General features: G+C 63.0%; 60 protein-coding genes (2 of these 60 only partly in view). 39 read left to right on the plus strand and 21 right to left on the minus strand.

Annotated features, from left to right (window positions below):
- The 4 genes in view from R4P64_RS20710 to R4P64_RS20725 are tightly spaced (at most 14 nt apart) and all read left to right on the plus strand, a layout consistent with a single transcriptional unit that may run on beyond the window.
- A protein-coding gene (locus R4P64_RS20710) for an ABC transporter family substrate-binding protein (RefSeq protein WP_317822474.1) crosses the window boundary here: on the plus strand, positions 1-420 show its end. 1,368 nt of this gene lie to the left of the window's left edge; the window shows 420 of its 1,788 coding nt (coding positions 1,369-1,788); the start codon falls outside the window, past its left edge; it ends in the stop codon at positions 418-420.
- Positions 417-1,298 (plus strand): N-acetyl-1-D-myo-inositol-2-amino-2-deoxy-alpha-D-glucopyranoside deacetylase, encoded by an 882-nt coding sequence (gene mshB, locus R4P64_RS20715; protein ID WP_317822476.1) that lies wholly within the window; start codon positions 417-419, stop codon positions 1,296-1,298. The genes R4P64_RS20710 and mshB overlap by 4 nt, the downstream gene beginning before the upstream one ends.
- On the plus strand, positions 1,295-1,720 hold the full coding sequence (locus tag R4P64_RS20720) for a hypothetical protein (protein ID WP_033234463.1): 426 nt from the start codon (positions 1,295-1,297) through the stop codon (positions 1,718-1,720). The genes mshB and R4P64_RS20720 overlap by 4 nt, the downstream gene beginning before the upstream one ends.
- 14 nt (positions 1,721-1,734) lie before the next feature.
- Entirely contained in the window at positions 1,735-2,580 is an 846-nt protein-coding gene (locus tag R4P64_RS20725) for a uroporphyrinogen-III synthase (protein WP_317822477.1), read from the plus strand.
- Here the strand turns inward: R4P64_RS20725 and R4P64_RS20730 are convergent.
- Together R4P64_RS20730 and R4P64_RS20735 are read right to left on the minus strand one after the other, a co-directional pair.
- Positions 2,540-4,087, minus strand: a complete 1,548-nt coding sequence (locus R4P64_RS20730; protein ID WP_317822478.1) for a PH domain-containing protein — start codon at positions 4,085-4,087, stop codon at positions 2,540-2,542. The genes R4P64_RS20725 and R4P64_RS20730 overlap by 41 nt on opposite strands.
- The gene (locus tag R4P64_RS20735; RefSeq protein WP_033234460.1) at positions 4,084-4,587 is read right to left on the minus strand and encodes a PH domain-containing protein; all 504 of its coding nucleotides are present in this window, start codon (positions 4,585-4,587) and stop codon (positions 4,084-4,086) included. The genes R4P64_RS20730 and R4P64_RS20735 overlap by 4 nt, the downstream gene beginning before the upstream one ends.
- A gap of 81 nt (positions 4,588-4,668) precedes the next feature.
- Between R4P64_RS20735 and R4P64_RS20740 the strand changes: the two genes are divergently transcribed.
- The 5 genes from R4P64_RS20740 to dapC all read left to right on the plus strand — a co-directional run bounded on the left by R4P64_RS20740 (position 4,669) and on the right by dapC (position 9,761).
- Entirely contained in the window at positions 4,669-4,857 is a 189-nt protein-coding gene (locus R4P64_RS20740; protein ID WP_172937429.1) for a hypothetical protein, read from the plus strand.
- Between the two features lie 95 nt (positions 4,858-4,952).
- On the plus strand, positions 4,953-7,505 hold the full coding sequence (locus tag R4P64_RS20745; RefSeq protein ID WP_317822557.1) for a bifunctional FO biosynthesis protein CofGH: 2,553 nt from the start codon (positions 4,953-4,955) through the stop codon (positions 7,503-7,505).
- Entirely contained in the window at positions 7,505-8,263 is a 759-nt protein-coding gene (locus R4P64_RS20750) for a hypothetical protein (protein WP_317822480.1), read from the plus strand. The genes R4P64_RS20745 and R4P64_RS20750 overlap by 1 nt, the downstream gene beginning before the upstream one ends.
- A gap of 59 nt (positions 8,264-8,322) precedes the next feature.
- Positions 8,323-8,646, plus strand: a complete 324-nt coding sequence (fdxA, locus tag R4P64_RS20755) for a ferredoxin (protein WP_033234456.1) — start codon at positions 8,323-8,325, stop codon at positions 8,644-8,646.
- Positions 8,647-8,651: 5 nt separating this feature from the next.
- Positions 8,652-9,761, plus strand: coding sequence for a succinyldiaminopimelate transaminase (gene dapC / locus R4P64_RS20760; protein ID WP_033234455.1), 1,110 nt, complete (start codon positions 8,652-8,654; stop codon positions 9,759-9,761).
- Here the strand turns inward: dapC and R4P64_RS20765 are convergent.
- On the minus strand, positions 9,758-11,410 hold the full coding sequence (locus R4P64_RS20765; RefSeq protein WP_317822482.1) for a thiamine pyrophosphate-binding protein: 1,653 nt from the start codon (positions 11,408-11,410) through the stop codon (positions 9,758-9,760). The genes dapC and R4P64_RS20765 overlap by 4 nt on opposite strands.
- Entirely contained in the window at positions 11,407-12,183 is a 777-nt protein-coding gene (locus R4P64_RS20770) for a cyclase family protein (protein ID WP_317822484.1), read from the minus strand. The genes R4P64_RS20765 and R4P64_RS20770 overlap by 4 nt, the downstream gene beginning before the upstream one ends.
- A 102-nt stretch (positions 12,184-12,285) precedes the next feature.
- On the opposite strand from R4P64_RS20770, the gene pruA reads away from it, so the two are divergent.
- The 4 genes from pruA to R4P64_RS20790 all read left to right on the plus strand — a co-directional run bounded on the left by pruA (position 12,286) and on the right by R4P64_RS20790 (position 18,014).
- Positions 12,286-13,920, plus strand: a complete 1,635-nt coding sequence (gene pruA / locus R4P64_RS20775) for an L-glutamate gamma-semialdehyde dehydrogenase (RefSeq protein ID WP_317822485.1) — start codon at positions 12,286-12,288, stop codon at positions 13,918-13,920.
- Positions 13,917-14,858 carry a proline dehydrogenase family protein gene (locus R4P64_RS20780; RefSeq protein WP_317822486.1) on the plus strand — a complete coding sequence of 314 codons (942 nt, stop codon included), beginning with the start codon at positions 13,917-13,919 and terminating at the stop codon, positions 14,856-14,858. Before pruA ends, R4P64_RS20780 begins: the two co-directional genes overlap by 4 nt.
- 44 nt (positions 14,859-14,902) lie before the next feature.
- A complete protein-coding gene (locus R4P64_RS20785; protein ID WP_317822488.1) occupies positions 14,903-16,321 on the plus strand; it encodes an acyl-CoA synthetase in 1,419 nt (472 codons plus the stop codon).
- A 97-nt stretch (positions 16,322-16,418) separates the two neighbouring features.
- Positions 16,419-18,014, plus strand: coding sequence for a substrate-binding domain-containing protein (locus R4P64_RS20790; protein WP_045069479.1), 1,596 nt, complete (start codon positions 16,419-16,421; stop codon positions 18,012-18,014).
- Here the strand turns inward: R4P64_RS20790 and map are convergent.
- Positions 18,011-18,772 (minus strand): type I methionyl aminopeptidase, encoded by a 762-nt coding sequence (map, locus tag R4P64_RS20795; RefSeq protein ID WP_033234450.1) that lies wholly within the window; start codon positions 18,770-18,772, stop codon positions 18,011-18,013. The two genes, R4P64_RS20790 and map, sit on opposite strands and share 4 nt — an antisense overlap.
- A gap of 54 nt (positions 18,773-18,826) precedes the next feature.
- On the opposite strand from map, the gene R4P64_RS20800 reads away from it, so the two are divergent.
- The gene (locus tag R4P64_RS20800) at positions 18,827-19,081 is read left to right on the plus strand and encodes a helix-turn-helix domain-containing protein (protein WP_045069480.1); all 255 of its coding nucleotides are present in this window, start codon (positions 18,827-18,829) and stop codon (positions 19,079-19,081) included.
- Here the strand turns inward: R4P64_RS20800 and R4P64_RS20805 are convergent.
- Entirely contained in the window at positions 19,078-20,346 is a 1,269-nt protein-coding gene (locus R4P64_RS20805; RefSeq protein ID WP_317822490.1) for an HNH endonuclease, read from the minus strand. The genes R4P64_RS20800 and R4P64_RS20805 overlap by 4 nt on opposite strands.
- A gap of 139 nt (positions 20,347-20,485) precedes the next feature.
- Between R4P64_RS20805 and R4P64_RS20810 the strand changes: the two genes are divergently transcribed.
- Together R4P64_RS20810 and R4P64_RS20815 are read left to right on the plus strand one after the other, a co-directional pair.
- Entirely contained in the window at positions 20,486-21,184 is a 699-nt protein-coding gene (locus tag R4P64_RS20810) for a hypothetical protein (RefSeq protein ID WP_317822491.1), read from the plus strand.
- 60 nt (positions 21,185-21,244) lie between these two features.
- On the plus strand, positions 21,245-21,670 hold the full coding sequence (locus tag R4P64_RS20815) for a protein-tyrosine phosphatase family protein (protein ID WP_116102064.1): 426 nt from the start codon (positions 21,245-21,247) through the stop codon (positions 21,668-21,670).
- 12 nt (positions 21,671-21,682) lie between these two features.
- Here the strand turns inward: R4P64_RS20815 and R4P64_RS20820 are convergent, their stop codons facing one another.
- Both R4P64_RS20820 and dapD read right to left on the minus strand, forming a co-directional pair.
- Complete coding sequence (locus tag R4P64_RS20820) at positions 21,683-23,074, minus strand: amino acid permease (RefSeq protein ID WP_317822493.1); 1,392 nt, start codon at positions 23,072-23,074, stop codon at positions 21,683-21,685.
- Complete coding sequence (gene dapD, locus R4P64_RS20825; RefSeq protein WP_033234446.1) at positions 23,074-24,027, minus strand: 2,3,4,5-tetrahydropyridine-2,6-dicarboxylate N-succinyltransferase; 954 nt, start codon at positions 24,025-24,027, stop codon at positions 23,074-23,076. The genes R4P64_RS20820 and dapD overlap by 1 nt, the downstream gene beginning before the upstream one ends.
- Positions 24,028-24,076: 49 nt before the next feature.
- On the opposite strand from dapD, the gene dapE reads away from it, so the two are divergent.
- The 10 genes from dapE (at position 24,077) to R4P64_RS20875 (ending at position 32,531) form a co-directional block, all read left to right on the plus strand.
- Positions 24,077-25,147, plus strand: coding sequence for a succinyl-diaminopimelate desuccinylase (gene dapE / locus R4P64_RS20830; protein WP_230590146.1), 1,071 nt, complete (start codon positions 24,077-24,079; stop codon positions 25,145-25,147).
- A gap of 17 nt (positions 25,148-25,164) precedes the next feature.
- Positions 25,165-25,968: a TIGR00730 family Rossman fold protein gene (locus tag R4P64_RS20835; protein WP_033234444.1), complete on the plus strand. Its 804-nt coding sequence runs from the start codon at positions 25,165-25,167 to the stop codon at positions 25,966-25,968.
- A complete protein-coding gene (locus R4P64_RS20840; protein WP_092807229.1) occupies positions 25,962-26,519 on the plus strand; it encodes a TIGR00730 family Rossman fold protein in 558 nt (185 codons plus the stop codon). Before R4P64_RS20835 ends, R4P64_RS20840 begins: the two co-directional genes overlap by 7 nt.
- 85 nt (positions 26,520-26,604) lie before the next feature.
- On the plus strand, positions 26,605-28,377 hold the full coding sequence (locus R4P64_RS20845; RefSeq protein WP_317822495.1) for a long-chain-acyl-CoA synthetase: 1,773 nt from the start codon (positions 26,605-26,607) through the stop codon (positions 28,375-28,377).
- A gap of 30 nt (positions 28,378-28,407) precedes the next feature.
- A complete protein-coding gene (gene folP, locus R4P64_RS20850) occupies positions 28,408-29,307 on the plus strand; it encodes a dihydropteroate synthase (RefSeq protein WP_092807391.1) in 900 nt (299 codons plus the stop codon).
- Positions 29,304-30,245 (plus strand): glucosyl-3-phosphoglycerate synthase, encoded by a 942-nt coding sequence (locus R4P64_RS20855; RefSeq protein WP_033234441.1) that lies wholly within the window; start codon positions 29,304-29,306, stop codon positions 30,243-30,245. Before folP ends, R4P64_RS20855 begins: the two co-directional genes overlap by 4 nt.
- Before the next feature lie 32 nt (positions 30,246-30,277).
- Positions 30,278-30,670 carry a DivIVA domain-containing protein gene (locus R4P64_RS20860; protein ID WP_317822498.1) on the plus strand — a complete coding sequence of 131 codons (393 nt, stop codon included), beginning with the start codon at positions 30,278-30,280 and terminating at the stop codon, positions 30,668-30,670.
- Entirely contained in the window at positions 30,663-31,235 is a 573-nt protein-coding gene (locus R4P64_RS20865) for a DNA-3-methyladenine glycosylase I (RefSeq protein WP_317822500.1), read from the plus strand. The genes R4P64_RS20860 and R4P64_RS20865 overlap by 8 nt, the downstream gene beginning before the upstream one ends.
- A gap of 148 nt (positions 31,236-31,383) precedes the next feature.
- Entirely contained in the window at positions 31,384-31,551 is a 168-nt protein-coding gene (locus tag R4P64_RS20870) for a DUF3117 domain-containing protein (protein ID WP_003945169.1), read from the plus strand.
- A 110-nt stretch (positions 31,552-31,661) separates the two neighbouring features.
- Complete coding sequence (locus R4P64_RS20875; RefSeq protein WP_317540930.1) at positions 31,662-32,531, plus strand: putative RNA methyltransferase; 870 nt, start codon at positions 31,662-31,664, stop codon at positions 32,529-32,531.
- On the opposite strand, the gene glgA is transcribed toward R4P64_RS20875, so the two are convergent.
- A complete protein-coding gene (gene glgA, locus R4P64_RS20880; RefSeq protein ID WP_033234437.1) occupies positions 32,515-33,690 on the minus strand; it encodes a glycogen synthase in 1,176 nt (391 codons plus the stop codon). The genes R4P64_RS20875 and glgA overlap by 17 nt on opposite strands.
- A 109-nt stretch (positions 33,691-33,799) precedes the next feature.
- On the opposite strand from glgA, the gene glgC reads away from it, so the two are divergent.
- Positions 33,800-35,014: a glucose-1-phosphate adenylyltransferase gene (glgC, locus tag R4P64_RS20885; protein WP_033234436.1), complete on the plus strand. Its 1,215-nt coding sequence runs from the start codon at positions 33,800-33,802 to the stop codon at positions 35,012-35,014.
- Here the strand turns inward: glgC and R4P64_RS20890 are convergent, their stop codons facing one another.
- A complete protein-coding gene (locus R4P64_RS20890; protein ID WP_033234435.1) occupies positions 35,015-35,650 on the minus strand; it encodes an O-methyltransferase in 636 nt (211 codons plus the stop codon).
- Between the two features lie 300 nt (positions 35,651-35,950).
- Here R4P64_RS20890 and sigE point away from each other — a divergent pair, with 300 nt between their 5' ends.
- The 4 genes from sigE (at position 35,951) to tatB (ending at position 39,018) form a co-directional block, all read left to right on the plus strand.
- Positions 35,951-36,550, plus strand: a complete 600-nt coding sequence (gene sigE / locus R4P64_RS20895) for an RNA polymerase sigma factor SigE (protein ID WP_033234434.1) — start codon at positions 35,951-35,953, stop codon at positions 36,548-36,550.
- A 34-nt stretch (positions 36,551-36,584) separates the two neighbouring features.
- The gene (locus R4P64_RS20900; RefSeq protein WP_317822503.1) at positions 36,585-36,920 is read left to right on the plus strand and encodes an RNA polymerase subunit sigma-70; all 336 of its coding nucleotides are present in this window, start codon (positions 36,585-36,587) and stop codon (positions 36,918-36,920) included.
- A 60-nt stretch (positions 36,921-36,980) separates the two neighbouring features.
- Positions 36,981-38,510 (plus strand): trypsin-like peptidase domain-containing protein, encoded by a 1,530-nt coding sequence (locus tag R4P64_RS20905; RefSeq protein ID WP_411742690.1) that lies wholly within the window; start codon positions 36,981-36,983, stop codon positions 38,508-38,510.
- 73 nt (positions 38,511-38,583) lie between these two features.
- Positions 38,584-39,018 carry a Sec-independent protein translocase protein TatB gene (gene tatB, locus R4P64_RS20910; RefSeq protein ID WP_233364198.1) on the plus strand — a complete coding sequence of 145 codons (435 nt, stop codon included), beginning with the start codon at positions 38,584-38,586 and terminating at the stop codon, positions 39,016-39,018.
- Positions 39,019-39,028: 10 nt separating this feature from the next.
- Here the strand turns inward: tatB and R4P64_RS20915 are convergent, their stop codons facing one another.
- The 5 genes from R4P64_RS20915 to R4P64_RS20935 all read right to left on the minus strand — a co-directional run bounded on the left by R4P64_RS20915 (position 39,029) and on the right by R4P64_RS20935 (position 44,622).
- Positions 39,029-40,165: an Mrp/NBP35 family ATP-binding protein gene (locus R4P64_RS20915; protein WP_033234431.1), complete on the minus strand. Its 1,137-nt coding sequence runs from the start codon at positions 40,163-40,165 to the stop codon at positions 39,029-39,031.
- 24 nt (positions 40,166-40,189) lie between these two features.
- On the minus strand, positions 40,190-41,050 hold the full coding sequence (locus R4P64_RS20920) for a lytic transglycosylase domain-containing protein (RefSeq protein ID WP_092807244.1): 861 nt from the start codon (positions 41,048-41,050) through the stop codon (positions 40,190-40,192).
- Between the two features lie 171 nt (positions 41,051-41,221).
- Positions 41,222-42,676, minus strand: coding sequence for a lytic transglycosylase domain-containing protein (locus R4P64_RS20925; RefSeq protein WP_317822507.1), 1,455 nt, complete (start codon positions 42,674-42,676; stop codon positions 41,222-41,224).
- A 114-nt stretch (positions 42,677-42,790) separates the two neighbouring features.
- Positions 42,791-43,339, minus strand: coding sequence for a DUF1003 domain-containing protein (locus R4P64_RS20930; RefSeq protein WP_045069506.1), 549 nt, complete (start codon positions 43,337-43,339; stop codon positions 42,791-42,793).
- Positions 43,336-44,622, minus strand: a complete 1,287-nt coding sequence (locus R4P64_RS20935) for a magnesium transporter MgtE N-terminal domain-containing protein (RefSeq protein WP_033234428.1) — start codon at positions 44,620-44,622, stop codon at positions 43,336-43,338. The genes R4P64_RS20930 and R4P64_RS20935 overlap by 4 nt, the downstream gene beginning before the upstream one ends.
- Before the next feature lie 90 nt (positions 44,623-44,712).
- Between R4P64_RS20935 and R4P64_RS20940 the strand changes: the two genes are divergently transcribed.
- The 4 genes from R4P64_RS20940 (at position 44,713) to R4P64_RS20955 (ending at position 48,071) form a co-directional block, all read left to right on the plus strand.
- Positions 44,713-45,675 carry an HpcH/HpaI aldolase/citrate lyase family protein gene (locus tag R4P64_RS20940; RefSeq protein WP_033234427.1) on the plus strand — a complete coding sequence of 321 codons (963 nt, stop codon included), beginning with the start codon at positions 44,713-44,715 and terminating at the stop codon, positions 45,673-45,675.
- Positions 45,676-45,781: 106 nt separating this feature from the next.
- Entirely contained in the window at positions 45,782-46,276 is a 495-nt protein-coding gene (locus R4P64_RS20945) for a general stress protein (RefSeq protein ID WP_033234426.1), read from the plus strand.
- A 32-nt stretch (positions 46,277-46,308) separates the two neighbouring features.
- Entirely contained in the window at positions 46,309-47,415 is a 1,107-nt protein-coding gene (locus R4P64_RS20950; RefSeq protein ID WP_317822510.1) for a winged helix DNA-binding domain-containing protein, read from the plus strand.
- A 71-nt stretch (positions 47,416-47,486) separates the two neighbouring features.
- Positions 47,487-48,071, plus strand: a complete 585-nt coding sequence (locus tag R4P64_RS20955; protein WP_033234425.1) for a suppressor of fused domain protein — start codon at positions 47,487-47,489, stop codon at positions 48,069-48,071.
- Between the two features lie 36 nt (positions 48,072-48,107).
- Here the strand turns inward: R4P64_RS20955 and R4P64_RS20960 are convergent, their stop codons facing one another.
- Complete coding sequence (locus tag R4P64_RS20960) at positions 48,108-48,560, minus strand: SRPBCC family protein (protein ID WP_033234597.1); 453 nt, start codon at positions 48,558-48,560, stop codon at positions 48,108-48,110.
- A gap of 136 nt (positions 48,561-48,696) precedes the next feature.
- Entirely contained in the window at positions 48,697-49,767 is a 1,071-nt protein-coding gene (locus tag R4P64_RS20965; protein ID WP_045069510.1) for a magnesium and cobalt transport protein CorA, read from the minus strand.
- A gap of 120 nt (positions 49,768-49,887) precedes the next feature.
- Here R4P64_RS20965 and R4P64_RS20970 point away from each other — a divergent pair, with 120 nt between their 5' ends.
- The 4 genes from R4P64_RS20970 to R4P64_RS20985 all read left to right on the plus strand — a co-directional run bounded on the left by R4P64_RS20970 (position 49,888) and on the right by R4P64_RS20985 (position 53,252).
- Complete coding sequence (locus R4P64_RS20970; protein ID WP_317822514.1) at positions 49,888-50,742, plus strand: PHP domain-containing protein; 855 nt, start codon at positions 49,888-49,890, stop codon at positions 50,740-50,742.
- Positions 50,742-51,353, plus strand: a complete 612-nt coding sequence (locus R4P64_RS20975) for a MarC family protein (RefSeq protein WP_033234422.1) — start codon at positions 50,742-50,744, stop codon at positions 51,351-51,353. The genes R4P64_RS20970 and R4P64_RS20975 overlap by 1 nt, the downstream gene beginning before the upstream one ends.
- 3 nt (positions 51,354-51,356) lie before the next feature.
- The gene (locus tag R4P64_RS20980) at positions 51,357-51,761 is read left to right on the plus strand and encodes a hypothetical protein (RefSeq protein ID WP_033234421.1); all 405 of its coding nucleotides are present in this window, start codon (positions 51,357-51,359) and stop codon (positions 51,759-51,761) included.
- A gap of 297 nt (positions 51,762-52,058) precedes the next feature.
- Positions 52,059-53,252, plus strand: a complete 1,194-nt coding sequence (locus tag R4P64_RS20985) for an NADP-dependent malic enzyme (RefSeq protein WP_045069512.1) — start codon at positions 52,059-52,061, stop codon at positions 53,250-53,252.
- Positions 53,253-53,321: 69 nt separating this feature from the next.
- Here R4P64_RS20985 and R4P64_RS20990 read toward each other — a convergent pair whose 3' ends face one another.
- The 4 genes in view from R4P64_RS20990 to R4P64_RS21005 are tightly spaced (at most 5 nt apart) and all read right to left on the minus strand, a layout consistent with a single transcriptional unit that may run on beyond the window.
- Positions 53,322-54,011 carry an ABC transporter permease gene (locus tag R4P64_RS20990; RefSeq protein WP_033236695.1) on the minus strand — a complete coding sequence of 230 codons (690 nt, stop codon included), beginning with the start codon at positions 54,009-54,011 and terminating at the stop codon, positions 53,322-53,324.
- A complete protein-coding gene (locus R4P64_RS20995) occupies positions 54,008-54,691 on the minus strand; it encodes an ABC transporter permease (protein WP_033236696.1) in 684 nt (227 codons plus the stop codon). Before R4P64_RS20995 ends, R4P64_RS20990 begins: the two co-directional genes overlap by 4 nt.
- 4 nt (positions 54,692-54,695) lie before the next feature.
- Entirely contained in the window at positions 54,696-55,841 is a 1,146-nt protein-coding gene (locus tag R4P64_RS21000) for an ABC transporter ATP-binding protein (RefSeq protein ID WP_116104578.1), read from the minus strand.
- Between the two features lie 5 nt (positions 55,842-55,846).
- On the minus strand, positions 55,847-56,484 hold the 3' portion of the coding sequence (locus R4P64_RS21005) for an ABC transporter substrate-binding protein (RefSeq protein ID WP_317822518.1). It continues 304 nt past the right edge of the window; only the last 638 of its 942 coding nucleotides appear in the window; its start codon lies off the right edge, out of view; it ends in the stop codon at positions 55,847-55,849.

The following is a 56,484-nucleotide window of genomic DNA, read 5'->3' on the forward strand; positions in this document are numbered from 1 at the left end:
ATGGTGGTCGGCTGGATCCGCGCCGGCGTCGACCCTGCCACGTCGTTGGCGTCTCGGTTCAGTTGCCCCCTGACTCCCACCGTGCCGGTAACCACTACCGAGACTCCGGAGTCGACGTCTACCGCGCCGACGCCGACTACGGCTCGCGAGTCCGATTCGGAAGCGCCGAGCAATATTTCAGGACTGTGCGACCCTTCGCTGCAGCCGCGGATCGACGAAGCTCTTAGCGGGATCGGTGATTTCGGGGCGCTGATCGCCGACGCCGAGCCCAAGTTGTGGGATCTCGCGGCGGTTCTGCCCATCGTGCAGGACCGCACATTGGCCGCACTCGGAACCGGAGTCGAAGGTGTCACCCTGACCAGTCCGGTTCAGGTTGGAATATTCGGTGACGCAACCAACTGGGTGAGGGTGAAGGAATGACCGTCGTAAAGAAGAGACTGCTGCTGGTTCACGCGCATCCCGACGACGAAACGATCACCACCGGCGGCACCATCGCCAGGTACGTCGACGAAGGTGCCGAGGTGACCGTCCTGACCTGCACGTTGGGTGAGGAGGGGGAGGTAATCGGTGATCGGTGGGCCGGACTGGTTGCCGACGCCGCTGATCAACTCGGCGGCTACCGGATTGCGGAGCTGACCACGGCGTTGTCTCGTCTCGGTGTGAGTGAACCCCGATTCCTGCTGGGAGCCGGTCACTTTCGTGATTCCGGAATGGCCGGGACGCCGTCAGCTGCCAATCCGCGGGCATTCGTCAACGCCGATCTCGACGTTGCGGTTCGCGCCGTGGTCGAGGTGATCCGGGAACTGCGTCCGCATGTGGTGATCACGTACGACACCAATGGCGGGTACGGCCATCCCGATCACATTCAAGCCAATGCCATCACAACCGCTGCCGTTGCCGCGGCCGGAACATCGGTCTATCCCGAAGCCGGCGAGCCGTGGAGCCCACAGAAGTTCTACTGGACCGTCACCGAACGAAGTTCTCTGGAACGGGGAATTGCATCGATCGCGCAGGTGCCGGCGCAGTGGCGGCTACCCGAGCCCGGTGAGCTTCCCTGTGTGGTCGACGCGGACGTCACGACGGCGATCGATGTGAGCGCCGTTCTCGAGTCCAAGGCCGGCGCTCTGTCCGCGCACGCCACGCAGGTGACTGTCGCGCCGAGCCGCACCGAGTTCGCGTTGTCCAACAACGTCGTACAGCCCATCGTGCCGGTCGAGCATTTTGTGCTTGTCCGCGGCGAGTTGGGTCCGGTGGACGCAGACGGCCGTGAGGGCGACCTCTTCGGTGGGATCTCATGACCAGTGCTTCACCGGACGCAGTCGAAACACCCGACGGTAGATTTGCGTTTCTCGATCCGGTCATCCTCGGCGTCTTGATCTTCGACGGATTTCTGTGCGCCGTACTGTCGGTCATCTTCCTCCCGAGCTACCTCGGCACCACACCGTTTCCGGTCAGCATCCTGGTGGCAGCCGTGTTCAACCTCGGGTTGGTCATCGCGGCGCGGACAGTGACGACAACCGGTAAGGCAGCGCTTCCGCTGGCCGGTTGGATCGCCGGATTCCTTTTCTGCATGGTTGGCGGGCCAGGCGGCGACGTTCTGGTGTTGTCGTCGCCGCTCACGTTCTTGCTGCTTGTCGGCGCGCTGGCACCGGCGATCGTCTTTTTGTTTCGAGTGGCAAGCAAGGCTCTCGCGTCTATCGATACTTCGAAGCGTTCATAAGGGACACTTGCAGTGTGGCTGAACTAGATCTTGCGGGCGTCACGATCGCCCTGACCGCGGAGCGTCGTTCGGAAGAATTTGCGACGCTCCTCGAACGGCGAGGTGCGGAGACGGTCCGGACCCCGGTGATTCATGTGCTTCCTCTGGTCGACGACGCTGATCTGCGAGTTCAGACCGAGGCATTGATTGCGGATCCGCCGGAACTCGTGGTGATCAGCACGGGAATCGGGTTCCGCGGTTGGCTGGAGGCGGTGGAGTCGTGGGATCTGACGGAGCAGTTTCTCGGCGCGCTGAACCGGACTCGCATCGTGGCTCGCGGTCCGAAGGCGATGGGGGCGATCCGCGGCGCGGGCCTGCGTGAGGAATGGTCGCCGTCGGGGGAGTCGTCCGAGGAAGTGCTGACCCATCTGGCGAGCGAGGGCGTCGACGGCGTTCGCGTTGCTGTTCAACTGCACGGAATCATCACCGAATGGGAACCGCTGACCGATCTGAGTGCGTCGTTGACCGACATCGGCGCGGTGGTCACGGCAGTCTCGGTCTACCGGTGGATTCGGCCGCCGGATCAGTCGCAGGTGCGTGCACTGGTCTCCGCTGTGCGTTCGGGCAGTATCGACGCGCTCACTTTCACCAGCGCCCCGGCAGTGTCGTCCATGCTCAGCACGGCCAAGGAGATGGGGGAGTTGGAACGCTTCGTCGCGGCGATGCGAGACAACGTGCCCACCTATTGCGTCGGCCCGGTGACGGCCGCACCGTTGGAACTTCTGGGCGTGCCCACCATCCAACCGGAACGCTCGCGCCTCGGTGCGTTGGCGCGGTTGATCATCGAGGATTTGCCCAGACGTCGCGCGCTCCGGGCGTGACGGCTTCGATCAGACCCCACGCATTCTCGGCGGGCAGGTCGATCACGTCGTAGCCGCCGGTGCCTGCCGGGGTTGCGGCGATGACGGTGGCAACTCCGGCGCGTCGCTGGAAGAACGTTTCACGGACCGTCCAGCCGATCACGCCGTCGGCTTCGAGGCTGTGCCGTTTGCGGTCGAGGGAGCCGCTGCGGGTGATGAGCCAGCCGGGTAGTACCGCGTGGCCGAGTCCGTTGTACCGGTCGAAGGCAAGCCCCGCTCCGCCCACAGCGAGCACGACGACGGCGACCCAGACATAGGTGGGCACGTGAACTCCGAAGATCAGGCAGACCACTGCCGCGACCGCAACGGCCACAGCAGGGAACAGGGCTCGGGTGTATCGGCGGCGGCGGGCCGCCCCACCGTGGGGAATGAGCGGAACGGACGCCTGCCGGCTGTCGCCGATGACCGTTGCCATGACGCGTTCCGCTTCGGCCCGTGGGCCTTGCGGCAGCAGGAGCGAGGATTCTTTTTTCTCCGCACTCACTCCCGTCATGATCGCGTCCAGGCGCGCACCGCCTGCAAGTCGAAGCAGGAGAGGTTCTTTGAGCGTCGTACCGCGCAGCCGGGCCCGGTCCAACGTTGTCGCCCTGGTCTTGAGCAGCCCGTGGCTGACGTGCAGGATGCGACCGTTGTCGGTGAGCGTCATGTCGCCGAACGCGATCAGATACTGAATGCACGCAAAGGCGCTGGAGAGGATGAGCAGTGCCACCAGCAGAACAATGACCAGCACGGTGATGCCGAGGCCTTCGAGCGATTCGACGCCTCCGGTGACCGCGGACGACTTCGCGATCGCAGAGCCGATTCCGTATTGGAACGCGATGCCGACGATTGCCGCGATGATCGCGATGCCGGTGAACGAGAAGGGCGCAAACCGAACCCAGCTCACGTGCCAGTGCCCGATTTCGACGTCCGCGGACACCGGCGCGGTCGGTGTATCGGGTGTGGGCGTGCCCCGAGACTCGCTCAGCAAGGCTCCGCGTAGATCCGGAACCAGCGCACTCGAGAGTGCGTTGAGCTCGAATTTGTTGGAATCGTGGCCGTTTCCGGCACGCTGCCCCGTGCCGATTCGCACGATCGACAGCCCCAGCACGCGGTGCAGGACTCCGGCTTCGACGTCGACTGACCGGATGCGACTGCGCGGCACCGAGAGCAGCTTCTTCTGGAAGACGCCGGTGCGTAGCTGAACGTGGACGGGGCCGATGCGATAGGTGGTGGTGAAATACCGCAGGAGGCCGTAGATCACGAGCAGCGTGACAACACCGAATCCCCAGTAGTGGTTGCCGCTCTGGCTGCCGAGAACAAAGGAAATCAGCAGGACCGGAAGCAGTTTGACCACTTCGTTGATCGGATGGACCAGCAGCATCCGTCGGTCGAGGCGAAGCCACGGCTGTTCCTGCTCCGCGGCCTCGGCGGCTGCGGATTCTGCTTCGTCGGGAATGTCGATCATGAGTTTGTCGATGTCGTTCATGTCGCGTCGCTCGAATTGGTCCCGGCGATTGCAGTCAGTTGTGCAACTGTACGGTCGGCCACGTCCTGATCGAGGGCGGAGATCTTCACGGCACCTGCCGACGACGCAGTCGTCACGGTGACGGTAGCGAGCCCCAGCATCCGGTCGATGGGGCCACGTTCGGTGTCGACGGTCTGGACTCGCGAGATCGGGGCGATGCGTCGTTCCTGCGTGAACCAGCCGGTGCGGGTGTACACGGCGGTGTCGCTGATTTCCCAGCGATGCACCCGGTAACGCCACATCGGCACCATCAGAATGTGTACCGCTGCGCAGAACACGGTGACCGCACCTACTGCCCCCACCACCCAGGTCGGCAGGCCGGAGATCAGGATCGCGCAGACAATTTCGGCGACGATGACCGGCGCCCAGAAAAGCGCTGCGGTGATGGCCCACAATCTGGGTGCTTTGGTGCTCGGACGCCACAGCGGATCGGCCATGGTGATGGTGTTAGACGCGGTCATGGTGCTTACTTTGGTCGAGTTGAGGCGTTCTGTCGACAACCGCCCTATGGTGGAGTGTGGCGACCATGAAGGGAGCACGTGATGACTGAACAAGATTCGGCATTCAGCGCGGAGGCACCGGAGTCCGATGCTCTGGAACAGGCAACACCGGTAGATCCGAACACTCCCGACGAACCTGACCTGACCGATATTCCGCTCGACGCACCGGCGGCCGATGTTGTCGATCAGCGGCGTGAAGTTGCGATCGACGAGGAGTATCCACCTAGTTGAGTCCTGGTACTTCCGGCACCGAGTGGCAGTAGTCGTCGGGTATGGCGCATGATCGCTAGGTGAACCGAACTGGTGATGACTCCGTCAAACCCACCATGCTTCCGATGCCTGGACTGTCCGCGTCGGCAACTGGGACCGCGTCGCCTAGCCCATCAGCGATGCGCCGCGTGCTGCGCCGCGCTCGCGACGGCGCGACGCTGAACGTGGACGAGGCAACGACGCTGCTGCAGGCCCGGGGAACCGACCTCGCGGACCTGTGCGCGTCGGCGGCCAAGGTTCGGGACGCGGGTTTGTTAGCCGCCGGCCGCCCGAATACGGTGACGTACTCGCGCAAGGTGTTCATTCCGCTGACCCACCTGTGCCAGGACAAGTGCCGCTACTGCACGTTTGTCAAGGTCCCTGGCAAGTTGCGGGCCGAGGGACGCGGCATGTACCTCGAACCGGATGAGATCCTCGAGATTGCCCGTCAGGGCGCTGAATTAGGTTGCAAGGAAGCGCTGTTCACCTTGGGGGATCGTCCGGAAGCGCGCTGGCCGGAAGCAAAGCAGTGGCTCGACGAGCGTGGATACGACTCGACTCTGGACTACCTGCGGGCGATGTCGATTCGGGTGCTCGAGGAAACCGGACTTCTTCCGCACCTCAACCCCGGTGTGATGAGCTGGCAGGAACTTTCGCGCCTCAAGCCGGTGGCGCCGTCGATGGGCATGATGCTCGAGACCACCGCTACCAGGCTGTTCACGGACAAGGGTGAATGCCACTACGGCAGCCCGGACAAGGACCCGGCCGTCCGGTTGCGGACCCTGACCGATGCCGGTCGCCTCAACGTGCCGTTCACCACCGGCATTCTGGTCGGCATCGGCGAGAACTTTGCCGAGCGGGCCGAGTCGATCATGGCGATCCGTAAGTCGCAGAAGGCTTTCGGTCATATTCAGGAAGTCATCATCCAGAACTTCCTGGCCAAGCCGGATACTGCAATGCGTGATTCGCCGGACGCGTCACTCGACGAGTTCCTGGCTGCGATCGCCGTTGCTCGTCTGCTGCTCGGTCCGTCGATGCGGATTCAGAGTCCGCCGAATCTGGTCTCGAACAGCGAGTGCCTTGCGCTTCTCGGCGCGGGCGTCGACGACTGGGGCGGGGTATCGCCCCTGACTCCGGATCACGTCAACCCCGAGCGTCCGTGGCCCAACCTCGAGACTCTGGCAGCGATCAGTGCGGAAGGCGGCTTCACGCTCACCGAACGCACCGCCGCTCAGCCCGCCTACGTCCTGGCCGGTGCTCCCTGGATCGACCCGCGGATCGCCGGTCACGTTCAGGCACTTGCCGATCCGAAGACCGGACTGGCCAAACTCGACACCAAGCCGGTGGGCCGGCCGTGGCAGGAACCGGACGAATCCTGGGAGTCGAGCGGACGCGTCGACCTCAATACCGAGATCGACACCGACGGCCGCAACACCGAGACTCGCAGCGACCTGGGCAGTGCCTTCGGTGACTGGGAAACCGTGCGTGAGCAGGTTCTGGAATTGAGTGCTCCGGTTCGCGTCGACACGGATCTTCTTGCGGCACTGCGCAGTGCCGAGCGTGATCCTGCCGGGTGCTCCGACGACGAATACCTGGCGCTGGCCACCGCCGAGGGCCCAGGGCTGGAAGCTGTTGTGGCACTGGCAGATGCGCTCCGCAAGGATGCCATCGGCGAGGACGTCACCTACGTCGTGAACCGGAACATCAACTTCACCAACATCTGCTACACCGGCTGCCGATTCTGCGCATTTGCGCAGCGCAAGGGCGACGCCGACGCTTTCACGCTCTCGGCCGAGGAAGTAGCGGACCGGGCGTGGGAGGCGCACGTCGCCGGTGCCACCGAAGTCTGCATGCAGGGCGGAATCGACCCGGAACTGCCGGTCACCGGTTACGCGGATCTGGTGCGTGCGGTCAAGAAGCGCGTGCCGTCGATGCACGTCCACGCGTTCTCGCCGATGGAAATCGTCAACGGTGCTTCACGTAGTGGTGAGAGCATCCGCGACTGGCTCACGGCGCTGCGCGAAGCCGGTCTCGACACGATTCCCGGCACCGCGGCGGAGATCCTCGACGACGAGGTGCGCTGGATCCTGACCAAGGGCAAATTGCCTACGGCCGAGTGGATCGAAGTGGTCACCACGGCGCACGAAGTGGGCCTGCGATCGAGTTCGACCATGATGTACGGGCACGTCGATCAGCCGCACCACTGGGTCGGCCATCTCAACGTTCTGCGTGGAATCCAGGACCGCACAGGCGGATTCACGGAGTTCGTGTTGCTGCCTTTCGTGCATCAGAGCGCCCCGCTGTATCTGGCGGGGGCGTCCCGTCCCGGCCCGACCATTCGCGACAACCGCGCGGCGCACGCGCTTGCCCGCATCATGTTGCACGGGCGGATCTCCAACATCCAGACCAGCTGGGTCAAACTGGGTATCACCGGAACGCAGATGATGCTCAACGGCGGCGCCAACGACCTCGGCGGAACCCTGATGGAAGAGACCATCTCCCGGATGGCCGGGTCCGAGCACGGCAGCGAGAAGACCGTCGCAGAACTGCGGGCGATCGCCGAAGGCATCGGTCGACCGGCTCGTGAGCGCACCACCACGCACGCGCGTCGTGACGGGGTGGCCGTCTGATGGCCGACATCCTGGGTGATCGCCGAGTAGTCGAGGTACTCGATCGAGCGGTCTGGGGCATCAACCCCGTGCTCGACCTCGCGTACAGCGATCCGTTCGGCATCAAGCGTCGTAGTTTCGAACCCACGGATCCCGAGCGCAGCGCGGCAGAGACAGTTCTCGACGCCGTTGCCTGGGTTCTGGACGTGATCAAGTTCCCCGGTACCGCGGCGTGGTCCGTCATGACTGATGGGCAGCGATCGAAGTGGTGGACCACCCGACTGGGCGCCCTCAACACGGTCGCTGTGGCATTTCCCGGAATTTTCGGGGTTTTGCTCAACCGGTTTCCGATCCAGGACTTGCTGGCCTTTGCCAACCAGGCTGTCGTCCTGGTGGCCGTCGCCCGCGAGCACGGCGTGACGGAACGTGATCAGCAGGTTGATCTCCTGGCATCCGTTCTGTGTCGCCGAGAAGTCAGCACTCGCGATCTGCTGGACGCTGAGGACTTCACCGAAAAGGCTGTCACCAGTACGAATGAGACATGGCGACCATTCGCTCTGATCGGAACGCTGTGGCAAACCGCACAAACTTTTCGAGCAATCGGCGACGAACTGCATAAGCGTCCCCTGCGCACCAAACCGTACGAGATCGTCGGAAAGATTCCGGTGATCGGCGTGGTCGCGGACTATTTCGGCGAGCGCGGCGCGCTTGTGCGGGCAGCGTCCGCGGGCGAGAAGTGGATCGCGATTCGGTCGCGGAACGCCACCACAGTAGGCTGAAATGTGTTAAGTCGCTTGCGCGCAGCAGGCGCACCTCTGGAAGGCAGGGAGAGAAGGCAGTGACCTACACGATTGCTGAACCGTGTGTAGATGTGATGGACAAGGCATGTATCGAAGAATGCCCCGTCGACTGCATCTACGAGGGTGGACGCATGCTCTACATCCACCCCGACGAATGTGTCGACTGCGGCGCGTGTGAACCTGTCTGCCCTGTCGAAGCGATCTTCTACGAAGACGACGTTCCGGAGCAGTGGAGCCCTTACATCAGCGCAAACGTCGATTTCTTCGACAACCTCGGCTCACCGGGTGGAGCCGCCAAGCTCGGCAAGGTGGACTACGACACGCCGTTCATCAAGGCGCTGCCTCCCATGGGTGAGGAATAGAGATCTTGTCTCGTACTCCGGTGGCCGCCGGGCTTCCCGATTTTCCCTGGGATTCCCTGGCGGATGTCACAGCCACGGCACACGCACATCCCGACGGCATCGTGAATCTGTCGGTGGGCACCCCGGTGGATCCGGTGGACCCGCTCATCCAGGAAGCTCTTGCATCCGTTGCGGAGATTCCGGGTTATCCGACCACCCACGGCACCCTCTCCCTGCGTGAGGCGATCGCCGAGTCACTCGATCGGCGATACAACATCCCCGATATCGATCCGGCGGCAGTGCTGCCCGCGATCGGTACCAAGGAAATGATCGCGTGGCTGCCGACCCTTCTGGGTCTGGGCGGCGACGATCTTGTGGTCATTCCGGAGTTGGCATACCCCACCTACGAGGTTGCCGCGAAGCTCGCAGGCGCTCGGATCTTGCGGGCCGACGGCTTGAACAAGCTCGGTCCCGAATCGGCGTCGCTGATCTTCGTGAACTCACCGTCCAACCCCACCGGCAAGGTTCTCGGTCTCGAGCACCTGCAGAAGGTGGTGGCGTGGGCACGTGAGCGCGGAGCCATCGTCGTATCCGACGAGTGCTACCTCGGTCTGACCTGGGAATCGGACGCACTGTCCATCCTCGATCCCCGCGTCAATGACGGTGACCTCACCGGTCTGCTGGCCGTGCATTCACTGTCGAAGACGTCGAATCTCGCGAGCTACCGCGCCGGTTTTGTCACCGGAGATCCGGCATTGGTCGCGGAACTTCTCGAGGTCCGCAAGCACGCTGGAATGATTCTGCCGCTGCCCATCCAGGCCGCGATGGAAGCCGCGCTCGGCGACGATCTGCACGAGAATGTGCAGCGTGAGCGTTACCGTGAGCGTCGGACCATCCTGCTCGACGCGGTGCGCAGTGCAGGATTCACCGTCGACAATTCCGAAGCCGGCCTGTACCTGTGGGCTACGCGGGGCGAGGCCTGCCGGGACACTGTTGCCTGGTTCGCGGAGCGAGGCATCCTGGTTGCGCCGGGCGAGTTCTACGGCCCGACCGGCGGTCAGCACGTGCGGATCGCACTGACCGCCACGGACGAGCGGATTGCCGCTGCGGCAAAGCGGCTGACGACAAGCCTTTAGTGGCCCTTAAAGGCCTCGGCTAACCACCAGGATCCGCCGTCGCTGCTGATCTTGGCGTCGATGACAAGCGGGCCACTACGTGGCCCGCTTACCCATGTACGCACGGCGTCCAGGTCTCGGGCCGTGCGTACTGTGAGGCCGTCGGCGCCGTAACCGCGGGCAATGGCCGCGAGATCGGTGTCCGGAAAGGTCACGGTAGTGCGGTCAGTGTCTGGGTCGGTGAAATGATGGACTTCGGCCCCGTACGCGCTGTCGTTGTAGACCACGATCAGCAGGGGAAGTTTCAGCCGCGCAACGGTTTCCAGCTCCGAAATGCCCATCAGGAAGCCGCCGTCGCCGAGGGCTGCAACGGGCAGACGATCCGGCTGCGCCAACGCGGTGCCGATAGCGGTGGCCAATCCCAATCCGATGGACTGGAAAGCCTGCGTGAAACAGAACCCGAAGTGATCGGGCACCGACAGGTAGGCGCTGGGGTATCCCATGAAGTTCCCCGAATCCACGGACACCGTGCGCTCCGTGGGGAGGATGGTGTCGAGTTCGAGTGAGAGCAACCGGGGATCTATCGAGTGCTCGGTGCTGAGATCCTCGAACGGAACCTGACTCCACTTCGATTCCGTCGCAATCGAATCCCGAACCGCATCGGTGCGGTAGCCGACCCGGACGGGTGCCTTGTCGAGTGCGTCCAAGGCGTCGGTGGCCGTGGCCGCGCTATCGCCGACGATGCCCAGATGGATCGGCCGGTGGGCACCCAGTGCGGCGGAGTCGAGATCGATTTGAACAACCGTCGTGTCTTTGCCGATCAGATGTCCCTGGCGCATGGTCCACATGTTGAGCGCGCATCCCCATCCGACAACAAGGTCGGCGCCGGCGATGAGTTCCGCTGATCGAGGGGACGAGAACCCGCCGGAGATGCCGAGGGAGAAGGGATCCGAGTGGAACAAGCCGTTGGCAACGGCAGATGTCGCAACCAACGCGCCGGTGTGGCGGGCAAGTTCCGCTATCTCAGGTCCGGCGTCACGAGCACCGCGTCCGGCCACGAAAACTGGGCGGTCGGCGGCGGCGAGAAGTTCGAGGAACTTTTCGAGCGCGATCCCATCCGGCCGAATATGTTGGAGTGCAGGCGCATTGGTTGGCGTTTCTGCACTGGCCGCGATCTGGCTTTGCACATCGAGCGGAAGATTCAGTACGACGGTGCGGCGCTCGCGCCAAGCGGTAGTGAACGCTCGAACGGTATCCGCGACAGCAGAATCCGCGCTGTGTACCCGCTCGGCCACTGCGCCCACGCTCCGGGCGAGACCGTCCTGGTCGATCTTGAAGTTGGATTGCACTGCCGCGCCGGCGGTATCGGCGGTCAGCACGATGAGCGGGGTGCGACTCTTGGCGGCTTCGGTGATGCCGGTCAGAGCATTGGTCAAACCACATCCCTGATGGGTGGTGACCACAGCGACCGTTCCGGACATGCGCGCGTAGGCATCGGCCATGGTGGCAGCGCCGCCCTCGTGCCGGGCGGCGACAAACGGAACTCCGTGCCGCCGTAGCGCATTGGTGACGGTGAAGTTTCCGCTGCCGACTACCCCGAACGCATACCCGACGCCCAACTCTGCGAGGGTGCGTCCGACGAGGTCGGCAACGGTATTCACGAGCGTCACGAGCGCTCGACCAATGCATAGACCCGGGCCGGACTGCCGGTTCCCCCGACGATCGGCAGGGGCGAGACAACCAGCACGGCGCCGAGTGTCGGCAGCTTGTCGACATTCAGCAACTGGGTGAGTCCGTATTTGTTGTTGCCCAACAGGTAGTAGTGCGCCGGAAATATCGGCTCGAAACCGCCTGCGGCGCCGGCATCGATTCCCACTGTCTCCACTCCGAAACCGCTGATCGGACTCGATTCGGCCAGCCACTTCGCTGCCGCTGCCGAGATACCCGGGGTGTGCGGGCCGTCGGCGTCGGCGTTGGCAAAGCGCTCCGGGTCGCCCACCCGCGAACCCCATCCGGTGCGCAGGATCAGCCACGCGCCCTCGGGAAGGGGCCCGTTCTCTGATTCCCAGGCTTCGATGTGCTCGGGTTCGAGCACGAAGTCCGCGTTCTTCTCGACCTCGGCGGTGACGTCGATGACGGCGATGGGGCCGATCAACCGGTTCGGCGGGATCTGATCGACGCTCAGGCCGTCGCGGCCGCTCACCCAGTGCGTCGGCGCATCGAGGTGGGTTCCGGTGTGCTCACCGGTGTGCAGATTGTTCCAGCTCCACATCGGTCCGGCGTCGTCGAAATTACTGACGGGTTCGAGGCTGGCGGGGATCGTGTTGGCAAAGGGCTCGGGCAGCGACAGGACCGGGGTGGTGGAACTCAAGGGGGCGGTGAGGTCGACGATCTCGATGGACTGTGATCCGATTTTTGTGAGCAGGTCGTTCAGTGTGGTCATGAGCCATCCTTCGATTCGAGCGCTGCGGGTGTATTCGCACACTATCGAGGGCATTCCAGGGGAGATACTGAAGGTAGGCGTTTTTCGGTTACGGAGGGCGACATGGACGGCGTGACTGCAGTTCCGATTCCGGCCAACGAGCCGGTTCATTCCTATGCGCCCGGCAGCCCCGAGCGGAAAAGACTCCGATCGGCTTTGCGGACTGTGTCAGACGAGCACCTCGAGATTCCGCATGTGATCGGTGGAGTGGAGGTGCGCGGCTCGGGTGCGTCGGTTGATGTTGTCGAACCGCACCGGCACGCCCACGTCCTCGGCACGTTTCAGAACGGCACCGGCGAAGACGCTGCCCGGGCGATCGAGGCCGCGTCCGCAGCAGCGCCGGGTTGGCGCGAACTGTCGTTCGACGACCGAGCTGCCGTGCTTTTGAGAGCTGCCGACCTTCTGTCCGGGCCATGGCGCGAGCGGATCGCGGCGGCAACGATGTTGGGTCAGTCGAAGTCGGTGCAGCAGGCCGAGATTGACGCTCCTTGCGAGTTGGTGGACTTCTGGCGATTCAACGTGCACTTCGCGCGTCAGATCCTGGAGGAACAGCCGCAGTCGTCGCCGGGCGTCTGGAATCGGATGGACTACCGGCCGCTCGAGGGGTTTGTCTACGCAGTCACGCCGTTCAATTTCACCGCGATTGCCGGCAATCTTCCGACCGCCCCGGCGCTGATGGGCAACACCGTTCTCTGGAAGCCGTCACCAACTCAGAGCGTGGCGGCGTATCTGACGCTGCAACTGCTCGAAGAAGCGGGTCTGCCTCCTGGCGTGATCAATCTGGTGACCGGCGACGGCCCGGACATTTCCGCAGTGGCACTGCGGGATCGACGTCTCGCGGGAATTCACTTCACAGGTTCGACCCGAACATTCAAGTCACTGTGGGCGCAGGTAGGTGCGAACATCGACAAATATGCAGGTTATCCGCGTCTGGTCGGCGAGACCGGCGGCAAGGACTTTGTTGTTGCGCATTCCTCGGCGGACCCGGAGATCCTCACGACTGCGCTGATCCGAGGTGCCTACGAATACCAAGGTCAGAAGTGTTCGGCGGCCTCACGCGCCTACATCCCCCGAAGTCTGTGGACATCGATGCGGGACGGCTTTCTCGGGCAGGTCGACGCAATCAGCTACGGCGACGTCAACGATCTCGAGAACTTCGGCGGCGCCGTCATCGACCGTCGGGCGCTCGACAAGAGTGCGGCGGCAATCGAACGGGCGGGGGCCACCGCCGGTATCACGATCGCGGTCGGAGGCAAGTCCGACGACAGCGTCGGATACTTCGTACGGCCGACGGTCCTGCTGGTGGACGATCCACGTGACCAGGCCATGACCGACGAGTATTTCGGTCCGATCCTCTCGATTCACGTCTACGACGACGATTCCTTTGCCCAGATCCTGGAAGAGGTGGATGCTGCGACGCCATACGCGTTGACGGGATCGATTTTTGCCGCCGATCGAGCGGCAGTAGCTCAGGCAACCGCCGCACTGCGATTCACGGCCGGCAATTTCTACGTCAACGACAAGCCGAGCGGAGCGGTAGTGGGGCAACAACCCTTTGGTGGCGCCCGCGGATCCGGCACCAACGACAAGGCGGGTTCGCCCATCAACCTGTTGCGCTGGGTGTCGGCCCGTACGGTCAAGGAAACCTTTGTCGCTCCGACGGACTACCGATATCCGCACCAGGGGAACGAGACGTGAAACCGTCTGCTGTGCTTACCAATTCGCTACGCCCGGTCATCCTGGCGGCCGCTCGTTCTCCTCGATGTGAGCATGCGATTACCCGGGCGCCGCTCAGCCGTCAAGTGGTGAACCGGTTTGTCGCCGGCCGCGAGCGCAGTGACGCGATAGCGGTGGTGAGCCGATTACTCGACGACGGTCGGTACGTCTCCGTCGACTTCCTGGGAGAGAACGTCACGGACGCAGGGTCGGCGCGGGCAACCGTGCACGAATACCTTTTGCTGATCGAGGAATTGGGGAAGTTTTCCGGCACGCTTGCTCCGGTACCGCGGGTCGAGGTGTCGGTGAAACTGTCGTCGTTGGGCGCAGAGTTGAATACCGATGTAGCCGCCGAAAACGCTCGAACTATTTGCGCGGCAGCGCAGTCCGCCGGGGTGTGGGTGACCGTGGACGCGGAGGACCACACCACCACCGATGCGACGCTCGCGACCGTGCGATCGTTGCGCGCCGATTTCCCGTGGCTGGGCACTGTCCTGCAGGCCTACCTGCGGCGCACCGAATCGGATTGCCTCGCTTTCGATGATGCGCGGATCCGGCTGTGCAAGGGTGCGTACAACGAGCCCGAGGCGGTGGCCTATATCCGGCGCGAGGATGTGACGGCGTCGTACCTGCGGTGTCTCGATATCCTGTGCCGGGGAACGGGATACCCGATGGTGGCGTCGCATGATCCGGTGGTGATCGCGGCGGCGGCCCGGATGTTTCGTGGTGTCGAGCGATTCGAGTACCAGATGTTGTTCGGTATCCGGGAACCCGAGCAAGCACGGCTGGTTGCCGAGGGGCAGCATGTCCGGACATATGTTCCGTACGGCTCCGCGTGGTACCCGTATTTCATGCGCAGGCTCGCGGAACGGCCGGCGAATCTTGCGTTCTTCCTGCGCTCGGTCGTGGCCAGACAGTGATGCTGCGACGCAGTGGGATTTCTGCGTTGTGAGATGCTGTCAAAATGCTGCTTCGATCACTGAATCCCCTTGCCATCGCCCGCGGCGACGACGTCGACGACGCGATCACCATCGGGGATACGGTTCTCTCGCGCAGCCATATTCTCGGCGCTGCCACGTCGGTGGCAGAGCGGGTTGCGCAGGCCGAGCGTGTTGCGGTGCTGGCGACTCCCACGGCAAAGACCATCCTGGCGGTAGTCGGAGCGCTCATCGCAGGCGTCACTGTTGTGCCTGTGCCACCGGATTCGGGAACGGCCGAACGTGAACACATACTGAAGGACTCGGGCGCCCAGGCGTGGCTGGGGGAGACCGACGAATTGTGCGTCGGCCTGCCGGTGGTTCCGGTTCGTCTGCACGCCCGTTCGTGGCACAGCTACCCGGAACCGGCGCCGCAATCCACTGCATTTGTCCTCTACACCTCGGGAACGACCGGACCGCCGAAGGGTGTGCTGCTGAGTCGGCAGGCAATTGCCGCAGGTCTCGATGCCTTGGCGGAGGCCTGGCAGTGGACACACCGAGACACCGTTGTCCACGGATTGCCTCTCTTTCACGTCCACGGACTGATCCTGGGCGTGCTCGGACCACTACGAATGGGCAGCCGGTTGGTCCACACTGTGAAACCGACACCGCAGGCGTACGCGGATGCCGGCGGCTCCCTCTACTTCGGGGTGCCGACGGTGTGGTCGCGAATTGCCGACGACGAAGCGTCGGCGCGGGCGTTGGCTTCGGCCCGGCTGCTCGTCTCCGGTAGCGCACCGCTGCCCGTGCCGGTATTCGATAAGCTGCGCGCCCTCACCGGCCATGCGCCTATCGAGCGGTACGGAATGAGCGAGACCATGCTGACCCTCAGCACCCGTGCGGACGGCGAGCGTCGGCCAGGCTGGGTGGGTTTACCGGTGCGCGGGGTCGAGACCCGGTTGCGCGACGAGGCCGGTAACGACGTGCCTCACGACGGCGAGAGCATCGGTGGACTTCAGGTTCGTGGACCCATGCTGTTCGACGGCTACCTCAATCGCCCTGATGCCACTGCCGAATCGTGGACCGAGGACGGTTTCTTCAAGACCGGTGACGTCGCGGTCGTCGACGAGGAGGGATTCCACCGCATCGTCGGCCGTGAATCCATCGATCTGATCAAGACGGGTGGCTTCCGAGTGGGTGCCGGCGAGATCGAGACGGCCATCCTGGGGCATCCCGGTGTCGCCGAGGTCGCGGTGGTCGGCGTTCCCGATCCTGACCTCGGCCAGCGGATTGTGGCATGGGTTGTTCGGCGGCCCTCAACACCCGAGGTCACAGAACCGGACCTCGTGGATCTGGTGGGTGCGCAGTTGTCCGCGCACAAGCGTCCACGCGAAATTCGGTTTGTCGACACCCTGCCGCGGAACGCGATGGGCAAGGTGCAAAAGCGCTTGTTACTGCCCGAATAATCTTGTTTGGTTGGTTTTTCTGTGTTTTTCGCTACACTACCCGCCGGTAAGACTTGCTCCAGTTGCGTGCGCAACTGGCATCGGAGGGACAGGTTTCATGGCGGGCGGACGGCATTCGAGCGCTGACAGCGGGCGATCATTCGGTTTTTACGCAGTCGGCGGGATGGTTGCGCTGGCGCTCGTTGCCACCGGAATTGTCGTCTTCAAGTCCGTGCAACCCGATACCTGCGACAGCGTCGAAGACTTCACCCTGGCAGCAGACCCGTCCATAGCGCCGTCGATATCCGAGGTGTTGGCCGGAACCACCCCGGAGCAGACGGACTGCATGCACGTCGTTGTCGAAGCAGCACTGCCAGGCGACGTGGTCGGACGATTGGGTAAGGGCGCCGATGCACCGGATCTGTGGATTCCGGACTCCACGTCGTGGATCAGCAAAGCAGCTCTCACCGCGGCCGGTCCGGTTGCCGCCGCCGGCGGTTCCATCGCGACGTCTCCAGTGGTGCTGGCATCCGGGGGTGAGGAGTTTGCCGACTGGCTGTCGGTGCTCCAAGTGCCCGATCTTGCCCTCGGTAATCCGCTGTCCACCGGAATCGCGTCCGCCCCGATCCAGGCTGCACTGGCCGAGAGCGGGAGCGGCGCGGATGCTGTTCGCACAGCTTTGGTGCCGCACGCCCAGGCCGAAAGTGTGCGCGCCGAGGACCAGCCTGTCGGCGCGAAGATGCTGACCGAACTTGTCACTACCGGCAAGGTAGGGGTGTCGACCGAACAGCAGGTCACCCAGTTCGCAAACACCGCCATCAGCGCGACGGTACCGTCCACCGGAACTGTGCTGATGGACTATCCGTTGGTGGTAAGTGCCTCGGCGCCCGATCGTCATTACGCCGCGGCGCAGAAAGCAAAAGTCCTCGCGACGCTTTTCGAGAGCCCGGAGTCACAGGAAATACTGGCTCGCAACGGTTTTCGCGACCCGTCCGGCCAGGGACAGGTAGATGGGGGCGTCGGAGCTGTCCAGGCCTTGCCGGTGCCGGACCAAGCCGCACTCGACAAGACGCTCGGATCCTGGGCATTGTTGGCTAAACCGATCCGTACTCTCGTCGCGATCGACGTGTCGTCGTCGATGGACTTCCCGGCCGCCGGTGGGAAGACCCGCATGGACCTCACGACAGCTGCCGCGCTCACCGGCAACCAGGTGTTCCCGGACAGTGTCGCAGCCGGACTCTGGGCCTTCTCCCAGGGCATGAACGGAACCCAGGACTACCAGGAACTGGTTCCGATTCGCCGCTACGACACCATGGTTGGTGGGCTGACGCAGCGAAGCCTCATGGCGGAGCAGACCAAGACCTTGACGAAACTCAAGCGCGGCGCAACGGGCCTCTACGACACCACGCTCGCGGCGTTTCGGAAAGTTCAGGAATCGTACGACCCGCGCGCGGTCAACAGTGTGATCATCCTGACCGACGGTGCTAACGAGGATCCCGACAGCATCACGCGCGAGCAATTGCTCGACGTGCTCGAACGGGAGCAGGACCCAGCGCGACCGGTGATCATCGTGACCATCGGAATCACCGACGACGCCGATGCGGCTGCGCTGGCAGACATTTCACGGGTGACCGGCGGGTCCACCTACATCGCCCGTGATCCGTCGGAAATTTCCGGCGTATTTGTCAACGCATTGGCTCACCGCGGCGCTTAGCGCGTCAGGACGAGCGCATCACCGTCGGTGACGGCAATGGTGTGTTCGCTGTGCGCTGTGCGTGATCCGTCGGCCGAGCGGATGGTCCATCCGTCGTCGTCGAAGATGATCTTGTCGGTTGTGAGAGCGAACCAGGGTTCGATCGCGAGGGTCAGTCCGCGTCGCAGTTTCATGCCGCGACCTGCGCGTCCGATGTTGGGGATGTGCGGATCTTCGTGCATGGTGCGGCCGAGTCCGTGGCCACCGAATTCGGTATTGACGGGGTAGCCGTAATCGGCTGCGACAGCGCCGATCGCAGCGGAGATGTCGCCGAGGCGATTGCCTGGCCGGGCGACTGCAATAGCAGCGGTGAGGGCACGTTCGGTGGCTTCGATGAGGCGTTGGTCCTCGGCGCGGGGAACGCCGACGATGAGACTGCGCGCCGAGTCTGCAACCCACCCGTCGATGGAGACCGCGATGTCCATGGTCAGCAGATCGCCGTCCTGTAGCACGTAGTCGTGCGGAAGTCCGTGCAGCACTGCGTCGTTGACGGAAAGGCAGATGACGTTGCGGAAGGGTCCACGTCCGAAGGACGGTGAGTAGTCCCAGTAGCAGGACACGGCGCCGCGTTCTTCGATCAGGTGGCGGGCGCGGTGCTCGAGGTCGAGGAGATTGACTCCGGGCTTGGCGCGAGCAGCGAGATCGGCGAGTAGTTCGGCGATGAACGCGCCGGTGACGCGCATTGCTTCGATCTCGTTGGTTGTTTTCAGTTCCACCACAGGAATTTCCTTTCGGGCCGGTATTAAAATACCACCATACGGTACTCTGGTCGCATGGTGCGACTTCCGTTAACTCCGGCCCAGCTTGCTGTCGGTCAGCAGTTGGGCGCCTATCTGCGTCAGGCCCGCGGTGGTCGCACGCTTGTCGATGTGGCGGAGGCCGCCGCGATTTCGCCGGAAACACTGCGCAAGATCGAGACCGGGCGCATGCCGACGCCGGCGTTTGTCACGATTGCCGCACTCGCCGATGTGCTCTCGGTGCCACTCGATGAGCTTGCCCGGATCTGCCTCGCCCGCGTGACTGTTTAGGCGGCTTCGGGGCTGACCCACGGTATCGGAAGTGGCGGGGCGACCGACGAATACCGGTGGCCGGTAGGCGTTGTGGTCGTGAAGGAGTGCCTGGTGCCGGGTGCGTGATCGTCGGTTTCCGCGTACCAGTCCAATCCCTGTTTGGCGTAATTGCATGCCGCGCACAGTCCTGCACCGTTGACTGCGCTGGTGGCGCCGCCTCTCTGGTGGTCGCGAATGTGGTCGCGATGACGAACCGGTGCGTCGCACCACGGCGTGCGGCAGCTTCGATCGCGGAGGTCGATCAACTGCGCCAGTCCCTTCGGGAAGATTCGGGACTTGGATTCCATAGCTGTCAGCTCTCCCGTGGAGGGGCAGGCATAGAGTCTCCGGATGTCTTTGCCGGACTGCGCAATCCATTCCCGGGCAATGCCGGCGGGGATAGGTCCGTAACCGTTGACGTGTGCGGGGTCTGTGGCATCGCCGAAGAGTGCTTGGTCGGAAATCACAAGATTCACTGTGACGGGTGTGGGCGTTGCGCGCCCGATTCCGGTGACTCGCTCGACGACGAGATCGGCCATGATCTGAGCGCGAGTGCGATCATCGCCACGCGCGAGGATGGAATCTGCATCTCGCATCAATGTGGCGTGAACGGCAACCCCTTCCGTGACAGGGAGCAGAACACTGAGGTAGCACATAGTGTCGGGGGCCGGGCGTGATGTCACCCGGCGGTCACCCACGGCTTTGCGGGCGCGCCGGACTACGCTTTCGGCATCTACCTCGGCGGTGCGTGCGCGGATTCTGGCGGTCAATTGTTGGTCTCCGCAGCCGGCCAGGTTATCTGCGTCGCAGCAGAACTCGCGATCGAGTGCGGCGCGATCTTGGACTGTGAGGCAGGCGGTTTCGCGCATCAGTATAGTGGCCCGCTGCTCGTTGATGGCGCCGTAGATCAGGAGCCTGAGTGTGTAGGGCATCTCGTCGTTCAATGCGCGGGCAAGGCTCAGGTGTTGAGTGCCTGACCAGACTGATTCGCGTCGAGCGAGAGCAACTTGGGCATTGATTCCGCGACCTTGATGTGCAACCGGAACGCCGCGTTCACCACGGCCTTTGCGAGTGGAAGCATCCAGATCAGCAGCTAGCAATGCCTGTGCGCCTGCGCAACTGGCTTTCAGTTCCTCGAGTGCACGCAGCAAGTCAACTCGTGCTGCATTGTCGACGGAACGATCCATGTCGATCAGTACTGAACGAAACTGTGTAATCGTGTGGTCGGAAACTGCGGTCGTCATCATTGCCCCCCGGTAATGTCGAACGTGCATTCGATGTTACCGTCGAACATCCACCTGCGCAATAGCTTTGACCAGAAAGAAGGTCTTTGGCTCAAGGACATTGACGTGCGCCGCAGATTGGGACCGATACGGTGTCCTCATGCTCCGCCGATGGTTCGCAATCATGATCGTTGTACTCGCTGTCGCCGGCATCTGGCAGCTGACCACCCCTGACCGTCCTGTTGCCGTAATCGTCGACGCCGAGACTCTGGAGTGCGCAACCCCGTATCCCATCGGCCCACTCCAGGCGACACCAAGGGCGACGGTTCCGGACGATTTTGTACCCGTCGCGGCTGTCACGTGCGACCCGATTGTCAGCGGCGACGTGGCGGCCGACCGAACCGTCAGCTTCTCTGAGCACCGTTGGGAGGGCGATTTCGGTCGGGCGGTGGAACTGCTGAACCGCTCGTCCTCGCACAGGACCGGGTTTCCCGGCTGCGGCGACAACTACAGCTTGGCCGTGCTGGAGGAATTCTGGTTGGTCGACGACCGAGGCCGCGCAGTACGGCCGGGGTATCCCTCCGACTCGTGTGGACTGCCGAAACCCGGTGGCCTGGCCGCTGTCAAAGAATTGACGTCGGTCGGCAGTACCGAACATCGAATACTGTTGTCCGACGATCAGATCTACGAACTGTCGAATTGCCGGCCGACGTACCAACCTCCGACAACAGGTACCACGATGCCGACGTCGCTGCCGGCGGGCGGCGTTTTCTGTCGATTCTCCTCCACTGAATTTGTCGGTACATCGTCTACAACGGAGCGACAGGCATCGGACGACCTGTTGGAATCATTCCGGTAGGCCTGCGCGACCGCGAGTTTGCATGTCCGAGTGTGGCGATCACTGCAACAAGGAGCTCGAATGAATTTGTGGGATGTGGCTGCCGATGGAGTGATGCCGCTGCCGTCGGGACGACTGGTTCGGGGTAGGGGATTGCGCAATCCACTACCTGACGGGCCACTGCCCGATTTCGGGTTGTATGCACAAGCGCGTCAACCGTCTTCGTTTGAATGGGAAAGCCGATGGATACGCTGGCCCGACTTCTGGCTGCCAAGCGATCGCCCGGAGTTTCGGCGTGCCCTGGAGGAGCTCTTGCTGCGATCCGAAACCGAACGGGTGGAGATTGCGTGTGGCGGTGGGTTCGGTCGTACGGGAACAGCGTTGGCTTGTCTGACGGTGCTCGATGGTGTTGCCGCCGAGGGAGCGGTTGCCTACGTGCGCGAACACTATTCGCGACGAGCAGTGGAAACTCCGTGGCAGCGGCGGTTCGTTTCCAGATTCGCGTAACTCGGGAGTCAGCTAACTGGTTTCTGCGAGCGCCTTGGTCCTGCGCCACCGCGAGTTTGCGTATCCGAGCGCGGCGATCACCGCAAAAAGGACTGCCGTCGAGATCAACTGATCCCGGGCGTCTTCGTCGAACAGCATGAGGACAACAAACGCTCCGAGCATCGCCAGTGTGGCGTAACTCAGGTATGGGAACAGCCACATGCGGATGGTCAGTTTGCCTTCGGCTTCGAGTTGCTTCCGCAGCCGAAGGTGGGAGATCACGATGAAAATCCAGATGACGAGCAATGCGGCGCCGACTGCATTGAGCAGGATGCCGAGGAGGTCGTCTGGCAGAAGCCAGTTGAGCATGACGGAGACGAAGCCGAAGAACACGGACAGCAATACCGCATTGGTCGGAACTCCCGTGTTCGAGAGTTTGGCCATGAATGCGGGGCCGTCGCCGCGTCGTGACAGAGAGAAGGCCATGCGTGAGGTGCCGTAGATGTTGGCGTTGAAAGCCGACAGCAAGGCAACAACCACAACAAGTTCCATGAACCCGGCAACACCGGGGATGTTGGCCAGATTGAGGACGGAGACAAAGGGACTTGTCTCGAGATCGGGATCGTTCCACGGCAGAACCAACACCATGATCGAGATAGCGCCGATGTAGAAGACGCTGATACGCCAGACGACGCTGCGGACGGCGAGCGCGATGGAGCGTTCCGGATTCTCCGATTCCGCCGCGGCGATGGTGACGATTTCGATACCGCCGAACGCGAAGGCAACAACAAGAAGGCCGGCAGCGACGCCCGAGAACCCGTTGGGCATGAACCCGCCCTGGCCGAAGAGGTTCGAGGTTCCCACCGGGTCAGTATCGGGAAGCAGGCCGAACACCAGCAATACGCCGATGATCAGGAAGCCGATGATGACGGTGACTTTGATTGCCGCGAACCAGAATTCGAACTCGCCGAAGTTACTGACCTTGGCCAGGTTCACGATGGCAAAGAACACTACGAAGACCAGCGCGATCATCCATTGCGGTATCGACGGCAGCCATTCGTTGACGATGGCGGACGCCCCGGTGATCTCGGCGCCCAGAACCATGATGAGCATGAACCAGTAGAGCCAGCCCATCACAAAACCGGCCCACTCGCCGATCCCGAGGCGCGCGTAATGCGAGAACGAACCACTGGCGGGAATCGCAGCACCCATCTCGCCGAGCATTCGCATCACGAAGACGACTACGGCGCCCGCGATGATGTAGGACAGTAGGACCGCGGGACCGGCCGTCGCGATACCGACGCCCGTTCCGAGGAACAGGCCGGCTCCGATGGCGGAGCCCAGGCCCATCATCGTCAGATGGCGGACCTTGAGACCCTGGCCGAGAGCGGTGGTCGTTTCTTCGGGGGCGTCGGTATTACTCATCAGTCGTTGGCGTGAAGTGCGGCATTCAGTTCGACGCCGGTGCCCTTCCACGGCACGACCTCGACGGCACCCGAAACCGAGTTGCGACGGAACAGCAGATTGGACTTGCCGCTCAGTGCCAATGCCTTGACAACGGTTCCGTCGGGGCCGGTGACCTTGGTGCCTGCGGTGACGTACAGACCGGCTTCGAGGACGCAGTCGTCGCCGAGGGAGATGCCGAGTCCGGCGTTGGCGCCGAGGAGGCAACGCTTGCCGACGGAGATCGTTTCCTTGCCGCCACCGGACAGGGTGCCCATGATGGATGCGCCACCACCCACATCGGACCCGTCGTCGACGACAACGCCTGCGGAGATGCGGCCTTCGACCATGGAGTTACCGAGTGTGCCGGCGTTGAAGTTCACGAAGCCTTCATGCATGACAGTGGTGCCCGAGGCAAGGTGTGCGCCCAGGCGGACACGGTCGGCGTCGGCGATACGGACACCCGAGGGGACGACGTAGTCGACCATGCGGGGGAACTTGTCGACGCTGAAGACGGTGACAACGCCGCGGATGCGCAGACGCGAGCGGACCTGCTCGAAGCCTTCGACAGCGCAGGGCCCGAAGTTGGTCCACACAACGTTGGCGAGGAGCCCGAACTGGCCGTCGAGGTTGACGCCGTGCGGAGCGACGAGGCGGTGGGAAAGCAGGTGAAGGCGCAGGTAGACGTCGTACGCGTCGACGGGAGCCTTGGAGAGGTCAGCGATGGTGGTGCGGACGATGACCTGCGAAACCTCGCGTGCCTCGTCGGTTCCCGCCAGCAGTGCGAGATCGGAAGGAATGTCTGTTCCCTCGACGTTCTCGGTACCGGTCGTCTCGAATGTTCCCAGCTCCGGTGCGGGGAACCAGGTGTCGAGGACGGTACCGTCCGCGGTCACGTTGGCGATACCTACTGCTGATGCTCCGTGTGCGCTCACAGGACTAGAGATTACTGGGTGCGCTGGCTGCGGGCTTAGGCTGGTGGCCGTGAGCATCCTCGATCTTGCCTCCGACCCCATCGATCTGACGGCCGCTCTGGTCGACATTCCCAGCGTTTCCCACGACGAATCCGCTATCGCGGACGCCGTCGAGGTTGCGTTGCGCGAGCAGACCAGCGGCTTCGAGATCATTCGCAACGGCAATGCGGTTCTGGCCCGGACGTCGCGCGGATTGCCGAGTCGGGTGATGCTTGCCGGTCATCTCGACACAGTTCCGATTGCGGACAATGTTCCGTCTCGCCGCGAGGGTGACATTTTACACGGGTGCGGAACCGTGGACATGAAATCCGGCGACGCCGTGTTCCTGCACCTTGCGGCGACGATCGAGAACTTGGCCCACGACCTGACGCTGGTGTTCTACGACTGCGAGGAAATCGCCGCCGCCTACAACGGCCTCGGACGGATCGAACGCGAGATCCCGCAATGGCTTGCGGCGGATGTCGCGATTCTGGGCGAGCCGACGGCCGGGTTCATCGAGGCCGGGTGTCAGGGAACGATGCGCGTGCGCTTGACCGCGTCAGGTACCAGGGCGCATTCGGCCCGGTCCTGGTTGGGGGACAACGCGATTCACAAGTTCGGTACCGCGTTGGAGCGGATGTCGGCCTATTCGCCGCGTTCGGTGGATATCGACGGTTGTGTCTACCGGGAGGGACTCTCGGCCGTGCGGATCTCCGGCGGCGTCGCGGGGAACGTGGTGCCGGACGCAGCCGAGATGGACGTCAACTTCAGATTTGCACCTGATCGCAGTGAGGCCCAGGCCGAGGCTCACGTGCGGGAAGTATTCGACGGCTTGGATCTCGGATTCGAGATCACGGACTCGTCGCCCGGCGCTCTGCCTGGCCTGGCGAACCCGTCGGCGGCTGCGTTGATCGAGGCTGCTGGCGGACAGTTCCGGGCCAAGTACGGCTGGACCGATGTGTCCAGATTCTCGGCTCTCGGTATTCCCGCGGTGAATTACGGCCCCGGCGATCCGAACCTGGCGCACAAGCGTGACGAGCACGTCCCGGTGCAGCAGATCACCGACGTCGCGGCCGTGCTGAGGAAGTATTTGTCGGCCTGAGCGTTAGCCTTGCGTGCATGGCACCAGAGAAGAATTCAGCCTCCAAGAAGCACAGTTCGTCGATCAAGCACCGCGGTCCTGTTCAACTCCGACGCAAACGCAAGGATGAGAAAACCACCACGGACCAGCGTCTGCTCGACAAGCGCGGCCCCACCGACTGGGTCCATACCGATCCGTGGCGTGTGCTGCGCATCCAGAGCGAATTCATCGAAGGTTTCGGGGCGCTCGCCGAGGTCCCTCGTGCGGTCACCGTGTTCGGTTCGGCACGCACCGCTCTCGATCATCCCGAATACCAGGCAGGCCGTGAGCTGGGAACGGCGTTGGCCGAAGCCGGGTACGCCGTCATCACCGGTGGTGGGCCGGGAGTCATGGAAGCCGCCAACCGCGGTTGCAGCGAGGCCGGTGGCTACTCGATCGGACTCGGCATCGAGTTGCCGTTCGAGCAGGGGCTCAACGAGTGGGTCGACCTCGGCATCAACTTCCGGTACTTCTTTGCCCGCAAGACGATGTTCGTAAAGTACTCGCAGGCTTTCATCTGCTTGCCTGGCGGCTTCGGAACGCTGGACGAATTGTTCGAAGCTCTTACTTTGGTGCAGACCCACAAGGTCACGCGCTTCCCGATCGTCCTGTTCGGCACGGAGTACTGGTCCGGATTGGTCGAGTGGATCCGAAACACACTCGAGCATGACGGAAAGATCTCCGAAGGTGATGTGAACCTGCTGCACGTCACCGACAGTGTGGAAGAAGCAGTCCGGATAGTCGCCGAAGCCAATCTAGGCGTCGACGAGGCCGCAGATCTGGGGAAAGAAGAAGAATGGTGACCGATTCCGACAAGAAGTACTCGATCTGCGTCTACTGTGCGTCGGGTCCGGTGGACGAGTCGTTCCTGGCTTTGGCCGCAGAGGTGGGCACCGCGATCGGTCGACGTGGGTGGCAGTTGGTTTCTGGTGGTGGCAACGTCTCGATGATGGGTGCTGTCGCGGAGTCGGCTCGGGCTGCGGGCGCGTGGACCGTCGGCGTCATCCCGAAGGCGTTGGTGCACAAGGAAGTTGCGGACGTCGACGCGGACGAGTTGATCGTCACCGACACGATGCGTCAGCGCAAGCAGTTGATGGAAGACAACGCGGACGCGTTCATCACCTTGCCCGGCGGTATCGGGACGTTGGAGGAGTTGTTCGAAACGTGGACCGCCGGCTACCTCGGGATGCACAGCAAGCCTGTGGTCCTGCTCGATCCGGTGGGGCACTACACCGGACTGCTCGAATGGTTGGACAAATTGGACGGCACGGGGTTTGTGGGCCGGAAAGCTTTGGATACGTTGCTGGTCAGGACTGATGTCGAGGCCGCGCTCGACGCTTGTGTGAGCTCCTGACCAAGTGCGTGACGGGTCACCTTACCGTGGAGTAAGGTGACCCCGGGGGTGGCCGTCGAGTCGCCGGATACGTGATTGGGGAGACATGAGTTCGGAAGCACGCGACAAAGTTGGCATGCTGGATCTGGCGGCGAAACTCCCGTCGATGATCACCGAGGTGCCGATACTCCTGAAGGGGGCGTCCGGCCTGCTGCGCAAGCCTTCGGCCGCGATGTCTATCGGACTCATTCTCCAGCAGAACGCCGCAGCGCATCCGACTCGTCCGTTCATCCGGTTCGAAGGCCATGCAACAAGTTACGACGACGCCAACGCGCAGGTCAACCGATATGCCGACGTGTTGCGCACGCGCGGCGTCCAACGCGGCGACGTCGTGGCGATCCTCGGCAAGAACACTCCGGAATCGCTGCTGATCGCCTTGGCTGCCGTCAAACTCGGTGCGGCAGCGGGAATGCTGAATTACAACCAGCGTGATGATGTTCTTGCACACAGTCTTACGCTGCTCGGCGCACGCGTGCTTGTTGTCGCCGATGCGAGCGAAGAAGCGCTCGAATCATTGCCGGAAGGGTTTACCGGACCGCCGCAACTTCTGGTCAGCGAGCTCGACGACCTGGCAAAAACGGCCGACGCAACCAATCTGGCTGTGACGGCCCAGATTCTTGCGAAGGAAAAAGCGTTCTACATTTTCACCTCGGGTACTACCGGAATGCCCAAGGCCAGCTTGATGACTCACTTCCGCTGGCTCAAGTCGATGTCCGGTCTCGGGCTCATGGGTGTTCGGTTACGTCCGTCCGACACGCTGTACTGCTGCTTGCCGCTCTATCACAACAATGCTTTGACGGTGTCGTTGTCTTCGGTGCTGGCTTCGGGTGCGACGCTTGCCATCGGCCGGCAGTTCTCGGCGTCACGATTCTGGGACGATATCGCGCTCAACAAAGCCACGGCCTTCACCTACATCGGAGAATTGTGCCGGTACCTGCTCAATCAGCCCGAGAAGCCCACCGACCGTGACAATTCCGTTCAACTGATGGTCGGAAACGGGCTGCGGCCGGAAATCTGGAAGGAATTCACGGAGCGTTTCGGTATCGCGCGAGTTGCCGAGTTCTACGGTGCAAGCGAATGCAACATCGCCTTTGTGAACGCGCTCAACGTCGATCGGACCGCCGGAATCTGCCCGTTGCCGCATGCCGTCGTCGAATTCGACGAGGAAACCGGTAAGGCGTTGCGTGGTCCGGATGGACGGTTGCGCAAAGTCTCGACGGGGTCCGTTGGACTACTGCTTTCCAAAGTCACCGACCGAGCTCCGTTCGACGGGTACACCGATGAAGCCGCGACCAACAGCAAATTGGTGCGGGGTGGTTTCAAGGACGGTGACACCTGGTTCGACACCGGCGACCTCGTGCGCAAGCAGGGGTGGAGCCATGTGGCCTTTGTCGATCGACTCGGTGACACATTCCGCTGGAAGGGCGAGAACGTCGCGACCACCGAGGTCGAGGGTGCGCTCAGTTCACATCCGGTGATCGAAGAGGCCGTCGTCTACGGCGTCGAGATCCCGGGTACCGACGGGCGGGCCGGTATGGCAGCAGTGACCCTGCGCGACGGTCATTCCTTCGACGGCGGTGACATCGCCACCCATTTGTACGGAAAGCTTCCCAGCTACGCCGTGCCGCTGTTCGTTCGCATCGTCGACTCCCTCGAACACACCAGCACGTTCAAATCGCGCAAGGTGGAGTTGCGCAACGACGGATACGACGTCGGCGCAGACACCCTGCACGTCCTCGCCGGCCGTGAGAGCGGCTACAGCGATTCGTACGACGGTTACGTCGACGAGGTGGCCGCAGGCTCGGTACCCAAGGGCTAGACCGCGTTCCGTCATGCCAGTATGAAAGGCATGTCTTCATTGGCCGGTTCATCCGCGCAGTCAGATCCGGCGCCCACTCTGTGCGGTCGACCGGTCGCGGTCGACCGTGCATTGGTCATGGCGATCGTCAACCGAACACCCGACTCGTTCTATGACAAAGGTGCGACGTTCTCGGATTCTGCCGCGATGGCTGCGGTGGATCGGGCGGTCGACGAAGGCGCCGATCTAGTCGATATCGGGGGAGTGAAGGCCGGCCCCGGCGATCTGGTCGACACCGACGAGGAGATCAGGCGCGTCATTCCCTTTGTCGCGGCGATCCGGGACAAGTTCCCGGATTTGTTGATCAGCATCGACACGTGGCGCAGCGACGTCGCCCGTCTCGCGCGTAAGGAAGGTGCCGATCTGATCAACGACACCTGGGCCGGCGCCGATCCGGAATTGGTGATGGTCGCTGCTGAAACCGGTGCGGGCATCGTGTGTTCACACACCGGCGGTGCGGTGCCGCGGACGCGTCCGCACCGCGTCCGATACACCGATGTGGTTGCCGATGTGGTGAGCGAGGTTGTCACCGCCGCCGAACGAGCCCTTGCCTTAGGCGTGCCACGCGATGCGATTCTGATCGATCCGACCCACGACTTCGGCAAGAACACCTTTCACGGGCTCGAGTTGTTGCGAAAAGTGGACATTCTTGTAAACACCGGGTGGCCAGTGCTGATGGCGCTGAGCAATAAGGACTTTATCGGGGAGACTCTGGGGGTAGAGCTTTCCGAGAGGCTGGAGGGAACATTGGCAGCGACAGCAATGGCCGCGGCGGGCGGTGCCCGAGTGTTCCGGGTGCACGAGGTGGCATCTACGCGCCGCGTGGTCGACATGGTGGCGGCAATTCAGGGCCGACGCGCCCCTGTTCGAACAGTTCGGGGGCTGGCATGAGCATTACCGGCACTGGGTCCACGCGCACGTGGTCCGAAGCCAACAGCTGGGATCACCCCAGTTGGACGGTCGAGGAACTCGAGCGGGCCAAAGCAGGCCGCACCGTCTCCGTGGTGCTTCCGGCGCTCAACGAGGAGGAGACCGTCGCATCGGTGGTCGACACCATTCATCCGTTGCTCGGCGGGTTGGTGGACGAACTTGTCGTCCTTGATTCCGGGTCTACCGACCGCACCGCGAAGCGGGCACGGGCCGCAGGCGCACGGGTGATCAGCCGCGAGTCCGCGGTGCCGTCGCTCCCTCCCGCAGCCGGCAAAGGCGAAGTCCTGTGGCGCTCCATCGCGGCCACCACGGGTGATCTGATTGCGTTCGTGGATTCCGATCTCATCAATCCGGACCCGGCGTTTGTTCCGAAGCTGTTGGGTCCATTGCTCACCGTCGACGGTATTCACCTGGTGAAGGGGTACTATCGGCGTCCGTTGCGCGTCAGCGGGACAGAAGACGCCAACGGTGGTGGGCGGGTCACCGAGTTGGTGGCGCGGCCGATGCTGGCTGCCCTGCGACCAGAACTCACGGCCGTTCTGCAACCACTGGGCGGTGAGTACGCCGGAACCCGGGAGCTGCTCTCCGCCGTGCCGTTCGCACCCGGCTACGGAGTCGAGATCGGGCTGTTGCTCGACACCTACGACACCCTGGGGCTCAGCGCGATCGGTCAGGTCAATCTCGGTGTCCGGAAACACCGTAATCGGCCGCTTGCCGATCTGGGCGTGATGAGCCGGCAGATCATCGGGACGATGCTGCGGCGCTGTGGCATCGAGGATTCCGGCGCCGGATTGACGCAGTTCCTGGTCGACGGTGATTCGTTTGCACCGGCTACCACCGAGGTGTCGCTGCTCGACCGTCCGCCGATGAATTCGATTATCCGCAGCGCGGGGGTCTGACCGCAGCGGAACGTATATGGGAGTATCGGGTCATGTTGACGATCCTCCTGTACCTGATTGTCATGGCGCTTGTCGGCGGGATGATTTTCCTTGCCGCGAGTGCAGTATTCGGGCGCTCGGAAGAACTGCCGCCGCTTCCTCCCGGCACCACAGCGGCTGTGCTTCCCGCGGAAGGTGTGACAAGCGCCGACGTCGACGCATTGCGATTTCAGCAGGTTCTGCGCGGGTACAAGGCCAGTGAAGTGGATTGGGCCCTGCATCGGCTCGGGATGGAAATCGACTCTCTCCGTGCGCAATTGGAAGCAAGGTCGGATGCTGCCCCAGAAGTGGAGGGCCAGGAGGCGGCGGCCGTGAGTGGCTCGGAGGCGGCGGCCGTGAGTGACTCGGAGGCGGCGGCCGTGAGTGAGCGCCCGGACGATGTCTGACGGAGTTGTTCGCTGCGACTGGGTGATCGAATCACCTGGAGACACGCTGTACCGCGATTACCACGACCAGGAATGGGGGCAACCCCTCCACGGTCGTGACGCCCTGTTCGAGCGACTCGCGCTCGAAGCATTTCAATCAGGTTTGTCGTGGATCACGATTTTGCGAAAGCGTGAGGCTTTCCGATCGGCCTTCGACGGATTTGTTCCCGGGAAAGTCGCCGAATACGGCCAAGCGGACGTTGACCGCTTGCTCGCGGATTCCTCGATAATTCGCAATCGGGCCAAAATCGAGGCAACAATTTCCAATGCGCGGGTTCTCGTGAATTCACCGGAATTGGATCTTGATGCGTTGCTCTGGTCGTTTGCACCGCCCCGCCGCACCGCACGACTCGCTTCAATTGCAGACGTTCCCGCTATCACCGAAGAATCAACCGCCATGGCCAAGGAACTCAAACGGCTGGGCTTCAAGTTTATCGGCCCTACCACGGCATATGCGCTCATGCAGGCCACCGGAATGGTTGACGATCACATTGCCGAATGTTGGGTTCCACCGGTAGTGCCGTAGTAGTGCGGACACGCGTAAATGTGACTCAGATTCCCGGTTCCGGGGCGGATAGGGAACAATGGAGGCTACGAGCCTCGCTGATCGTTGGCGGGGCGCACCGTTTGTCGACGCGCAGTGAAGTGCAGCGCAGATCTGGAGGGAGCAGAGGATGGCGGCCATGAAGCCCCGGACCGGGGACGGTCCCCTCGAAGCAACCAAAGAGGGACGAGGAATCGTCATGCGGGTTCCACTCGAGGGTGGCGGACGCCTTGTCGTCGAGCTGACCCCGGATGAAGCTGCTGCGCTGGGTGTGGAACTTACAAACGTCACCAGCTAGTCGGGTCCAGGTAGGAAATGCACCCAGGCTCCGCAACCGATCTTCGGTGCGGGGCCTGAAGTGTGTGTTGGTCTGGGCGCGTGTACGAGTCGAGCCGGAAGGGCAGTTGTGTGCTTGCCGAAGTGATCGATCTGCTGGCGTGCCCGCAGTGCTATGTGGACCAGCAGTGCAGTCTTGAACTCGATCTGATCGACCGCGCCCTCGAATGTGCCCGAGGCCACCGATTCGACATCGCCAGGCAGGGCTACGTTTCCCTGATCAGCGGTGGGTCCACCAAATTCACCGGCGACAGCGCCGAGATGATTGCGGCCAGATCCAGGCTGCTCGGTAGTGGGCATTTTGATCCGCTGATGGAAGCGGTTACGGCGGCGTGTGCTCGCTCAGGGGGTGTCGACCCGGCGCGGATTGTCGAAATCGGTTCCGGCACAGGACAATATCTCGAGCATGTGATCAGCGGACTCCCGGATTCTCGGGGTATCGCCCTCGATGTCTCGAAATTCGCGGCCCGGCGAGCAGCCAAGGTCCACGACAGAATCGGGTCGATCGTCGCGGACGTGTGGAAGCCCTTGCCCATTCGTGACGGCGTTATCTCTCACGTGCTCTGTGTGTTCGCTCCGCGCAACGGTGAGCAGTCCCACCGCGTTCTGGCCGACGAGGGCGTTCTCGTGGTTCTCACGCCCACGGACAGGCATCTGCGTGAGCTGATCGAGTTGCTCGGCATGGTTCGCGTCGACGACAAGAAAGTGGAACGGCTCGGATCGTCCATGGCCGGACTGTTCGAGCGCGAACACTCCGAGGGTGTCGAGTTCACCATGCACCTCACGCACGACGAGGTTCTCGATCTGGTGGGCATGGGGCCTTCCGCGCGGCACCTTACGGCGCAGCAACTCGAAGCCTCGGTAGCGGAACTGCCCGAACTCACACCGATCACCGCGTCTGCGACGATCTCCAGTTACCGCAAGGTCAACCGCGGCGTCTGATCGCGTCGTCGTAGACGTCGATGGTTTGTCTGGCGATCTCGGCCCACGAGAAATGCTCGATGGCGCGGACCCGGCCGGCCCGCCCCATCGCGTCGGCACCCGTTTTGTCGGCAACAACCTCGTTGACCGTCGCGGCCAAGGATTCCTCGAAGGCAGCAGGCTCGTACGCGTTGTAGTGGACGAGTCGCCCGGTCACGCCGTCGTCGACCACCTCGGGGATTCCGCCCACATCCGAAGCGACAACAGCGGTTTCGCAGGCCATGGCTTCGAGGTTGACGATCCCCAACGGCTCGTACACCGACGGGCAAACGAAGACTGTTGCGGCCGAAAGTATTTCGCGGATCTGTTCGGTGGGCAGCATCTCGCGAACCCAGAACACGTTGCCGCGGTGCGCGGCGAGGGCCGCTACTGCCTGCTCCGTCTCGGCCGCTATTTCCGGTGTATCGGGAGCACCAGCACACAGGACAAGCTGGATGGACGGGTCGAAATCGTGTGCCGCCGCGATCAGATGGCCGACGCCCTTCTGACGTGTGATGCGGCCGACGAACGCCACGATCGGTTGGCTGACATCGACGCCGATCGCCGTCAACGCAGACGCTTCGCCGGTTCCGGCCGGACCGGGATGCCACACACTCGTGTCGATCCCGTTGCGAACCACATGGATACGGCTCGGATCGAGCGACGGGTACGCGTCGAGGACGTCGGCGCGCATCCCGGCACTGACCGCGATGACAGCGTCGGCATGCTCCACGGCCGTGCGCTCGGACCACGACGAGACGCGGTAGCCGCCGCCCAACTGCTCGGCCTTCCACGGACGCCGGGGTTCGAGCGAATGCGCGGTCAGAATGTGGGGGACGTCGTAGAGCGCCGACGCCAGATGTCCGGCCAGTCCGGTGTACCAGGTATGGGAATGGACAATATCGACACCGCTTGCGGCCGCAGCCATCCGAAGCTCGGTGGACAGCGTTGTCAACGCGGGGTTGGCGCCGTCCAACGCGGGATCGGGGGAGTGGACGATCGCGTCGTCGCGCGGCGCTCCCATGCAGTGAACGTCGACGTCGACGAGCCGTTTCAACTGAGCGACCAGCTCGGTGACGTGCACGCCTGCACCGCCGTAGATCTCCGGTGGGTATTCCTTGGTCATCATCGCGACTCGCACCGGCTAAACCTAACCGCCCGTGGTCGATCCGGCTACCGGCCGGCGCACTTCGAGAGTGTCGCGGACCGCTTCGCTAGCGGGACTACCGGAGTGCGGATAGGTTAAGCGTGTGAGAAGCCAGCCGCATGTGCTTGGAATCGTCCTCGCCGGGGGCGAGGGCAAACGTCTCTATCCGCTGACGGCGGATAGAGCTAAACCAGCGGTGCCGTTCGGCGGCGCCTATCGACTGATCGACTTCGTGTTGAGCAACCTGGTGAACGCGGGCTATCTGCGTCTCTGTGTGCTCACGCAATACAAGTCGCATTCACTCGACCGACATATATCGCAGACGTGGCGGTTGTCCGGGTTTGCGGGTGAGTACATCACCCCGGTCCCGGCGCAGCAGCGACTCGGGCCGCGCTGGTACACCGGCAGCGCCGACGCAATCCTGCAGTCGCTCAACCTCGTTTACGACGAAGACCCCGAGTACATCGTGGTGTTCGGCGCCGACCACGTGTACCGCATGGACCCCGAGCAGATGGTGCAGCACCACATCGACTCCGGTGCCGGAGTGACCGTCGCCGGTATCCGGGTGCCGCGTAGTGAGGCGTTTGCCTTCGGTTGCATCGACAGCGACGAGTCGGGGCGCATCACGCAGTTCCTCGAGAAGCCGGCTCATCCGCCCGGCACCCCAGACGACCCCAATTCCACCTTTGCCTCCATGGGTAACTACGTGTTCACCACCAAGGTATTGGTCGACGCCATCCGCGCAGACTCCGAGAACTCCGATTCCGATCACGACATGGGCGGCGACATCATCCCCGCCCTCGTCGCAGCCGGCGAAGCCTCGGTATACGACTTCAAGGACAACGTCGTTCCAGGAGCGACCGACCGCGACCGCGGCTACTGGCGCGACGTCGGCACCCTCGACGCCTTCTACGACGCACACATGGACCTCGTCTCCGTCCACCCCATCTTCAACCTGTACAACCGCCGCTGGCCCATCCGCGGCGCCACCGAGAACCTGGCACCGGCCAAGTTCGTGAAGGGCGGCCTCGCTCAGGAGTCGATAGTCGGCGCCGGATCGATCCTGTCCGCCGCCACGGTGCGCAACTCGGTTCTCAGCTCGAACGTGATGATCGAGGACGGCGCCACCGTCGAAGGAAGCGTCCTGATGCCAGGAGTGCGCATCGGCAAGGGAGCAGTCGTGCGCCGCGCCATCCTCGACAAGAACGTTGTTGTCGGTGACGGCGAAATCATCGGCGTCGACCTCGAACGAGACCGCGAACGATTTGCGATCAGCTCCGGTGGAGTCGTCGCAATCGGTAAAGGCGTTTGGATCTAGCTAGAGCTTGCTAGCGCAGAGCAGTCCTTCACCGAGCGGAAGCAACACCCGAACCAGACGCTTGTCGTCCGCGATGGCCTTGGCGGCTTCGCGGACGGCCACCGTCGTGGCATCACGGGCCGACGGGTCGGCGACGCGACCACCCGCAAGAGCGTCGTGCAGCACGATCACACCGCCCGGACGCAGCAACCGGATACCTTCACGCACGTAGTGCGGCTGATCGACCGGGGTGCAATCGACGAAGACCAAGTCGTATCCACCGTCGGCGAGGCGCGGCAACACGTCGAGTGCATTGCCGTTGATCAACCGGGTGCGAGCGGGAGCGATTCCACTTTCACGGAACGTCAATTTGGCTGCGCGCTGATGCTCGGGTTCGCTGTCGATAGTGGTCAGGACACCGTCGTCGCGCATACCGTGCAGCAACCACAGGCTGCTCACACCGGCTCCTGTACCGACCTCGACCGCCGTCCTCGCGCCGAGCATGCGGGCGAACATCGCCAGTGTCGCGCCGACTGCGGGCGTCACGGGTGCGGTGCCGAGGTCCAACGCTCGGTCCCGCGCCGCGGTAAAAATCTCGTCCTCGGAAACAACGTCCTCGACGTGGCGGAGTATCTGTTCGGCGTGGGTCACGCTCATGAGGTTATCGGGCCGGTCGCATTGACGCTGCAAGGCGCGCACCCTGACAGATTCTCAGGAATCCCTCAGCCTCTTCATATGGCATGCACACCGCGGTGCGAGAGGGTATCTACATCGCCGGAAGTGCACGGAACATCCGGCGGCGATGGATGAGCTGATCAAAGGTGATCCGGGAACAAAACGCCTCGGTGTTCGGTTGTTCGAATCATCACGTGAGCTGACCGCGCGGTGCGAAAAGACCAGGAGGATCCACTTATTTTCCAGATCAACGACGAGCCTCGCCCTCGAGAGTCGGAAGTAATGACGACGGAATCGGCTGTGGATTCCGAATTGATCGGTACTGCTGTTTTCGACGCAACGGGTGAGAAGTCGGCCATGCCGTCGTGGGACGAACTCGTCCGCCAACACGGTGACCGCGTGTACCGCCTTGCGTACCGCCTGTCAGGCGACGCGCAGGACGCAGAAGATCTGACCCAGGACACGTTCATTCGTGTGTTCCGTTCCCTCTCCGACTACCAGCCGGGCACGTTCGAAGGCTGGCTCCACCGCATCACGACCAACCTGTTCCTCGACATGGTTCGCCGACGCAACCGCATCCGCATGGAAGCGCTCCCGGAGGACTACGACCGCGTACCGTCGGCCGGTCCGGACCCCGAGCAGATTTACCACGACGCCCGTCTCGACGCCGATCTTCAGGCCGCACTGGACTCCTTGGCACCGGATTTCCGTGCCGCTGTTGTGCTGTGTGACATCGAAGGTCTGTCGTACGAGGAAATCGGTGCCACACTGGGAGTCAAGCTCGGAACGGTTCGGAGCCGTATCCACCGTGGACGACAAGCGATTCGCGATCATCTGGCAGCAGCACAACGCGCCGGTGATTCCGAACGTGTCGGCGTCTGACGGGGGAACGTTGGTCAATCATCTGGAGGGACGAATGACGGAGGCGCGGGCACCCCGCCAGTTCGGTTCGACCGAACACCTGGCAAGTGAGGCAATTGCCGCCTACGTCGACGGAGAACTTCGCATGCAGGCCTACCTTCGGGCCTCACACCACATCTCCCTGTGTGCTGAATGCGCGGCTGCAGTCGATGCACAGCAACAGGCCCGTGGTGCGCTCCGGCGGAGCGGCGAGATGACGATGCCACTGTCGCTTGTCGGACTGCTCAGCGCAATTCCGACCTGCACCAGCAATACTGCCGATACCTCACCGGGATCGGACGCCGGTTTCGGCGCTATCGGCAAACGCCTTTCACGCCGCTGGCGTAAATGACCTGTCCTTTCGGCCCAGTCAGCGACGCCGTGCATCCGCCGATCAGTGATACTGGAACGCGTGACTGACGGACAGAGGGGGCATTCCGGCGTGGATACCGATACTTCGGCGAACGGTTCGGTTACTTCGGCAAACGGTTCGGTGGATCGACCGGCAGACGCGCCTGTTCTGGAACCCCGCCCGGTGTATCGGCCGCAGATCGATCCGGCGTCGCAGCAGGCATTCAGTAGGCCGAGCGGCGTCGACGGTTCCTTCTCCCAGGCAGCTGCCCGGAGCGTGCAGACGCCCGGTGTTGTAGTCGGTTCGCCCGATCCGGTTCTCGCAGAGGCGTTCGGTCGCCCCGAGGGCGCCACGGAATCCATCGGTCGTGATCCCGAAGCCGACACGGAATCCGAACCCGAAGACGAAGTCCCGAACGACCCGTGGCGTGATCCGGCGTCGTCGGTGGCTCTTGGTTCACCCGCGCAGGAAACCCAACCCGAAAGTTTGCCTCCCGCAACGAAACTGGATGTCCGAGACGTACTGTTCGGGCGTAAGGTCGCGCCATCCGCGCTGGCTGCACTCGCCGGAATGGCACTTGTGATTGCCCTGGTGGGCGGACTGCTCGCGACGGTGATCACTGCCGACCGAAGTTCCCTCACCAGTTCGCACGTCACGTTGGTGCAATCCGGCGGGGGTGAACAGCCGCAATCCGACGTCGCGAAGGTCGCCGACGCGGTGCTGCCGTCCGTTGTCTCCATCCAAGTTGCCGTCGGCGATCAGGGAAGCACCGGTTCGGGCGTCGTGATCGACGACAAGGGATACATCGTCACCAACAACCACGTGATCTCCTCGGCCGCTCCGCCGGCCCAGAACGCTCGGATCCAGGTCATCTTTTCCGACGGCACCAAGACCGACGCTCAGATTGTCGGCCGCGACGTGAAGACGGACCTCGCGGTGCTGAAGGTGTCGGCGAGCAATCTGACGGTTGCACAACTCGGACGCTCCGAAGACGTCCAGGTAGGTGACGACGTCGTGGCCGTCGGTTCCCCGTTGGGTTTGAGCAAGACTGTGACACGCGGAATCGTCAGCGCCCTGAATCGCCCGTTGCGGTTGTCCGGAGAGGGCACCGATACCAACGCGGTGATCGACGCCGTCCAGACAGACGCGGCCATCAACCACGGCAATTCCGGTGGTGCTCTGGTGGATGCGGAAGCCCGCGTGATCGGCATCAACACCGCGATGCTCAGCGAATCGGGTGGTTCCGTCGGGCTCGGTTTTGCGATCCCGATCGACACGGTCACCGAGGTGGCGCAGGCCATCATCCGTGACGGTTCGGTGCGCCACCCGGATATCGGCGTCAATGTTCGCACCGTCGTCAACGACGCCACCAGCGGTGCTGCGGTCGCCAATGTCCGTGACGGAAGCCCGGCGCAACAAGCCGGAATCGTCGAGGGCGACGTCATCGTCAAGGTCGGGGACAGGCAAGTGACAGGCGCCGACGAATTTGTTGTGGCCGTCAACGCCGCGTCGATCGGTCAGCCGGTCAACGTCGCGTTGATCCGCGAGGGACGCCAGGTAGACATATCGGTCACGCCGGTTTCGGACTGAGGGAACCTACGAGGTTGCTGTGAGGTTGATCCGGACCTGCGCGCAACAACCGGACACACAGTAGGCTTGCCCTGTGTTTGGCAACATCGGTTGGGGCGAGTTCATGATCCTCCTCGTAGCGGCTCTGGTCATTTTGGGACCTGAGCGGCTTCCGGGCGCGGTCTCCTGGGTTACACGATCACTGAGGCAGGTACGTGAATATGCTTCCGGAGCCCAGAATCAGCTCAAGGAAGAACTGGGCACCGACTTCGAGGATCTGCGTAAACCACTCGCAGATCTGAACAAGCTGCGCGGGATGACCCCGCGCGCTGTGATCACCCAGCATCTTCTCGACGGAGACGACTCCCTCTTCACCGGAGACTTCGACAAGAAGTCCCAAAGCGGTGGGAAGTCCCAGAGCGGCAGCGGTGTGAAGCCCCAGAGTGGCGCTCAGGAACCGATGTCACTCACGAAGGACAAGCCTCTCGCAGCCGGAGAGCGTCCACCGGTCGACCTCGACGCAACCTGAGCGCAACCCGCTACATATTGCGCACAGTGTTGATGCCGAGCGACATTCCGGCGAGTCCGCGCTGACGGACGGCCAACTTGTCCGCGATCTCCGTCAATGCCTTCGCGGCAGCGCTCTCCGGTGCACTCAGCACGATCGGCGTGCCGGCGTCACCGGCTTCGCGAACCGACGGATCGAGCGGAATCTGGCCGAGCAGCGGAACCTTCGCGCCGACTGCCTTGGTGAGGCGATCGGATACCGTCTGGCCGCCGCCCGTTCCGAAGACATCCATGCGGGTGCCGTCCGGCAGTTCGAGCCACGACATGTTCTCGACGACGCCGGCAACACGCTGACGGGTCTGTAGTGCGATGGCACCGGCGCGCTCGGCAACCTCGGCGGCTGCTTGCTGCGGAGTGGTGACCACCAGAATCTCGGCGCTCGGGATGAGCTGGGCCACCGAGATGGCGATGTCACCCGTTCCGGGCGGAAGGTCAAGCAGAAGGATGTCCAGATCGCCCCAGAAGACATCGGCCAGGAACTGCTGAAGCGCGCGGTGCAGCATCGGGCCACGCCACACGACCGGGGTGTTGCCCTGAGTGAACTGGGCGATGGAAATCATCTTCACGTCGTGCGCGACGGGCGGCATGATCATCTTCTCGACCTGCGTTGGCTTGGCGTCGGTACCGAGCATACGAGGGATGGAATGACCGTAGATATCGGCGTCGAGAACACCGACGGACAGGCCGCGTGCTGCTAGTGCAGCCGCGAGATTAACTGTCACACTGGACTTTCCGACACCACCCTTGCCGGAGGCGACGGCGTACACACGGGTGAGAGAGCCGGGCTGGGCGAAGGGGATCACCGGTTCGGCGGAGTCGCCGCGCAGCGACTTGCGAAGTTCCGTGCGCTGCGCGTCGTCCATCACGTCGAGTTCGACGCGAATGGCACCAACACCGGCGACGTCGGCAACTGCCTTGGTGACGCGCTCGGTGATCTCGGTGCGCATCGGGCACCCTGCGGTGGTGAGGTATATCCCGATGTCGACGCTGTTGTCTTGCGCGAGCGTGATGTTCCTGACCATCCCCAATTCGGTGATGGGTTTGCGGATCTCAGGGTCGAGAACTCGCGCGAGCGCGGAGCGAACGTCGGACTCGGTCAGTGCGGACATGGCTCCATGGTAGGTGTCGGCAGATCAGTGAATGCGAGGCAGGTCCGATGCGGCGGGCACGATGCCGGTGGAGTAACCGGCAGTCCAGGCCAGGACGTTGGCGACATAGGCAGCCGAGTTGTTGTAGCGATGGATTGCTTTGGCGGCCTGCGTGAGGTCCTGCATGTTCAATCCGCCGTCGCACAGGTACTTTCCGGTGGTCAGTGCCGAGTCGAAGAGGTTCTGCGGATCGGAGATGCCGTCACCGTTGCCGTCGCCGGCGTACTGCGTCCACGTGGACGGGATGAACTGCATCGGGCCGACTGCGCGGTCGTAGACGGTGTCGCCGTCGAGTGCGCCGCCGTCGGTGTCCATGATCACGGCCTGGCCGGGGAGGCTGCCGTTGAGGGGCAGTCCGATGACAGGTTCGAAGAGGTTGCCGTTTGCGTCGGCGTCCTTGCCGTCGTGGGCGTGGCCGGATTCGACGCGGCCGATTCCTGCCATCAGGGTCCACTGCATGTTGCAGGTGGGGTTCTCGACAGCGAGGATGCGCTCGGCGTTCTGATAGGCGGCGACGCTCACGCTGGGGATGCCGAGGGCGCCTTCGGCCATCGAAGCGGGCAGTGGGGGTGTGGCCTGGACCGGTGCGAGCGGGGCGGGCTCGGCTACTACTGGCGCTGCGGCCAGGTCGGCGACGGGAAGGATCTGAGCTTGCGGCTCCTGCGTGGCCGGGGTCTCGAGTGACCCCACGGCGGTTTCGGCGCTGGCGGCATTGACGAAAGGCATATCGGATGCCGCTCCGGCGGAGTTCGCTGCTGTAACCAAACCGATAGGAATGAGGCCGGAAAGCGCGATGACCGAGTTGCGACGGATGTGCGAATCTGTCTTCTTGTTGTGCCGACCCACTGTTACTGCCTCCTGGACCCCGAAATCGGGGTTTTCCGTTCAATGACGGAATCGAGGCTACCTGATTTGTTGCACTTCCGTTACTCAACCGTGATCTAAGTGGGCAGATCTGTGCCGTCGACGCAGTTCAATCGTGATTTTTCCGGCGCGAGCGTTATCGCGACGTGACCGTTATGCGACGGGCATGAACGGCAAACCCGGCAGCAGTGGTGCGGGTGCGGGCGCGGGTGCCGGTGCGGCAGCGGGTGAGGGCGCCACGGCAGCGGGCGCGGCGTCGGATGTAGTCGCCGGGACGGACGACGGAGATGTTGTCGTGGCATCGGTGGCGGGGGCCGGCGTGGTCGGCGACGCCTCGGCGGTCGGAACGGCGCACGGCAGGTGGATTCCGGGCTGCAACTGCGCGAGTGCTACGGGATCCGGGAGGATCACGCACATGTCGTCTGGCCACGTCCAGCCTGTCGGCGTCAGAATCGGCCACACGAGGCCGCGTGACGTGAGTACGGGCAGTGGGATGATCGGTCCGGTCGGAGCCTGTGGGGTGGTGGCAGGACCGGGCGCGGCGGGTGAGGCCAGCCCGGGTGCTGACGGGTTCGGTGTGGTGGGGAGTACTCCGGGTGGGATCAGCGCTTGGAGATCCGGCGAGAGTGCCGGCATGTCAGGCAGGCCGGGGAGTAGTGGCGCGGGAGTAGCTGCTGCCGTTGCCTGATCGCCGTCCTTCTTCTCGGCCGTCGGATCGACTGCCGCCGCAGCAGCGAGAATGGCCGCAGTCGACGTGGCGTCGGAGCTACCGGTGTTGATGCTCCCGGTATTGATTCCGCCGGTGTACGGCAGCGATCCGGACGGGAGGACTCCACTCTTGTACGCCGTCGACCACATGATCACGTTTGCGGCGTACGCCGCGGAATTGTTGTATCGGAGAACGGCTTTGGTCTCCTGATCGAGGTTGCGGAGATCGAGCCCGCCGCTGCAGAGATATTTGGCCGCCGAGAGTGCCGCGTCGAACACGTTGTTGGGATCGGTAACACCGTCGCCGTTGCCGTCACTGGCGTAGTGCGCCCACGTCGACGGAATGAACTGCATGGGGCCGACGGCGCGGTCGTGGGTCGGGTCGCCGTCGATCAGGCCCTTGTCGGTGTCGGTGATGATCTGGTTGCCGGCCAGGCGGCCGTCCAGCACCGGGCCGAAGATCGGCGTCACAGTGGTGCCGACAGAGGTGGTGCGTCCACCGTTGGCATGGCCCGATTCGATTCGGCCGATACCGGCCAGAAGATGCCACGGGACGCCGCAGCCTGGTGCCTCCGTCATCATCACCAGTTCCGCGGAGCGGTAGGCGTTGAGGACGATCTCGGGGATGCCAAGTGAGGTCAGGACAACTGTTGCGGCTGCGGGGTCCAGTGCGGTGGTTGTTGCGGTAGTGCTCGGTGGTGCCGATCGTTGCGTTCGCACCGTGCGAGGTGTCGGAAGGAAATCGGGGCTGTCCGCTGCGTTCACGGCGTTACCTGCGAGTGCAATGGGTATCGGTGATCCCGTTGCAGGGGCACTACCTGCGGTAAGGGCTGCCGGTCCGGTGGCCGCGAGTAGGCCCCCCAGTAGCGTGGACGCTGCGATCAATCCTCGTACGCGCACGATTCCCCTTTGCTGGTAGCCCGGGTTCGGAGTACCCACCGATATATATAAGAGTCTGTGACTTACGTTACATATCGGTCTCGGTCTATGCAGCAAAACTCAGTAAACCCTCAGCTAAGAATCCCGGCTGTCGAGACTCTTTTTCGAGGAACCTGATTCGCGATGCTTCTTCTTCTGGGGCGGTTCGTGTTCGGCGGTGAGGAGCAATTTGATCTCGTCGAGTTCGCGTCGCAGATAGTCACGAGTCGCGACTTCGCCGAGGGAGATACGCAGAGCAGCGAGTTCCCGGGCGAGGAACTCTGTGTCGGCTTTGGTCTGTTCGGCGCGAATCCGGTCCTCTTCGAGCGAGACCTTGTCTCGGTTCTCCTGCCGATTCTGGGCCAGGAGGATCAACGGTGCCGCATACGCGGCCTGCGTCGAGAACGCCAGGTTGAGCAGGATGAACGGATAGGGATCCCACTGCAAGCTGACCGCAAAGACATTGAGTGCGATCCAAACGATGACGATGATCGTCTGAATCGCCAGGTAGCGACCCGTGCCGAGGAAACGCGCAATACGCTCGCTGACCCGGCCCACCGCTTCGACATCGAAGTCGATGTGGAACCGCCGACTCCCACGGGGAGTCTCTAGGCGCTGACGGGCGCTGGAAGACCGATCGCTCATCGGACCAACCCCTCGTCGTCGGAATCGTCTTCGCGCCAGTCCTCGGGCAGGAGGTGATCGAGAACGTCGTCGACGGTGACCGCGCCGATCAGGTGGTTCTCGTCGTCCACCACCGGTCCGCACACCAGGTTGTACGTCGCGAAGTATCGCGTCACGACAGCAAGCGAATCGTCGGCCCCGAGACTGGGTAGGTCGCTGTCCAGAATTCCGCCGACCAGGCTCGCCGGCGGTTCACGTAACAACTTCTGCAGATGAACACACCCGAGGTAGCGTCCGGTCGGCGTGGCCGTCGGCGGGCGCACGACAAATACCATGCTGGACAACGCGGGCGTGACGTCGTAATTGCGGGCCCGGGCGAGAGCTTCCGCCACCGTGGTCGACGCCGTCAGCACCACCGGTTCCGGCGTCATCAAACCACCAGCCGTATCGGGGGAGTGTTCGAGGAGTCGGCGCACCGGTTCCGAGTCCTGCGGGTCCATCAACTGCAGCAACGATTCCGCCTCGGTTTCGGGCAACTCGCCCAGTAGGTCGGCGGCGTCGTCCGGGTCCATCGCCTCGAGGAGGTCGGCCGCCCGTTCCACTTCGAGGTGCATGAGGAGATCGGTCTGATCGTCGGCAGGTAGTTCCTGCACGACGTCGGCGAGACGCTCGTCGTCGAGGGCTACGGCTAGCTCGTGTCGGCGCTTCTCCGGAAGTTCACGCATCGCGTTGGCGACGTCGGCCGGCCGCATGCCCTCGTACTGCAGCAGCAGGTGGGCGACGCCCTGCCCCGGCAGTGACAGGTCACTCTGGGTAAGTCCGGCAACGTGCTGCCAGTCCACGATGTGGATCGCGGCCCGGCGTCCCAGGCGTCCGCGATGGCCACGGACCGCTACCTTCGACACCACCCAATCGCGGGTGCGCCTCGATTCGATACCCAGATCGACGACAACGGCGTCGACGCCGTGGAGTTCGGTCAACTCCGGGTCGTCCACTCGCACATGTGAATCGAGTACCTGTGCAAGAGCGAGAACTTCGCCGGGGCGCTGGGTGAATCGCCGGATACTGACATTGCCGGTCGTCAGTGTGACGGCACTCGGTTCGATCGCGGTGACACGCAACATCGGCACGAAAATGCGTTTGCGCGTGAACATTTCGATCACCAAACCGAGCACCCGCGGTTGCTGGCGACCGATGCGGACCGTGATCACGACATCGCGCACTCGCCCGATCGACTCACCGTCGGGGCCGAGGACAACCAGGCCGGCCAGCCTGGCTGCAAATACCTTGCCTGCTGCTGCCATGATTGCAAGGCTAATTCCTCACGCGTCATTATCTGCAACAGAGACGCCGAAAACGTACGAGTCGATACCTCTGAAGGGCACTCAAAAGAGATGACATCACGTAACCGATCCCGCCGATCAGTTCTCGCCGTTCCCGGCAGCAGTCGCAAGATGATCGACAAGGCAAAGGGACTGCCGGCCGACGAGATCTTCCTCGACCTCGAAGACGCGGTCGCACCGTTGGCGAAGCAGGCCGCACGCGAAGCCGTCGGTGACGCGCTGGCCGAGGACGGATGGGGCAAGCAGGTCAAGGTGGTTCGGGTGAACGACTGGACCACCGAATGGACGTACGCCGACGTCGTGGAGGTTGTCGGCCGGGCGGGTGCTCACCTCGACGCGATTCTGCTGCCCAAAGTTCCCGATGCGAGCCACGTGCAGGCACTTGATCTGTTGTTGACTCAGGTGGAAAAGGCCAACGGCCTCGAAGTGGGACGAATCGGCATCGAACCCCAGATCGAGAACGCGATCGGCCTGACCAACATCGACGCGATTGCCACGGCCAGCCCGCGGGTCGAGGCGTTGGTCTTCGGGCCGGCAGATTTCATGGCGAGTTTGAACATGCGCACCCTGGTGGTTGGAGAGCAGCCGGACGGCTACGACCGTGGTGACGCCTATCACCACATCCTGATGACCATTCTGATGGCTGCGCGGGCGCACGGGGTTCAGGCCATCGACGGTCCGTACCTCCAGATTCGTGACGTCGAGGCGTTCACGCGCAGCGCTGCCCGCACTGCAGCATTGGGTTTCGACGGCAAATGGGTACTGCACCCGACTCAGATCGAGGCGGCCAACGAGGTGTTCAGCCCGAGGCAATCAGATTACGATCGCGCTGAATTGATCTTGGACGCCTACGCATTCCACACCTCCGCGGCCGGCGGTGGGCGGGGAGCCGTGATGCTCGGTGACGAGATGATCGACGAGGCAAGTCGCAAGATGGCGCTGGTGATTTCCGCGAAAGGCCGGGCAGCGGGTATGGCCCGGACAACGGAATTCACTCCACCAGAACACGCCTGATCAGCTGCGGTCGAACAAATCGGGTAGGTAAAGGGCACAATAGGTTTGTATGTCTCGCGTTGTTCAGTCACGGATGACGCGCCCGAAACAAGGAGCACGATCACCCATGTCCAATCCGCTCGCACAATCGCCGAATGGGTCGCGCCGTGGAGCGTTGCCGACACCACCTTCGGGCTGGCCGATCGGGTCGTACCCCACCTATGCGGAGGCACAGCGCGCCGTCGATTACCTGTCCGATCAGGAATTCTCGGTCCAGGATGTCACCATCGTCGGTGTGAATCTGATGCAGGTCGAACGGGTTCTCGGCCGGCTCACGTGGCCGAAGGTGATCGGTGGCGGTCTGGTGTCCGGCGCGTGGCTGGGCGTGTTCTTCGGCCTTCTGTTGGGTCTTTTCACGACCAGCTTCATCGGGCCACTGATCACGGGCATCGTCGGCGGCATCATCTTCGGCGTGATCACAACAACCATCCCGTACGCAGCGACGCGCGGCCAGCGAGATTTTGCCTCGACCATGCAGTTGGTGGCCGGTCGGTACGACGTGCTGTGTGAGCCGAAGACCGCCGAGGCTGCCCGCGATCTCCTCGCGAAGCTCGCGATCTGATCGGTTCAGTGCACGGTGAGCGCGAGGGAACCGTGACGCGTGTACTGACCGATCGCGCCCTCGGTCGGGCGACCCTTGCGCGTCAGTTCCTGCTGGAGCGGGCTGACGTCACTGCCTTCGAAGCCGTCGAACACCTGGCCGGTCTGCAGGCGCAGGCCCCGACGCCGCCGTACCTTGCTCTGTGGGCTCGTGTCAAAAACTTTGCGGCAGAAGAGTTGTCGACACTGATCGAGCGTCGGCAGGTGGTGCGTCTGGTTGCGATGCGCGGAACGGTATTTGTGATGTCGGCCGCTGATGCCGCATCCTTCCGTGGCACGGTTCAGTCGATTATGGACCGTGATCTGCACACCAACACCGCGCACCGGGCGGCGCTGAGCGGAATGGATCTGGCCGCTCTTGCGCAGGCCGGCCGCGAACTTGTTTCCGATGGTCCACTTACGCAGATGCAGATGAGGCCGCTTCTGGCCGAACGCTTTCCAGGGCGCTCTCCGGAAGGACTCGCGCACGGGATCAGGGGACTATTGCCGATGGTCCAGGTACCGCCTCGCGGGTTGTGGGGTAGATCGGGACCGCCCGCGTTGACCACGCTGGAGAGTTGGCTGGGCACAGAGCTGGATTCGACTCCTGTTCCAGACGCCCTGGTGTTGCGCTATCTCGCTGCCTTCGGTCCGGCGAGTGTGAAGGACGCCCAGGCGTGGTCGGGATTAACCAGGCTGGCAGAGGTTTTCGAGCGACTGCGTCCGAACCTGATGACGTTCGTGAACGAGAGGGGGACGGAACTGTTCGACCTGCCAGACGCTCCACGCCCGGACGACGGCACACCACCGGTCCGGATCTTGGCTCCGTTCGACAACATTTTGCTCTCACATGCGGATCGCTCGCGAATCATGGATGAGCAGTACCGAACTCGGGTCTTCACGGTGAACGGAATAATCAAACCCGCCGTGCTGGTACGAGGGAAGGTTGTGGGATTCACCGCAGAATCCGCGAAAGGTGATACCGCGCGATTGACGGTGTCACTGTTTTCGCAGCAGTCGAAAACCGCCATGTCATCCATCGAGAGGGAAGCGCGTTCATTGCTGCGATTTCTGCATCCGACGATCTCCAAGCACGAGATATCCGTCGAAATTCTCACCTAGCAAAACAGGCGTTCTGAAGCGCCCCGGCCTCTGCGCTGCGATCAGCGCCGTGATGGTGCTTAGATGGACGCGTGTCTGACAGTGTTGTGTCCTCCGTCCGCGCGCACCTCGTTGCCAATATCGAGGGGCCGGAGCCGGCTGCGGCCTCGGTGACGTTCCTGGGTGTCGAGCCGCTGGACGTGCTCAGATTCGAATCTCCCGACTCAGTGGTGCACTACGCAACACTGGGGTGCTCGCGGCACCCCATGGGCGATCCGGGTGATCTGGTCGCCGATCCCACACGCGGACCCCGGGCGGAACTGGTGCTCTCGCTGCGCGGCGGCACCGGTATTGCGTCGGGAATCGCGCGCACCTTGGCTGTTCTGGCGGCGGCCCCGTCGGTCGAGGGCATCGTGTTGCTCGACGATGCGCTGCTCGACCTCGGGGAGCCCCTGTGGAAGGGCGCAGCTTTTACTGCAGTCCTTCTCAGTGACAGTGGGATTGAAGATCTGACGCTCCCCGAGCCGATGGATCCGGTTCGGTTCCTCGCCGTGGTCCCCATAACCGGAACCGAAGCAGCCTGGGTCCGTCTGCGCGGTGCAGGTGCACTACGTGAAGCCTGGGCTGAGGCGGGCATCGACGTCCGAGATCCGCACCGAGCGGCGGCGTCGCTCTAACTGCCGTGTCGCTCTAACTGCCGTGTCGCTCCGATCTTATTGTGCGGCTTCGTTATCGAGAAGGTCGGCCAGATTCTCCAGGCTGGCCTGCTGGGATCGGCCGAATGCCTTGGTGACGAGCGGGTCTGCCATTCTGCCGAACACTCCGCCCAGGCCACTTTCGCTGTCGAGTCGATAGGTGACGCGCGTACCCTTCTCGACTTCCTCGCACGTTGTGGTCAGCGTGAAAGCGACGGGGCTTTTGACAGACTTTGCCGAACTTCGCTTGGGCGCATCGTATTCCGTGAACTCGGCGGTCCAGTCGATGCGCTTGCCGAGTATTCGGCTGGCTCCCTGCCAGCGGGTCCCCACTCCTATCGGGCCGTCCGTGATCTGCCGGGATTCGACAATCGAGTTGTCCCAGTTCGGCCAATTCTCAGCGGTGCTGAGGTACTGAAAGACTTCCGGAACCGGGCGCGAAACGATTACTGACTGCTCAACTGTAGGCATCGTAGCTCCTCCGAATTTGCTTGTGGCAAGGTATTTTTCGGGTGCGGTGATTTCGATGCGAGGGACCCGCGGGTACACGTGATACGTGTTGGTACCCACAACTCATTGTCCGCTTGCACTGTGGCTAAGTACAGAGTCAGAGCCAGTTGTTTCGGCGGAACAGAAAGAACAACCCGACGCATACCGACGCGATGAACACCATCACCATCGGATATCCGTACTGCGAGCCCAGTTCCGGCATGTTCTCGAAATTCATGCCGTAGATGCCGGCGATTCCGGTCGGCACCGCCGCGATCGCCACCCACGCCGAAATCTTGCGCATGTCGGTGTTCTGCTGCACCGCGATCTTTGCCAGAGCAGCGTCCACGAGCGAACTCAGTACTTCGTCGTACTCGGAGATGCGTTCGGAGACGATGGTGTGATGGTCTCGGACGTCGCGGAAATAGCGTCTGATCTCCTTGGGGACCAACCCGCCTGCTGGTTGTGTCAGTTGCAGGAGTGGCATGCCGAGCGGGGTGACCGACCGTCGAAGTTCGACGATTTCCCGTTTCAGCAGGTAGATGTGCTCAACCGCCACGCTGTTACGTGGGTTGAACACCAACTCTTCCATGTTGTCGACGTCCTGCTCCACCAGTTGTGTCACCGACAGGTACGTGTCGACGACGTGGTCGGTGATGGCATGGAGAACGGACCACGGTCCCATGGCGAGACGCTCGGGTAGCTGTTCGAGGGCTTTGCGGACACTCGCCAGTTCGGAATGGTCACCGTGCCGAACAGTGACGACAAAGTCCGGACCGACGAACACCATGATCTCGCCGGTCTCCACGATTTCGTTAGCCGTCTCCACGGAATCGTGCGGAACGTAGACAACGGTTCGAAGGACGAGAAACATGACGTCGTCGTAGCGTTCGAGTTTGGGTCGCTCGTGTGCGTGGACGGCATCCTCGACCATCAACTCGTGTAGGCCGAAAGTCTTTGCCACGTCCTGCATTTGGGATTCGTCGGGAGCATGGATCCCAACCCAGACGAATCCCTTTCCGCGTCGGCGCACTTCATCGAGAGCGGCGTTGTGCGTGAACTTTCCCGGGAGCCTGGTGCCGTCCACGTACACAGCACAATCCACAATGGCACGAGCTGCGGGGACGGGAATCCTCGGCAACGGTGGCGGAGCTGATTTGCCGTTCGACCAGTTCGGTAGTGACGGCACTGTGTCTACTCCCTCCGCAGATAGGCGAAGCGCACTATTGCTGCCGCGCAATCGTACGTCAGGATCTCAGGCAATCGACCGGAGCGAGATGGTCTTGCGGATTGCTGACAGACTGGAGCGGTGCGAATAGACCTTCACACCCACTCCAACGCATCAGACGGCACGGACACCCCCGCCGAACTGGTGCGCGCCGCTGCCCACTCCGGACTCGACGTTGTCGCGCTCACCGATCACGACACCACCGCCGGCTGGGCGGAGGCGGAGCGCGCACTGCCTGCCGGGCTCGGACTCGTCCGTGGCATGGAAATGTCGTGTGAAGGCGAAGGTGAGGACGGGTGGCCGGTCGCGGTGCACCTCCTGGCGTACCTGTTCGACCCGGACCACCCCGAGTTCGCCAAGGAACGCGAGCGGCTACGCGGCGAACGGGTCGAAAGAATCCGCACGATGGCGACTCTGATGGCCCGCGACGGGCTGCCGATCGACCCGGACGCAATCCTCGCGTCGGCTGGTCCTTCTGTGGGGCGTCCGCACATCGCAGCGGCTCTGCTGCGGGCCGGCGTGGTCTCGAGCATCGGTGAAGCCTTCAAGGACTTGTTGGCAACCCGCGGGCGCTACGACGTTCCGAAATACGACACGCCGATCGACTACGCCGTTGAACTGGTCGCAGTGGCCGGGGGAGTGACGGTGATCGCTCATGGTCGTGCGCGCACCCGTGGTCGTGTTCTCGCTCTAGGCCACGTTCGCGATCTGGCGGCCTCCGGACTCGGCGGACTCGAAGTCGATCACCCGGATCATGCGCCCGCAGATCGGACTCTCCTTCGCGGACTGGCCGGCGAACTCGGCCTCGCGGTGACCGGATCATCGGACTACCACGGAGACAACAAGACGATCGACCTCGGCGACGAGCTCACCGACCCCGCCGACTTCGAGGAATTGATGTCGGCGGCAACAGGCGTCGAGGTGCTGAAACACTGATGTTGGACACGACGCTCTACCTCACGGTTTTCATCACCCTCTTTGTCATCATGGACCCACCCGGAGTCATTCCGGTATTCCTGTCCCTGGTCGGCCGCAAGGACCGCGCAGACCGTAACCGCGCGGCGTGGCAGGCACCGGCAGTGTCGCTCGCCGTTATTTCCGTCTTCGCGGTCGGCGGGCAGGCAATCCTCAACTATCTGCACATCGGCATACCCGCATTGCAGGGCGCCGGCGGGTTGCTCCTTCTGCTGATCGCTCTCGAACTACTCACCGGCAAGACGTCCAACCGTCCGCAGGGTGCCGACGACGTCAACGTGGCCCTGGTCCCGCTGGGTACGCCCATGATGGCCGGCCCCGGCGCGATCGCCGCGGTCATCGTCTTTGTCGCCCAGGCAGACGGTGACGCGGCGTCGTACCTTGCGATCGCCTTGGCGATCATCTCGATTCATCTCGTTCTGTTCATAGTGCTGCGATTCTCGACCGCATTGATCCGTGTGCTCGGTGTTGGCGGAATCTCGCTGCTGGCCCGCATCGCAGGTTTGCTGCTTGCCGCCATCGCCGTTCAACTCATCGCGGAGTCCGTCCGCGGATTCATCACGGGAGCGTAGATCGTGACTTACGACAACAACGGTTACGACAACAACAGCTACGACGCATACCGGGACGACAATGCCTACGACAACTCGTACGACTACGACGACCGCTACGACGATTACTACGATGCTCCGGACACCAAGCAGTGGGCGTTGATTCGTGGTCTGCGTGCGCTCAGTGGGACCGTCGCGGCTGGAATCGTTGTTCTCACAGTCGTGGTGATCGCGTCGGCGTATCTGGGAGGCAATCGGGGCTTTCCCGGACCGGGCACCACATCGATCACCGCGCACATCGTGGCGTCGGTAGTGGCGCTGGTCGCACAGATCTTCTGTGACCGTCGCCGCGGCGTTGCCGCAATAGCCGCGTCCGTGGTTGTGCTCGTAACTGCCGGGGTGCTGCTGGTGACGCAGTGGTGGGGTTAGGGACCGAAGGATTTGATTGTGATCGCGCGCAGGTGGCAAACTGGAGGGACTTCGTAGGCGGCGCCACAGCCCGGCCATGAAGAAATTGCATGGATCTGCCAGGGCTCACCCGCCCAACACCATGACGCTTCGGATGTATTGCGGCCAACTTTCTTGCGCACCCGAATGCTCTTCTTCTCTGCAGTTGTTCACGGAAGAAAAGACTCTGACCGTTGCTAACGTTCTGTTTCGGCCGTCAGATCACTACTTCCCAGTAACCCAGCCCCGAGTGCGGCTGGTCATATCAGGAGTGTCATTGTGTCCCTTGTGACTGAAGCCATCAACGTACCCAAGGTCGAGCTGACCGACGAAGAAATCTTTGCCGCTCACGTCGGTGGCAAACTGTCGGTCGAGACCACCGCGCCGCTCGATACGCAGCGCGCTCTGTCGATCGCGTACACGCCGGGTGTGGCTCAGGTGAGCCGCGCCATCGCAGCTGACGAGACCCTTGCCGATCGCTACACGTGGACCAATCGACTGGTTGTCGTCGTCAGTGACGGCACGGCGGTTCTCGGTCTGGGCGATATCGGACCCCGCGCATCGTTGCCCGTCATGGAGGGCAAGTCCGCTCTCTTCAAGAGCTTTGCCGGACTGAACTCCATCCCGCTGGTGCTCGACACCACCGATCCCGACGCGATCGTCGAGACCCTGATCCGTCTGCGTCCGAGCTTCGGCGCGGTCAACCTCGAGGACATCTCGGCGCCGCGTTGCTTCGAGATCGAAAAGCGTGTAATCGAGGCACTTGACTGCCCCGTCATGCACGACGATCAGCACGGCACCGCGATTGTGGTTCTTGCTGCGCTCAAGGGCGCCGTGAAGGTGCAGAGCCGCGACATCACCACGCTCAAGGTTGTCATCTCCGGTGCGGGTGCAGCGGGTGTCGCGTGTGCGAACATTCTGCTCGCCGCCGGTATCAGCGATGTCGTCGTGCTCGACTCGAAGGGCATCATCTCGAGCGAGCGCAGCGACCTCAACGAGATCAAGGTAGAGCTGGCGTCGCGCACCAACCCGCGCAGTGTCCATGGCGGTGCCGTCGAGGCTTTGGCCGGTGCGGACGTCTTCCTCGGTGTCTCGGCGGGCAAGATCCCCGAGGAGCTCATCGCGTCGATGGCTCCGGAGTCGATCGTGTTTGCGCTCTCGAACCCGGATCCGGAGATTCACCCGGAGACCGCGTCGAAGTACGCGGCGATCGTGGCTACGGGCCGCAGTGACTTCCCGAACCAGATCAACAATGTGCTTGCCTTCCCCGGTGTGTTCAAGGGCGCGCTCGACGCCGGTGCCCGTCGCATCACCGAAGGTATGAAGCTCGCTGCCGCCGAGGCGATCCTGTCGGTGGTCGGCGACGAGTTGGCCGTGGACAAGATTGTTCCGAGCCCACTCGACCCTCGCGTGGCGACCGCAGTTGCGGAAGCCGTCGCGGCCGCAGCGCACGCTGAGGGCGTGACCAGCTAAGAGGGACTCCTCGAAAGCCCCGATCGAAACCCGCACACAAGGTTTCGGTCGGGGTTTTTGCGTGGGCAGCTACACGCGTGCGAGGTTCGGGGTGCGTCGCAGTCTGCCGGTTCCCGGGACGGAAGCCCACACGACCAGTGCAAGTACGCCGTCCACGACAAGCGCAACCACCGCGACCAAGATTGCGCCGACAACAACGCGGTCGTACTTGTACAGCGCGATCCCGTCGAAGATGTACCGTCCGATGCCGCCCAGATTGACGTAGGCGGCAACAGTCGCGGTCGCGATGACTTGCAGTGTGGCGTTTCGGAGCCCACCCAGAATGAGCGGAAGCGCATTGGGGACCTCGACGCGTAGCAGCACTTGTGTCTCGGTCATCCCCATTGCGCGCGCCGCGTCGACGACGTCACGGTCGACACTGGCGATGCCGGCATACGTTCCGGCTAGCAATGGCGGAATGCCGAGGATGACCAGTGCGAGGATCGGGGGCATCACTCCTAGTCCCATGAGCAGGACGAGGAACGTCAGCAAGCCGAGCGTAGGTAGTGAGCGCAGTGCGTTGACAAGACTGACCACCACGATCTGACCGCGTCGTAGATGCCCGATGATCAGGCCGATCGGGACCGCGATCACTGCGGCGAGGGCGACGGCCAGCAGGCTGTACCAGAGGTGCTGCAGGATTCGGGTGCCGATTCCGGTGTCGCCGCTCCAGTTGTCGGGATTGGTGAGGTACTCCCAGGCGCCGGTGAAGATACTCATACCGGCTCACCTTCGGCCGTGACGATCGCGGGGACCTTCGATGCGGACGGAGTTCTGGTCCACGGGGTCAGGAACCTGCCGAGCAGATACAGGATCAAGTCGAGGGCCAGTGCAAGGACCACGATGGCGATGATGCCGGCCACGATCTGGTCGGGGTAGTCCCGGTCGTAGCCCTGTTTGAAGAGAACTCCCAGACCGCCGATACCGATCAGCGAACCCACCGACACCAGCGAAATGTTGGTCACCGCAATCACTCTGACATTTGCGATCAGAACCGGCAGCGCAAGGGGAAGTTCGACGGTCAACGCCCGGCGCAGTGCGGTGAAGCCGATGGCCGTCGAGGCATCGATGACGTTGGCGGGTACCGAATCCAATGCTTCCGGGACCGCGCGGACGAGCAGTGCGGTGGAGTACACACTGAGCGCGATGATGACATTGAGCGGATCGAGTGTCTTGAGTCCGAAAATCTGCGGGATGGTGACAAACAGTGCCAATGACGGAATGGTGAACGCAATGCTGGCCAAGGTCAACGTGATTCGGCGCAGCCATCGGATATTCCGAATTGCCGTGCCGACGGGAAGGGCAATGACCAAGCCCACCGCCAACGGCACCAGTGCGAGATACAGATGTGTTCGTGTGTAATCCAGAACCGTCGAGAAATTGTCGATGAGCCAGCGCACGCCGCTACACCCCGAATCCTTCGGTGAAGGCGAGTCGATTGCGTTCCTGGTCCTCGCGCCGACGTTGCTCGGCCAATTTGGCCACAACCTCGGAGCCCAGAATGCCGCCGATCACCGCACCTTCGGCGTCCACGGCAACACCGATTCCCGACGGTGACGAGATGGCCGCGTCGAGCGCCTGCCGAAGATCGCCGCCCGGGCCGAAGAGAGAGCCGCCGGCCGACGTCGACTGTGCCAAAGTGTGTCCGGCGCGTATGCCCTCGACCCCGGTGACGTCGATCCAACCTTGGGGCGCACCGGACTCGGTGACAACAAGCACCCATTCACCCAATTCGAGTCTCAGGGATGTCAATTCGAACTCGGTGGCCGTCCGGATGGAATGCAGCGGCACCTCGTCCGCGCTGCGGAAGGACAGTCCTCGATATCCGCGATCACGTCCGACAAAACCTGCCACGAAATCCGTAGCCGGTGCGGCCAATACGTCGCGCGGCGCGGCTACCTGCTGCAGGCGACCGCCCGGACCGAAGACCGCGATGTGGTCGCCCAGTTTGACTGCTTCGTCGATATCGTGCGTGACAAAGACGATGGTCTTCTTCAGTTCGCTTTGCAGGCGCAGCATTTCGGTTTGCAGGTCCTCACGAACCACCGGATCGACGGCGCTGAAGGGTTCGTCCATCAACAGAATCGGCGGATCGGCAGCCAACGCGCGGGCGACACCCACTCGCTGCTGCTGCCCGCCGGACAACTGCGCCGGGTAGCGCGTCGCCAGTGACGGATCGAGACCCACGCGTTCGAGAACACCCAGTGCGGCTTTACGTGCGGCGCGGCGAGATTCACCCCGCAGCACCGGAACCGTTGCGACGTTGTCGACGACGGTCCGGTGCGGCAACAGCCCGGCATTCTGGATGACGTAGCCGATACCGAGTCGCAAGGTCACCGCGTCGGTCTGCGAGATGTCGCGGCCGTCGACGCGGATTGTGCCCGACGTGGGCGTGATCATCCGGTTGATCATCCGCATCGACGTTGTTTTGCCACACCCGGACGGACCGACGAACACCGTGAACGACTCGGCCTCGATGGTGAGATCGAGTCGATCAACTGCGGTGGTGCCGTCCGGGAACTGCTTGGTGACTCCCTCGAAGGTGATCACGTGGGTTACGAGACCGGCTTGTCGAGGCCCTGCGCCGAGATCCACGCCTTGGCTGCTGCGGCCGGTTCCGTCTTGGCGTCGCCGGACACCGCCACGTTGAGATCGAGCAGTTCCTCGGTGGTCAGCTTTGCCGAGACCGCGTCGAGGACGGCTGCGAGCTTGTCGGACGATGCCGATGCGCGCAGCACCGGCACGACGTTCTGGGCGGGGAAATTGTTCTTCGGGTCTTCGAGGACAACAAAGTTGTTGGCCGGAATCGACGCCGACGTCGTGAAAATGTTTGCGGCGGTGATGTCACCGGATGCGAGTGCCTTGACCGTTGCCGGGCCACCGCCGTCCGCGATCGGGACAAAATTGGAGGCCGAGATGTCGAGTCCGTAGTTTGCCTTCAACCCGGGCAGGCCGACGGGGCGCTCCTGGAATTCGGCGGGCGCGCCGAACTTGACCTCGGCGGAATGCGGCGCCAGGTCGGCGATGGTCTTCAGGTTCCACTTGTCGGCCGTTTCCTTGGTGACGACTACGGCATCTTTGTCCTCCGCCGACGCGGGTGTGGTGATGGCCAATTCGCTACCCAACGCGGCCGGCAGAGCCGCCAGGACGTCCGCGGAACTGGTCGCGGTGGCAGCGGGATCGAGATACTGCA

The sequence above is a fragment of the Rhodococcus sp. IEGM 1366 genome, from assembly GCF_033142425.1.
Lineage (GTDB): Bacteria > Actinomycetota > Actinomycetes > Mycobacteriales > Mycobacteriaceae > Rhodococcus_F > Rhodococcus_F globerula.

Excerpts from the sequence above, each read along its gene's own strand:
- R4P64_RS20735 (WP_033234460.1), bottom strand. The coding sequence starts at position 4,587 with ATGACCGCGTCTAACACCATCACCATGGCCGATCCGCTGTGGCGTCCG.
- R4P64_RS20890 (WP_033234435.1), bottom strand. The coding sequence starts at position 35,650 with ATGAGCGTGACCCACGCCGAACAGATACTCCGCCACGTCGAGGACGTT.
- R4P64_RS20870 (WP_003945169.1), top strand. The coding sequence starts at position 31,384 with ATGGCGGCCATGAAGCCCCGGACCGGGGACGGTCCCCTCGAAGCAACC.
- folP (WP_092807391.1), top strand. The coding sequence starts at position 28,408 with ATGTCTTCATTGGCCGGTTCATCCGCGCAGTCAGATCCGGCGCCCACT.
- R4P64_RS20800 (WP_045069480.1), top strand. The coding sequence starts at position 18,827 with ATGGTGCGACTTCCGTTAACTCCGGCCCAGCTTGCTGTCGGTCAGCAG.
- R4P64_RS20790 (WP_045069479.1), top strand. The coding sequence starts at position 16,419 with ATGGCGGGCGGACGGCATTCGAGCGCTGACAGCGGGCGATCATTCGGT.
- sigE (WP_033234434.1), top strand. The coding sequence starts at position 35,951 with ATGACGACGGAATCGGCTGTGGATTCCGAATTGATCGGTACTGCTGTT.
- R4P64_RS20745 (WP_317822557.1), top strand. The coding sequence starts at position 4,953 with ATGCTTCCGATGCCTGGACTGTCCGCGTCGGCAACTGGGACCGCGTCG.
- R4P64_RS20855 (WP_033234441.1), top strand. The coding sequence starts at position 29,304 with ATGAGCATTACCGGCACTGGGTCCACGCGCACGTGGTCCGAAGCCAAC.
- R4P64_RS20805 (WP_317822490.1), bottom strand. The coding sequence starts at position 20,346 with ATGACGACCGCAGTTTCCGACCACACGATTACACAGTTTCGTTCAGTA.
- R4P64_RS20935 (WP_033234428.1), bottom strand. The coding sequence starts at position 44,622 with ATGGCAGCAGCAGGCAAGGTATTTGCAGCCAGGCTGGCCGGCCTGGTT.
- R4P64_RS20845 (WP_317822495.1), top strand. The coding sequence starts at position 26,605 with ATGAGTTCGGAAGCACGCGACAAAGTTGGCATGCTGGATCTGGCGGCG.
- R4P64_RS20990 (WP_033236695.1), bottom strand. The coding sequence starts at position 54,011 with ATGAGTATCTTCACCGGCGCCTGGGAGTACCTCACCAATCCCGACAAC.
- R4P64_RS20930 (WP_045069506.1), bottom strand. The coding sequence starts at position 43,339 with ATGAGCGATCGGTCTTCCAGCGCCCGTCAGCGCCTAGAGACTCCCCGT.
- R4P64_RS20960 (WP_033234597.1), bottom strand. The coding sequence starts at position 48,560 with ATGCCTACAGTTGAGCAGTCAGTAATCGTTTCGCGCCCGGTTCCGGAA.
- R4P64_RS20720 (WP_033234463.1), top strand. The coding sequence starts at position 1,295 with ATGACCAGTGCTTCACCGGACGCAGTCGAAACACCCGACGGTAGATTT.
- R4P64_RS20865 (WP_317822500.1), top strand. The coding sequence starts at position 30,663 with ATGTCTGACGGAGTTGTTCGCTGCGACTGGGTGATCGAATCACCTGGA.
- R4P64_RS20945 (WP_033234426.1), top strand. The coding sequence starts at position 45,782 with ATGTCCAATCCGCTCGCACAATCGCCGAATGGGTCGCGCCGTGGAGCG.
- R4P64_RS20840 (WP_092807229.1), top strand. The coding sequence starts at position 25,962 with ATGGTGACCGATTCCGACAAGAAGTACTCGATCTGCGTCTACTGTGCG.
- R4P64_RS20785 (WP_317822488.1), top strand. The coding sequence starts at position 14,903 with ATGCTGCTTCGATCACTGAATCCCCTTGCCATCGCCCGCGGCGACGAC.
- R4P64_RS20835 (WP_033234444.1), top strand. The coding sequence starts at position 25,165 with ATGGCACCAGAGAAGAATTCAGCCTCCAAGAAGCACAGTTCGTCGATC.
- R4P64_RS20750 (WP_317822480.1), top strand. The coding sequence starts at position 7,505 with ATGGCCGACATCCTGGGTGATCGCCGAGTAGTCGAGGTACTCGATCGA.
- mshB (WP_317822476.1), top strand. The coding sequence starts at position 417 with ATGACCGTCGTAAAGAAGAGACTGCTGCTGGTTCACGCGCATCCCGAC.
- R4P64_RS20975 (WP_033234422.1), top strand. The coding sequence starts at position 50,742 with ATGTTGGACACGACGCTCTACCTCACGGTTTTCATCACCCTCTTTGTC.
- R4P64_RS20740 (WP_172937429.1), top strand. The coding sequence starts at position 4,669 with ATGACTGAACAAGATTCGGCATTCAGCGCGGAGGCACCGGAGTCCGAT.
- R4P64_RS20860 (WP_317822498.1), top strand. The coding sequence starts at position 30,278 with ATGTTGACGATCCTCCTGTACCTGATTGTCATGGCGCTTGTCGGCGGG.
- R4P64_RS20940 (WP_033234427.1), top strand. The coding sequence starts at position 44,713 with ATGACATCACGTAACCGATCCCGCCGATCAGTTCTCGCCGTTCCCGGC.
- R4P64_RS20900 (WP_317822503.1), top strand. The coding sequence starts at position 36,585 with ATGACGGAGGCGCGGGCACCCCGCCAGTTCGGTTCGACCGAACACCTG.
- pruA (WP_317822485.1), top strand. The coding sequence starts at position 12,286 with ATGGACGGCGTGACTGCAGTTCCGATTCCGGCCAACGAGCCGGTTCAT.
- R4P64_RS20730 (WP_317822478.1), bottom strand. The coding sequence starts at position 4,087 with ATGAACGACATCGACAAACTCATGATCGACATTCCCGACGAAGCAGAA.
- R4P64_RS20810 (WP_317822491.1), top strand. The coding sequence starts at position 20,486 with ATGCTCCGCCGATGGTTCGCAATCATGATCGTTGTACTCGCTGTCGCC.
- R4P64_RS20915 (WP_033234431.1), bottom strand. The coding sequence starts at position 40,165 with ATGTCCGCACTGACCGAGTCCGACGTTCGCTCCGCGCTCGCGCGAGTT.
- R4P64_RS20770 (WP_317822484.1), bottom strand. The coding sequence starts at position 12,183 with ATGACCACACTGAACGACCTGCTCACAAAAATCGGATCACAGTCCATC.
- R4P64_RS20820 (WP_317822493.1), bottom strand. The coding sequence starts at position 23,074 with ATGAGTAATACCGACGCCCCCGAAGAAACGACCACCGCTCTCGGCCAG.
- R4P64_RS20815 (WP_116102064.1), top strand. The coding sequence starts at position 21,245 with ATGAATTTGTGGGATGTGGCTGCCGATGGAGTGATGCCGCTGCCGTCG.